The organism is bacterium (assembly GCA_035559435.1).
Classification (GTDB): domain Bacteria; phylum Zixibacteria; class MSB-5A5; order WJJR01; family WJJR01; genus JACQFV01.
Genome location: DATMBC010000054.1, coordinates 1 through 55,589, shown reverse-complemented (window position 1 = coordinate 55,589; position 55,589 = coordinate 1). Strand labels below are relative to the sequence as shown.

51 protein-coding genes are annotated in these 55,589 nt (G+C 63.1%); 36 read left to right on the top strand and 15 right to left on the bottom strand.

All coding sequences use genetic code 11. The annotated features are described in order from the left end of the window. The first annotated feature begins 174 nt into the window (after positions 1 to 174). From VNN55_06290 to VNN55_06265, 6 genes are all read left to right on the top strand, one after another. Positions 175 to 762 carry an HAD family hydrolase gene (locus VNN55_06290; GenBank protein HWO57158.1) on the top strand — a complete coding sequence of 196 codons (588 nt, stop codon included), beginning with the start codon at positions 175 to 177 and terminating at the stop codon, positions 760 to 762. 64 nt (positions 763 to 826) lie between these two features. Then, the gene (locus VNN55_06285; GenBank protein HWO57157.1) at positions 827 to 2,050 is read left to right on the top strand and encodes a pyridoxal phosphate-dependent aminotransferase; all 1,224 of its coding nucleotides are present in this window, start codon (positions 827 to 829) and stop codon (positions 2,048 to 2,050) included. Between the two features lie 48 nt (positions 2,051 to 2,098). Beyond that, positions 2,099 to 3,079: an ROK family protein gene (locus tag VNN55_06280; protein ID HWO57156.1), complete on the top strand. Its 981-nt coding sequence runs from the start codon at positions 2,099 to 2,101 to the stop codon at positions 3,077 to 3,079. Positions 3,080 to 3,156: 77 nt separating this feature from the next. After that, complete coding sequence (locus VNN55_06275) at positions 3,157 to 3,699, top strand: archaemetzincin family Zn-dependent metalloprotease (GenBank protein HWO57155.1); 543 nt, start codon at positions 3,157 to 3,159, stop codon at positions 3,697 to 3,699. Between the two features lie 11 nt (positions 3,700 to 3,710). Further along, positions 3,711 to 3,932, top strand: a complete 222-nt coding sequence (locus VNN55_06270) for a hypothetical protein (GenBank protein ID HWO57154.1) — start codon at positions 3,711 to 3,713, stop codon at positions 3,930 to 3,932. Between the two features lie 201 nt (positions 3,933 to 4,133). Then, positions 4,134 to 6,461 (top strand): DEAD/DEAH box helicase, encoded by a 2,328-nt coding sequence (locus VNN55_06265; GenBank protein ID HWO57153.1) that lies wholly within the window; start codon positions 4,134 to 4,136, stop codon positions 6,459 to 6,461. A 259-nt stretch (positions 6,462 to 6,720) separates the two neighbouring features. Here the strand turns inward: VNN55_06265 and VNN55_06260 are convergent, their stop codons facing one another. Next, entirely contained in the window at positions 6,721 to 6,960 is a 240-nt protein-coding gene (locus VNN55_06260; protein HWO57152.1) for a hypothetical protein, read from the bottom strand. 425 nt (positions 6,961 to 7,385) lie between these two features. On the opposite strand from VNN55_06260, the gene VNN55_06255 reads away from it, so the two are divergent. From VNN55_06255 to VNN55_06225, 7 genes are all read left to right on the top strand, one after another. Then, the gene (locus tag VNN55_06255) at positions 7,386 to 7,898 is read left to right on the top strand and encodes an NADH-quinone oxidoreductase subunit J (GenBank protein HWO57151.1); all 513 of its coding nucleotides are present in this window, start codon (positions 7,386 to 7,388) and stop codon (positions 7,896 to 7,898) included. A 3-nt stretch (positions 7,899 to 7,901) separates the two neighbouring features. After that, complete coding sequence (gene nuoK / locus VNN55_06250; GenBank protein HWO57150.1) at positions 7,902 to 8,210, top strand: NADH-quinone oxidoreductase subunit NuoK; 309 nt, start codon at positions 7,902 to 7,904, stop codon at positions 8,208 to 8,210. 502 nt (positions 8,211 to 8,712) lie between these two features. Next, positions 8,713 to 10,650 (top strand): NADH-quinone oxidoreductase subunit L, encoded by a 1,938-nt coding sequence (nuoL, locus tag VNN55_06245; protein ID HWO57149.1) that lies wholly within the window; start codon positions 8,713 to 8,715, stop codon positions 10,648 to 10,650. Next, complete coding sequence (locus VNN55_06240) at positions 10,650 to 12,185, top strand: NADH-quinone oxidoreductase subunit M (protein HWO57148.1); 1,536 nt, start codon at positions 10,650 to 10,652, stop codon at positions 12,183 to 12,185. The genes nuoL and VNN55_06240 overlap by 1 nt, the downstream gene beginning before the upstream one ends. Further along, on the top strand, positions 12,182 to 13,606 hold the full coding sequence (locus VNN55_06235) for an NADH-quinone oxidoreductase subunit N (GenBank protein HWO57147.1): 1,425 nt from the start codon (positions 12,182 to 12,184) through the stop codon (positions 13,604 to 13,606). The genes VNN55_06240 and VNN55_06235 overlap by 4 nt, the downstream gene beginning before the upstream one ends. 402 nt (positions 13,607 to 14,008) lie before the next feature. Next, entirely contained in the window at positions 14,009 to 14,287 is a 279-nt protein-coding gene (locus VNN55_06230) for a hypothetical protein (GenBank protein ID HWO57146.1), read from the top strand. Between the two features lie 4 nt (positions 14,288 to 14,291). Beyond that, positions 14,292 to 14,582, top strand: coding sequence for a helix-turn-helix transcriptional regulator (locus VNN55_06225; protein ID HWO57145.1), 291 nt, complete (start codon positions 14,292 to 14,294; stop codon positions 14,580 to 14,582). A gap of 952 nt (positions 14,583 to 15,534) precedes the next feature. Here VNN55_06225 and VNN55_06220 read toward each other — a convergent pair. The 7 genes from VNN55_06220 to VNN55_06190 all read right to left on the bottom strand — a co-directional run bounded on the left by VNN55_06220 (position 15,535) and on the right by VNN55_06190 (position 19,282). Continuing rightward, positions 15,535 to 15,726: a hypothetical protein gene (locus VNN55_06220; protein HWO57144.1), complete on the bottom strand. Its 192-nt coding sequence runs from the start codon at positions 15,724 to 15,726 to the stop codon at positions 15,535 to 15,537. A 4-nt stretch (positions 15,727 to 15,730) separates the two neighbouring features. Next, positions 15,731 to 16,066 carry a hypothetical protein gene (locus VNN55_06215; GenBank protein HWO57143.1) on the bottom strand — a complete coding sequence of 112 codons (336 nt, stop codon included), beginning with the start codon at positions 16,064 to 16,066 and terminating at the stop codon, positions 15,731 to 15,733. An 18-nt stretch (positions 16,067 to 16,084) separates the two neighbouring features. Next, a complete protein-coding gene (locus VNN55_06210; GenBank protein HWO57142.1) occupies positions 16,085 to 16,312 on the bottom strand; it encodes a hypothetical protein in 228 nt (75 codons plus the stop codon). Between the two features lie 239 nt (positions 16,313 to 16,551). Then, positions 16,552 to 17,121: an NUDIX hydrolase gene (locus VNN55_06205; protein HWO57141.1), complete on the bottom strand. Its 570-nt coding sequence runs from the start codon at positions 17,119 to 17,121 to the stop codon at positions 16,552 to 16,554. After that, positions 17,118 to 17,597 carry a PaaI family thioesterase gene (locus VNN55_06200; protein ID HWO57140.1) on the bottom strand — a complete coding sequence of 160 codons (480 nt, stop codon included), beginning with the start codon at positions 17,595 to 17,597 and terminating at the stop codon, positions 17,118 to 17,120. The genes VNN55_06205 and VNN55_06200 overlap by 4 nt, the downstream gene beginning before the upstream one ends. Beyond that, positions 17,594 to 18,784: a M24 family metallopeptidase gene (locus tag VNN55_06195; GenBank protein ID HWO57139.1), complete on the bottom strand. Its 1,191-nt coding sequence runs from the start codon at positions 18,782 to 18,784 to the stop codon at positions 17,594 to 17,596. Before VNN55_06195 ends, VNN55_06200 begins: the two co-directional genes overlap by 4 nt. Before the next feature lie 3 nt (positions 18,785 to 18,787). After that, on the bottom strand, positions 18,788 to 19,282 hold the full coding sequence (locus VNN55_06190) for a GNAT family N-acetyltransferase (protein ID HWO57138.1): 495 nt from the start codon (positions 19,280 to 19,282) through the stop codon (positions 18,788 to 18,790). Positions 19,283 to 19,433: 151 nt separating this feature from the next. Between VNN55_06190 and gatC the strand changes: the two genes are divergently transcribed. The 8 genes from gatC to VNN55_06150 all read left to right on the top strand — a co-directional run bounded on the left by gatC (position 19,434) and on the right by VNN55_06150 (position 25,462). Further along, a complete protein-coding gene (gene gatC / locus VNN55_06185; GenBank protein ID HWO57137.1) occupies positions 19,434 to 19,727 on the top strand; it encodes an Asp-tRNA(Asn)/Glu-tRNA(Gln) amidotransferase subunit GatC in 294 nt (97 codons plus the stop codon). A 50-nt stretch (positions 19,728 to 19,777) separates the two neighbouring features. Further along, a complete protein-coding gene (locus tag VNN55_06180) occupies positions 19,778 to 20,527 on the top strand; it encodes a 3-deoxy-manno-octulosonate cytidylyltransferase (GenBank protein ID HWO57136.1) in 750 nt (249 codons plus the stop codon). Between the two features lie 26 nt (positions 20,528 to 20,553). Next, the gene (locus VNN55_06175) at positions 20,554 to 22,215 is read left to right on the top strand and encodes a CTP synthase (protein HWO57135.1); all 1,662 of its coding nucleotides are present in this window, start codon (positions 20,554 to 20,556) and stop codon (positions 22,213 to 22,215) included. A 90-nt stretch (positions 22,216 to 22,305) separates the two neighbouring features. Then, positions 22,306 to 23,163 (top strand): 3-deoxy-8-phosphooctulonate synthase, encoded by an 858-nt coding sequence (gene kdsA, locus VNN55_06170; protein HWO57134.1) that lies wholly within the window; start codon positions 22,306 to 22,308, stop codon positions 23,161 to 23,163. After that, on the top strand, positions 23,156 to 23,722 hold the full coding sequence (locus tag VNN55_06165) for a hypothetical protein (protein HWO57133.1): 567 nt from the start codon (positions 23,156 to 23,158) through the stop codon (positions 23,720 to 23,722). Before kdsA ends, VNN55_06165 begins: the two co-directional genes overlap by 8 nt. Beyond that, positions 23,719 to 24,702 carry a KpsF/GutQ family sugar-phosphate isomerase gene (locus tag VNN55_06160; protein ID HWO57132.1) on the top strand — a complete coding sequence of 328 codons (984 nt, stop codon included), beginning with the start codon at positions 23,719 to 23,721 and terminating at the stop codon, positions 24,700 to 24,702. Before VNN55_06165 ends, VNN55_06160 begins: the two co-directional genes overlap by 4 nt. Beyond that, complete coding sequence (gene lptC / locus VNN55_06155) at positions 24,703 to 25,245, top strand: LPS export ABC transporter periplasmic protein LptC (protein HWO57131.1); 543 nt, start codon at positions 24,703 to 24,705, stop codon at positions 25,243 to 25,245. A 13-nt stretch (positions 25,246 to 25,258) separates the two neighbouring features. Next, positions 25,259 to 25,462 (top strand): hypothetical protein, encoded by a 204-nt coding sequence (locus VNN55_06150; GenBank protein ID HWO57130.1) that lies wholly within the window; start codon positions 25,259 to 25,261, stop codon positions 25,460 to 25,462. A gap of 112 nt (positions 25,463 to 25,574) precedes the next feature. Here the strand turns inward: VNN55_06150 and VNN55_06145 are convergent, their stop codons facing one another. The 7 genes from VNN55_06145 to VNN55_06115 all read right to left on the bottom strand — a co-directional run bounded on the left by VNN55_06145 (position 25,575) and on the right by VNN55_06115 (position 34,425). Next, positions 25,575 to 26,693, bottom strand: coding sequence for an isocitrate/isopropylmalate dehydrogenase family protein (locus VNN55_06145; GenBank protein ID HWO57129.1), 1,119 nt, complete (start codon positions 26,691 to 26,693; stop codon positions 25,575 to 25,577). A gap of 346 nt (positions 26,694 to 27,039) precedes the next feature. Then, positions 27,040 to 28,974, bottom strand: coding sequence for a homoaconitase (gene lysF / locus VNN55_06140; protein ID HWO57128.1), 1,935 nt, complete (start codon positions 28,972 to 28,974; stop codon positions 27,040 to 27,042). 67 nt (positions 28,975 to 29,041) lie between these two features. Further along, positions 29,042 to 30,439, bottom strand: a complete 1,398-nt coding sequence (locus VNN55_06135; protein HWO57127.1) for a hypothetical protein — start codon at positions 30,437 to 30,439, stop codon at positions 29,042 to 29,044. A 75-nt stretch (positions 30,440 to 30,514) separates the two neighbouring features. Continuing rightward, complete coding sequence (locus tag VNN55_06130; GenBank protein ID HWO57126.1) at positions 30,515 to 31,048, bottom strand: phosphohydrolase; 534 nt, start codon at positions 31,046 to 31,048, stop codon at positions 30,515 to 30,517. A gap of 103 nt (positions 31,049 to 31,151) precedes the next feature. Beyond that, positions 31,152 to 31,928 carry a citryl-CoA lyase gene (locus tag VNN55_06125; GenBank protein ID HWO57125.1) on the bottom strand — a complete coding sequence of 259 codons (777 nt, stop codon included), beginning with the start codon at positions 31,926 to 31,928 and terminating at the stop codon, positions 31,152 to 31,154. 11 nt (positions 31,929 to 31,939) lie between these two features. Continuing rightward, on the bottom strand, positions 31,940 to 32,863 hold the full coding sequence (locus VNN55_06120) for a CoA-binding protein (GenBank protein ID HWO57124.1): 924 nt from the start codon (positions 32,861 to 32,863) through the stop codon (positions 31,940 to 31,942). Further along, positions 32,860 to 34,425: an ATP-grasp domain-containing protein gene (locus VNN55_06115; GenBank protein HWO57123.1), complete on the bottom strand. Its 1,566-nt coding sequence runs from the start codon at positions 34,423 to 34,425 to the stop codon at positions 32,860 to 32,862. The genes VNN55_06120 and VNN55_06115 overlap by 4 nt, the downstream gene beginning before the upstream one ends. A 151-nt stretch (positions 34,426 to 34,576) precedes the next feature. On the opposite strand from VNN55_06115, the gene rpmE reads away from it, so the two are divergent. From rpmE to VNN55_06040, 15 genes are all read left to right on the top strand, one after another. Continuing rightward, the gene (rpmE, locus tag VNN55_06110) at positions 34,577 to 34,822 is read left to right on the top strand and encodes a 50S ribosomal protein L31 (GenBank protein HWO57122.1); all 246 of its coding nucleotides are present in this window, start codon (positions 34,577 to 34,579) and stop codon (positions 34,820 to 34,822) included. Positions 34,823 to 35,005: 183 nt separating this feature from the next. Beyond that, a complete protein-coding gene (gene prfA, locus VNN55_06105; GenBank protein ID HWO57121.1) occupies positions 35,006 to 36,088 on the top strand; it encodes a peptide chain release factor 1 in 1,083 nt (360 codons plus the stop codon). A gap of 235 nt (positions 36,089 to 36,323) precedes the next feature. Then, positions 36,324 to 37,781 carry a TldD/PmbA family protein gene (locus tag VNN55_06100; GenBank protein HWO57120.1) on the top strand — a complete coding sequence of 486 codons (1,458 nt, stop codon included), beginning with the start codon at positions 36,324 to 36,326 and terminating at the stop codon, positions 37,779 to 37,781. Next, entirely contained in the window at positions 37,781 to 39,127 is a 1,347-nt protein-coding gene (locus VNN55_06095) for a TldD/PmbA family protein (protein ID HWO57119.1), read from the top strand. Before VNN55_06100 ends, VNN55_06095 begins: the two co-directional genes overlap by 1 nt. 190 nt (positions 39,128 to 39,317) lie before the next feature. After that, positions 39,318 to 40,193, top strand: a complete 876-nt coding sequence (prmC, locus tag VNN55_06090) for a peptide chain release factor N(5)-glutamine methyltransferase (protein ID HWO57118.1) — start codon at positions 39,318 to 39,320, stop codon at positions 40,191 to 40,193. A gap of 51 nt (positions 40,194 to 40,244) precedes the next feature. Further along, a complete protein-coding gene (locus VNN55_06085; protein HWO57117.1) occupies positions 40,245 to 40,748 on the top strand; it encodes a BMC domain-containing protein in 504 nt (167 codons plus the stop codon). A 16-nt stretch (positions 40,749 to 40,764) separates the two neighbouring features. Beyond that, positions 40,765 to 42,183, top strand: coding sequence for an aldehyde dehydrogenase family protein (locus VNN55_06080; protein HWO57116.1), 1,419 nt, complete (start codon positions 40,765 to 40,767; stop codon positions 42,181 to 42,183). A gap of 148 nt (positions 42,184 to 42,331) precedes the next feature. Further along, entirely contained in the window at positions 42,332 to 43,312 is a 981-nt protein-coding gene (locus tag VNN55_06075) for an L-threonine 3-dehydrogenase (GenBank protein ID HWO57115.1), read from the top strand. Between the two features lie 12 nt (positions 43,313 to 43,324). After that, entirely contained in the window at positions 43,325 to 43,699 is a 375-nt protein-coding gene (locus tag VNN55_06070) for a holo-ACP synthase (protein ID HWO57114.1), read from the top strand. Between the two features lie 13 nt (positions 43,700 to 43,712). After that, positions 43,713 to 45,419 (top strand): acetate--CoA ligase, encoded by a 1,707-nt coding sequence (gene acsA, locus VNN55_06065; GenBank protein ID HWO57113.1) that lies wholly within the window; start codon positions 43,713 to 43,715, stop codon positions 45,417 to 45,419. A gap of 18 nt (positions 45,420 to 45,437) precedes the next feature. After that, positions 45,438 to 45,680 carry an acyl carrier protein gene (locus VNN55_06060; GenBank protein ID HWO57112.1) on the top strand — a complete coding sequence of 81 codons (243 nt, stop codon included), beginning with the start codon at positions 45,438 to 45,440 and terminating at the stop codon, positions 45,678 to 45,680. A 118-nt stretch (positions 45,681 to 45,798) separates the two neighbouring features. Continuing rightward, positions 45,799 to 47,046 carry a glycine C-acetyltransferase gene (kbl, locus tag VNN55_06055; GenBank protein HWO57111.1) on the top strand — a complete coding sequence of 416 codons (1,248 nt, stop codon included), beginning with the start codon at positions 45,799 to 45,801 and terminating at the stop codon, positions 47,044 to 47,046. 990 nt (positions 47,047 to 48,036) lie between these two features. Further along, the gene (locus VNN55_06050; GenBank protein HWO57110.1) at positions 48,037 to 50,979 is read left to right on the top strand and encodes a T9SS type A sorting domain-containing protein; all 2,943 of its coding nucleotides are present in this window, start codon (positions 48,037 to 48,039) and stop codon (positions 50,977 to 50,979) included. Between the two features lie 899 nt (positions 50,980 to 51,878). Beyond that, entirely contained in the window at positions 51,879 to 54,134 is a 2,256-nt protein-coding gene (locus VNN55_06045) for a FlgD immunoglobulin-like domain containing protein (protein ID HWO57109.1), read from the top strand. Positions 54,135 to 54,192: 58 nt separating this feature from the next. Continuing rightward, positions 54,193 to 55,589: hypothetical protein (locus tag VNN55_06040; GenBank protein HWO57108.1), on the top strand; the 1,397-nt coding region annotated here is incomplete at its 3' end.

The window sequence follows — 55,589 nt, the reverse complement described above, 5'->3', positions numbered from 1 at the left end:
GGAGAGGTCGCGCGCTTTTCACTCGGGTGTCTGGTGTTCGCCATGCGACCGCCACGGACGCGCGCCCTGTTTCCGCGATCGCCGTTACTGCTTCGAGGAGCTCGATGTGAACGCGGTCGCCGATGCCCTCTCTGCCGCATTGCGCCGCCAGATGGCGGCTGTGGACCGCGCCCAATGACGCACCCTCCGCCGCCCGCCGCCTTTCTGGATCGCGATGGCACCCTGATCGTGGAGCATGGCTTCCTCAGCGATCCCGCCGGTGTCGAGCCGCTGCCCGGCGCCATCGAAGCGGTGCGCCGTCTCAACCACTGGGGCGTGCGGGTGATTGGCGTGACCAATCAGTCGGGTGTGGCGCGCGGTTTCTTCGGCGAGGACACCGTACGCGCGGTCAACCGCCGTGTGATCGAGCTCTTCGCCGAAGGCGGCGCCGCCATCGATGCGATCTACTACTGTCCGCATTACCCGTTGCCCGGCCAGCCGCTCTGTTCCTGCCGCAAGCCCGCGCGTGGCATGATCGATCAGGCCGCCGCCGATTTTGACATCGATCTGGCACACTCGGTGGTGATCGGCGATCGCGCCTGCGATGTGCAATTGGGACAGGGGATCGGCGTCCCAGGCATTCTCGTGCTCACCGGGTACGGCGCACAGGAGCAACGCGCTTGGGGAGATGCCACGCCTCCCGATCACATTGCCGCATCGCCCTTGGACGCCGTGCATTGGTGGGGAATGCGGACCGGGCGTCTGCACGCCCCGCCGCGTTGACTCTGCCTCCGGCACGCGCTACATTGGCCTCTCGTCCCGTGGGGAACCCAATCAGGAGTCACCGATGAGCGTCTCGACCACCAGTCTGCCCGTGTCCTCCCGCCCGGCCATCTCGGTGCGCGCGCATGGCGTGCCGCCCTCGCCGATCCGCAAACTGGTCGGATTTGCCGAGCAGGCGAAGTCGCGCGGCGTGAAAGTCTACAACCTGAACATCGGCCAGCCCGACATCCCCACGCCGCCGCAGTTTTTCGAAGTCTTGCGCAATTTCAACGAGAAGGTGCTCGCCTACGGCCACTCCAAGGGACATGCCAGTCTGCTGAAGGCCTGGTCGAACTACTATCTGCGGCGCGGCCTGGATATTCACCCCGAACAGATTCAAATCACCACTGGCGGGTCGGAGGCGATTCACTTTGCGTTGACGTTGACCTGCGATCCGGGCGACAACGTCGTGACTTCCGAGCCGTTCTACACCAACTACTTCTCGCTGGCGCGCGCGGCCGGCGTCGAGTTGCGGCCGTTTGCCTCCGAACCGGCGCTCGGCTACTGCCTGCCCGCGCGCGCCGTGATCGAACAGGCCATCAACGAACGCACACGCGCCATCCTCATCTGCTCGCCCAACAACCCGACCGGCACCGTGCTCTCCCGCGATGAAATCGCCACCGTGGTGCAGATCGCCGAGGAGCACAACCTCTTCATCCTTTCCGATGAGGTCTATCGCGAGTTCTGCTACGGTCAGACCCATGTGTCGATCTGGCAGTATCCGCAGGCGGCCCACCGCGCGATCATGCTCGATTCGATCTCGAAACGCTTCTCCGCCTGCGGCGCGCGTGTCGGCGCGCTGGTCTCGCGCAACGAGGCGATCATGGACGGGGCCCTGCGGCTGGGTCAGGCGCGGCTGTGCACCGCCACGGTCGAGCAACTGGCGGCGGTGCATCTGATGGACCTCGATGACGCCTACTATACCGGCATCGCCCGCGAGTACCAGACGCGCCGCGATCTGGTGATCGAGCGGCTCGGCGCCATGCCGGGTGTGCGCTGCGAGACACCCGCCGGGGCCTTCTACCTGATGGCCACCCTGCCCATCGATGATGCCGACCGGTTCTGCCAGTGGATGCTCACCGACTTCAATCACAATGGCGAGACCGTGATGCTCGCCCCCGGGCCGGGATTCTATGCCACACCCGGACGCGGCACCAAGGAAGTGCGCATCGCCTATGTTTTGGAAAAGCCGGCGCTCGAGCAGGCCATGGCGGCCCTGGCGGCCGGACTGCGGGCCTATCCCAAGTAAGGCGGGCGCCATCCGCCATTACGGGGCAATACTCTTCCCCATCGGGCCATGAACATCCATCTTGGCATCGACATCGGCGGCACCTGGATCAAGTATGGCGCCATCGACGCCGAAGGGCATATCCTCTTCGCCGATCGTGCCCGCACCCGCGGCGCCGAAGGACAGCAGGCGACGCTCGATGGCATCGTCGGTTGCGCCCGCGCGCTCTGCGACTGGGCCCGGCGCGCCGGCCACACCCCCGTCTCCGCCGGCATCGGCTCTCCCGGCACGATCAATCCATCCACCCACAAGGTGCAACCGCCCACGCCGAACCTGACCACGATCATCGGCGTCAATCTGGCCGAGTTGGTCGAACACGACACCGGTCTGCCGACGGCCATCGACAACGATGCCAATTGCGCCGCGTGGGCCGAATACTGCTACGGCGCCGGACGCGGCATCGACAACCTGATCTGCGTCACCGTCGGTTCCGGCATCGGCAGCGGATTCATCGTCGACGGGAACATCTTCTCCGGCCCCAATGGCTCGGGCGGGGAGATGGGGCACATCACCCTCGACTATCGCGGCCCGCGCTGCCCCTGCGGCAATCATGGCTGCCTCGAATTGTATGCCTCCGCCAACGCGGTCATCCGCAAGGCGGCGGCCGCCGCCGACACGCAGTCCGATTCGGCTCTGGCCTCGCTGCGCGACGCGTCGGCCGACGGCATGACGCTGGCCATCCTCTTCGACGCATTCGCGCGGGGAGATGCGACCGCCCGGCAGATTCTGGTCGAATCGGCGCACCAACTGGCGATGGGAATTTTGAGCGCGGTTAATCTCTTTGATCCGGAGGCCGTGATCATCGGCGGGGGGATGGCCGACGCCGACCGCGACGGGTTCTGGCTGGGGCAGGTCGGCGAACGCATCCGCGCGCATGCCTTCTCCGTCGAGGCAAAAAACCTGCGCGTCGGCAAAGCGGCGCTGGGCAACGACGCCGGTTTCATCGGCGCGGCCGCCCTGGGGGCCTACGCGCTCGGCAAAAGCGGTTGATTCGGACCTCGTTGACGTATAATGTCCGGTCTGAGGCGCCGGATGTGATCCAGACGGCGCCTGTTTTGTGACCGGCCATGAAATCGCGCGGCAAGATCATCATCGTCCCGCTCGGCGATCTCGACTTCTACCAGGTCAACAAGCTCGCCGCCAATCTCTCCATCGCTTTTTCCGCCGGCGTCGACATCCTGCAGGGAGTCGAGGTGCCCGACGAGGCCGAGAATCAGGAACGTGGTCAGTTCTACGCCACCGTGATCCTGACCAAGCTGGAACTGATGCGCCAAAACGACAACGAGCGGATCCTCGGCCTGACCGAGGAGGATCTCTACATCCCGACCGTGCCGTTTGTCTACGGCGAGGCCGATCCGGTCTCCGGCTGCGCGGTGATGTCATTCTACCGCATGCGGCTTGAGTTTTACGGCATGGCCGAGGATGAAAAGCAGATCTTCTCGCGCGCGGTCAAAGAAGGCATCCACCTGGTCGGGCAATTGTTCCACCTTGCGGCCTGCAGCAACCCCCGCTGTGTGATGTACCGTTCGGCCTCGATGAGTGACACCGACGCCAAAGCCGAAAAATTCTGTGACAACTGCCAGCGCCGCCTGGTCCGCCACGGCGTCTGAGTCCCAACCGTATGACGGCTCCCGCTCCCTCCACCGGCCGGATTTGGGGATACCGGATCGGACGGCTCCTGCAGATTCTCGGCCTCGTGCTGGGGTTGGAGGGGCTTTTGGTCTACGGCGCCGAGCCCAGCGAGGGGCCGATGATCTATGCCACCCTGCTGGCGGTGGCCGTCTTCTATGCCGGCTGGCTCCTGGCCCGGCGATTTTCTCCCGTTTCGCCATCGAAAAAGTGATGGACAGCGCGCCCGCCGCTGTCTAAGCATCCGTGGGACGCGATCCGCCGCGGCGGATCGCCGCGCCGCGGAGGTGGCCGTGCGCGCGCCGTTTCGTCCTCGCGGAGCGCCTCCAGGGACCACGTCGCGTTCGTTTGTGCAAGCCGGGGCTCGCGGCTCCGCCGGAGCGTCGCGCTCCTACATCGTGTCTGGAGCATTTCCATGACCCTCGAACAGGTTCTCGAAAAACTGCGCAAGGACAGCCACGTCGAGCACTGGCACACCATCTCCGCCCGCAGCGGCGACTACCGCGACTATCCCGCATCGATCGACCCGCGGCTGGCCGATGCGTACCGTCGGCGGGGCGTGGCCAAGCTCTACCGCCATCAGGCCGAGGCGATCGACGCGGTCGAGCGCGGCGACAATGTGGTGGTCGTGACCCCGACCGCCTCCGGCAAGACCCTCTGCTACAACCTGCCGGTGCTCGACGCCATCCTCCGCGACCCGTCCGCCCGCGCTCTGTACCTGTTTCCGACCAAGGCGCTCTCGCAGGATCAACGCGCCGAGTTGGTCGAATTGACCGAGAGCGCCGGCATCGACATCAAGACCCACACGTTCGACGGCGACACGCCCTCGACCGCCCGTCGCGCCGTGCGCATCGCCGGGCAGATCGTCATCACCAACCCCGACATGCTGCACTCCGGCATTCTGCCCCACCACACCAAGTGGGTCAAACTCTTCGAAAACCTCCGCTATGTTGTCATCGATGAACTGCACCACTACCGCGGCGTCTTCGGCTCGCACCTGGGCAACGTAATCCGCCGCTTGCTGCGCATTGCCGCCTTCTACAACGCCGATCCGCAGTTCATCGCCTGCTCGGCCACCATCCACAATCCCGATGAACTGGCCGAACGGATCGTGGGCAGGAAGTTCGTCGTGGTTGACCGCAACGGCGCCCCGACCGCCGAAAAGCATGTCATCCTCTACAACCCGCCGCTGGTCAACGAGGCCCTCGGCATCCGTCGCTCCTCGCTGTCGGTGGCCAATAAGCTGGCCGCCGAGTTCCTGACGCACAACATTACCACCATCGTCTTTGCGCGCATGCGCCGGTCGGTCGAGGTCATCCTCACCTACCTGCGCGAGCACTTGGCGATGATCAAACGCAACCCGCATCTGGTGGTCGGCTACCGCGGCGGATATCTGCCCAATGAGCGCCGCCGCATCGAGGAGGGGCTGCGCCGCGGCTCAATCCGTGGCGTGGTCTCCACCAACGCCCTCGAGCTGGGCATCGATGTCGGCTCGCTGGATGTCGCGATCCTCTGCGGCTACCCCGGCACCCTGGCCTCGATGCGCCAGCAGATCGGACGCGCCGGGCGGCGGCAGGGGATATCGGCGGCGATCATGGTCGCCAACTCCTCGCCCGTCGACCAGTTCCTCATCCGCCACCCTGAGTATATCTTCGACCGCCCGGTCGAATCGGGAATTGTCGACCCGAACAATCTGGTCGTGCTGATGTCCCACCTGAAATGCGCCGCCTTCGAGCTGCCGTTCGGCGCCGATGCCAAATTCGGTGTCGACATGACCCAGCCGATGCTGGAGTACCTGCGCGAAAACCGGGTGCTGACCCAGTCGGGCGGACGCTACTTCTGGGCCTCCGACATCTATCCCGCCGGCGAGGTCTCCCTGCGCGCCGCCTCGCCGGAGAACTTCACCATCCACAACCGCTCCGACAAAAACCGCATCATCGGCGAGACCGACCTGTTCTCGGCGCCGGTCTTTCTGCATCCCGACGCCATTTACCTCCACGGCGCCGGGCAGTACCAGGTTAAGGACCTCGACTGGGAGGGACGACGCGCCTATGTCGAGGAAGTCAACGTCGACTACTTCACCGACGCCGAAACCAAGACTGACCTGAAGATCCTCACGGTCGAAAACGACCGCATCGCCCCCGACATGCGGCTGGGGCATGGCGAAGTGTCGCTGACCACCGTCGCCGTGCTGTTCAAGAAGATCCGTTTCCACACCCACGAAAACGTCGGCTCCGGCAAGATCAGTCTGCCCGAACTGGAGATGCACACCACCGCCTTCTGGGCCGATTTCCCCGCCGACATCGCCGCGAAACTGGGCTACCCGATCGGCAACCTGGGGGAGATCCTGCGCGCCGCCGCCAATGCGCTGGGGCAAATGGCCCCCCTGTGGGTGATGTCCGATCCGCGCGACCTCGGCGCGCTCTCGCAGGTGCGCGCACCGCATTCCGGGCTGCCGACGATTTACCTCTACGACAACGTCCCCGGCGGCGTCGGCTTTTCGCAAAAGATTTTCGAGATGGCCTCCGACCTCTTCTCCGAGACCGCCCGGCTGATCCGCGAATGCTCCTGCCAGAGCGGCTGCCCCGCCTGTGTCGGTCCGGAAATGGAAATCGGCCGCATCGGCAAAAGAGGCGCCGCCGACCTGCTGGAGTTCGCGGCCAAATCGGCGACGCTGGAGACACGCCCGCGCGTCAACGAACCGGTGGCGCAGCTTGATGGGGAAGAGGGTGGGATTGATTAATCGTTTCACTCTGACTCGCTGACTGATTGCAGTGAGGACCACGAATGTATCGCAGGGGACAGGTGTGGCACCAACGATGAAACCCTTCCGATTCACTCCCGCCTTGATTGCGCTTGTACTAGCCGGAATGATCGCTTTCACGTTCGAGACGTGGCTCTTCTCAGGGGCCGTTCCGGGTTTAACTGCAAACGTGGTTTTGCTCGTAACGGCGATTCTGTTCTTGGTCCAACTCCGCGAATCCTACGAGACTCGCAGGGTGCTAATTGAGCAATGTCACGACCGTGATCGACCGCGCATCTCGTTTCAATTGACTTCCGAGATGCGGAATGGGGAGTCCTTCTTTGCTGTCTTGAATCGCGGGACGCGTCACGTTGAGGCGCGCGTAGTTCTGAAATTGACTATGTCCAACGGTGGCATGAGAGAGGAAAGCTACGGCAAGGGTCTTCACGGAGGGACACAATCCTGGATCATTCAGTTCGGAGAGGTCAAAACGGGTCACTTCTGACTCGTCGACCTAGCTTTTGATCTAGATGGCACTCCTCGTGATAGAGTCACACAGCTAGTTGGCGACCGGAGGCCTTGTGATTTACGACTGACCGTTTCCGTGATGGCTCGGAATCTCGAGGCGGGTCCGGATGAATGGGAGTCTATGCCGGACTACAATTGGATCCTCAAGCGTGACTACCGCGAATGGACTACCGATCACACCTTCGGTCATAGTCCAGTCACGGACTGAACGGCAAACACAGGTCGATTTCGGGGTCCAGCTCCGATCCGCCTACGCTGTCAAATCCTACCAAAACGGGGTTGACTGAACCCCTTGCCCGCTTGATACTTGAGGCCTGCCGCAACGCCCGCCGGGCGTTTTTGTTTGGCGGGTTTTGTGAAAAGATTCCCTTAGGGAATCCGACGGGCTGACCACCGATGCTGAGTCTGATCGTCTTCTGGGTTGCCGCTCTTGTGGCCATCGCCGCCGCCGTGCGCGTCATCACCGTGCGCAACCCGATCACCTGCGTCCTCCACCTGATTGTCACCCTCGTCGCGCTGGCCGTCCTCTTCCTGCAATTGTCGGCGGAGTTTATCGCCATTCTCCAGATTATCATCTACGCCGGCGCCATCATGGTGTTGTTCCTGTTCATCGTGATGATGCTCAACCTGAAACGCGATGAGTTCGGGCCCAATCCGCTGCGCGGCATCCGCGTCTTCGGCGGGATACTGGGCGCCACCTTCCTTGCAGAGCTCTTCGTCCTCTTCGGCGGCGTCGATGCGGTTGTCGGCCCGGCGCCTGAGGGATTTGGCAGCGTCACTGCCATCGGCAAGGCGCTGTTCGGCGGATACCTGTTTGCGTTCGAACTGACGTCGATTCTGCTACTGGCCGCCGCGCTGGCGGTGATGGTGGTGGCGCGTCCGCGCCGCGACGGCGAGGTCGAGGGATAACCGATGCTGCCCGTGCCGCTGGAACATTACCTCATCGTCGCCGGGATTCTCTTCACTCTCGGCGTGGTCGGCGTGATGGTCCGCCGCAACGCCATCGTCACCCTGATGAGTGTCGAGTTGATGCTCAACGCCGCCAATCTGCTGCTGGTCGTCTTTGCCCGCGTCCACCATGACATCGGCGGGCAGGCGATGGTCTTTTTTGTGCTGACCGTGGCGGCCGCCGAAGCCGCGGTCGGGCTGGCAATCCTGGTTGCGGTCTACCGGCGCAAACGGTCGGTCGATGTGGATGGATTGAACATGCTGAAAGGGTGACGCGCGCGGGTCCCCTCACCCGCCTGGCCCGCTGGGCCAGGCGACCTCTCCCGGAGGGAGAGGTGAACAAGCGGAGTGGGGATTGGTAGTTCGCGGAAACGGGGGATAGGAAATAGGCTGAACATGCTAACAGAGTGATGGTGGTGGTTCCCCTCACCCGTTCTGCCCGCGGTAAAACGACCTCTCCCGAAGGGAGAGGTGAACAAGCAACGAAGTGTTTGGCTACTTTAGTGATCAGGGGATCGGAAGTTCAGAAGTTCGAGAGAGCAGCGATCAGGAGAGATGGGAAGCAGGATTACTGACAAGTTAGAGACTGGAAATCACCGGAACGACAGAACGATTTGAACGATGTCATGACGCAGAATCGACGAGCTGAGTTCGCTGAATTGCGCGACGGCCGGGGCGCAAGTCCGTTCACCTCCCCCTCAGGGGGAGGTCGTTTTGCCGCAGGCAAAACGGGTGAGGGGACCCGCCGGAACCGCGAGAGACACCCCTAAGACTCATGCTATCGCTTGTCTGGACCATACCGCTCTGGCCGCTGGCCGGGTTCCTCCTTAACGGCTTCTTCGGCCGTAAGTGGGGGAAAGGCCCCGCGGGCGTGGTGGCCTGCGCCGGCGTGCTCGCCTCCTTTGTCATCGCGCTGGGATCGTTTTTCGCCCTCCTCGGCTATCCCGGGCGCCAGTTCCAGGTCATGCCCTTCGAATGGATCGGCGTTGATGGTTTCTCGGCGGCGTTCGGATTCCTGTTTGATCCGCTCTCGGCGGTCATGGCGTTGGTGGTCAGCGGCGTCGGCTTCCTCATCCATGTCTATTCGGTCGGGTACATGGCGCATGACCCCGACCAGCCGCGGTACTTCGCCTTCCTCAACCTCTTTGTCTTCTTCATGCTGGTGCTGGTCCTGGCCGGAAACTTCCTGCTGCTCTACGTCGGCTGGGAAGGGGTGGGGCTTTGCTCGTATCTGCTGATCGGTTTCTGGTACAAACGTCCCTCGGCGGCCAGGGCGGGGATGAAGGCGTTTGTCGTCAACCGCATCGGCGATTTCGGTTTTGCCATCGCCATCTTTCTGATCTTCCGCTCGTTCGGCACCGTCAATTATCTCGAGGTCTTTGAGAAGGCCCCGGCGATGGCCGCGGGGCTCGGCGGCACGCTGACCGCGATCGGGCTGTTGCTCTTCCTCGGCGCCACCGGCAAGTCGGCCCAGATCCCGCTTTATGTCTGGCTTCCGGACGCGATGGAGGGCCCGACGCCGGTCTCGGCGCTCATCCATGCCGCCACCATGGTCACCGCCGGTGTCTACATGGTCGCGCGTTGTTCAACGTTGTTCGCGCTGGCCCCGGTCACGCTGATCGTGGTCGCCGTCATCGGCGCCGCCACCGCGCTTTTTGCCGCGACCATGGCGTTGGTGCAAAACGACATCAAGAAGGTCCTGGCCTATTCAACCATCTCGCAGTTGGGTTACATGTTCCTCGCTCTCGGCGTCGGCGCTTTCGCCGCCGGGATCTTTCACCTGATGACCCATGCCTTCTTCAAGGCGCTGCTGTTCCTCGGCGCCGGCAGCGTCATCCATGCCATGTCCGACGAGCAGGACCTGCGCAAGATGGGCGGGCTGAAAAAGCACATGCCGACCACCTACTGGACCTTTGTCGTGGCGGCGCTGGCGATCGCCGGGGTGCCCCCGCTGGCCGGATTCGTTTCGAAGGATGAGATCCTCTGGAAGTCGTTCGCCTCACCCATCGGCCACTGGTTGCTGTGGGCGGTCGGTTCGCTCACCGCGCTCTTGACCGCGTTCTACATGTTCCGTCTGGTCTTCATGGCCTTCCATGGCCAGTCGCGTTTCGGCCATGAAGTCCATCCCCACGAATCGCCACGCGCGATGACGCTGCCCTTGTCGATTCTCGGCGTGCTCTCGATCATCGGCGGCTGGATCGGCTGGCCGGCGGCGCTCGGCGGCGGCGCCTGGTTCGAGCATTTCCTCGCGCCGGTCTTTACATTCGCCGAGGAGACACTCCACCTCGAGACACATGCCTCCCACGCCGTCGAGTATGGACTGATGGCCTTTTCCGTCCTGATCGCCCTGGCCGGCATCGGCTGGGCGTATGCCTGGTATGTGAAAGCGCCGGACAAGGCCGAGGCGCTGCGCCAGAAATTCCCCGGACTTTACAACCTGCTTCTGAACAAGTACTGGATCGATGAACTCTATGAGGCCGTGGTGGTCAATCCGCTGGTGAAGATCTCCACGGCGGTTTACCGCTACTTCGACCTCGGCGTGGTCGATGGCGCGGCCAATGGTCTGGCGGCCGGCGCGCAGAATGCCGCCGCCGGCGGGGTGAAGTTGTCCACCGGACGGTTCCGCTGGGGGATTCTGACCTTCATCCTGGGTTGTGTGGTCGCGGTTGGCTGGGCGCTGTGGGCCTTCCTGCAGGGAATGGTGGGCGCATAATGGGTCTGCTCTCGTTCCTCATCTTCTGGCCCGCCGTCGCTGGCATCGCCCTGCTTCTCTGGCCGCGCGATGAGGGGAAGGAACTGGGGATTGTCGCCGCGATTGCCTCGGCCGTCGAACTGGTTGCGTCGCTTTGGCTCTGGTTCGGCTTTGTCCCCGGCGGCGGATTCCAGTTCGTCGAAAAGGCGGCCTGGATCCCCCGCTTCGGCATCAATTACGCCCTCGGGCTCGATGGCATCTCGCTGCTTTTGGTCCTGCTCACCACGCTTCTGACCATCATCGCGGTGGTCTCGTCGTTTACCGGCATCAAGCAGGGCAGACGCGGCTACTATGCTTCGCTTCTGTTCCTCGAGACCGGCGTGATCGGCGCCTTCTGCGCCACCGATGTCTTCCTCTTCTATATCTTCTGGGAGGCGATGCTGATCCCGATGTACTTCCTGATCGGCATCTGGGGCGGGGAACGTCGCATCTACGCCACCGTCAAGTTCGTGCTCTACACCATGGTCGGATCGCTGCTGATGCTGGTGGCCATTCTCTGGACTTACCAGTACAGCAACGCCGGCGGCAATGGCACCTTCGACCTGTTCGCCTGGTATCAACTCAACATTCCCGCCGGCGCACAGCTCTGGCTCTTCGCTGCCTTTGCGCTCGCGTTTGCCATCAAGGTGCCGATGTTTCCGTTCCACACCTGGCTGCCCGATGCGCATGTGCAGGCGCCCGCCGCCGGATCGGTCATGCTGGCCGGTGTGCTGCTGAAACTGGGCACCTATGGCTTCATGCGTTTCGCCATGCCGCTGTTCCCCGACGGGTATGCGGTATTGGCCGACACCATCCGCGTGCTGGCGGTGATCGGCATCGTCTATGGCGCGGCGATGACCCTGATCCAGTCCGATGTCAAGAGTCTGGTGGCCTATTCCTCGGTCTCGCACCTCGGCTTTGTGATGCTTGGGCTGGCCTCGCTCAATCTGATCGGCGCCTCCGGCGCGCTGTTGCAGCAGATCAATCATGGCATCTCGACCGGCGCGCTCTTTTTGCTCATCGGGATGATCTATGAGCGCCGTCATACCCGTCAGATCGCCGACTATGGCGGCATCTTCGCCACCGTGCCGGTCTTCACCATCATCTTCCTGATCGTGACGTTGTCCTCGATCGGTCTGCCGGGCACCAACGGTTTCGTCGGCGAGTTTCTGATTCTCCTGGGCGCCTTCCAGACCAGCCCGGCCGCGGCGATCATCTCGACCACCGCCGTGATTCTCGCCGCCGGCTACATGCTCTGGCTGGTGCGACGGGTCTTCTTTGGTCCGCTCACTCATCCGGAGAATGAGAAGATTCTCGACCTCGACCGCCGCGAGCTGGCGGTGGTCATCCCGCTTGTGGCGCTGATCATCTGGATCGGCGTCTACCCGAAGCCCTTCCTGGCGCGCATTGAACCGGACTTGAAGACCTGGGTCGAACAGGTGAAGCCGCCGCAATATGGCGCTCCGGCCGACCCGTCCGAGTCATTCACCCTGCCGGCCGCGGAGGTGACGCGATGAATTGGGCCGCGATCGCCCCCGAAATCATCCTCTGTCTGGGCGTGTTCGTGGTGATGCTGCTCGATGTCACCTCGAAGGGGAAGTTCAACGCCGGCTGGCTGGCGGCCTTCGTGATTTTCGCCGCCGCCGTCAGCGTCGCGCTGCAGTTTGAGAACATCGAAGTCGGTTTCTCCGGCATGGTCCTCGCCGACCGTTTTGCCCACATGATCCGTCTGGTGATCTGCACCGGCGCGCTGCTGGCCACGCTCACCGCCGCCGGCTCCTGGAAGGCCAAAGGCGCCAACACGATCTTCGGCGTCGATTATTTCGCCCTGCTGCTGCTGTCGGTGATCGGCATGGACTTGCTGGTCACCGGCGCCCACATGGCGGTCCTGTTCATCGCCCTCGAAATCCTCTCGCTGCCGCTGTATGCCATGGCCGCGGGGCATGGCAAACATGATGAGCATGTCGAGGCGGGCGCGAAGTATTTCCTCAATGGCGCCTTTGCCTCCGGCATCCTGCTTTTTGGCATCGCGCTGGTCTATGGCGCCACCGGCAGTTTCAATCTCGAGCAGATCGGCCGGGCGATCGCGCAGGGCGACGCTCACGGTCTGCTGGTCTGGATCGGCGGAATCCTGATTGCGATCGGCTTCCTCTTCAAGATTGCCGCGGCGCCGTTCCATGCCTGGGCGCCCGATGTCTACGCCGGCGCGCCCACACCCACCGTTGCCTTCTATTCCGCCGCGCCCAAGGCGGCGGCGGTCGGGTTGCTTCTGCGTCTCACGCTCTCCGTGTTCGCCGACATTCCGATGGAGTCGTTTCTCTGGGGGATCGCCTGGCTGTCGATGCTGGTCGGCAATCTCCTGGCCTTGCGCCAGCATGATCTGAAACGCCTGCTCGCCTATTCCGGCATTGCCCACATGGGCTATGCCCTGGTCGGCCTCGCTGCTGGAGGGTCCAGCGCGGTCGGGGCCGTGAGTTTCTATCTGCTCGGGTATGCCGGAATGTCGGTGGGCGGCTTCGCCGTGCTCTGCGCCATCAGCCATGGTGGTGTGAGCGCCACGCTGGAGAATGTCGCCGGCCTCGGCAAACGCCACCCGGCGCTGGCGGCGGTCCTTTCGATCTTCATGTTCGCGCTGGCGGGCATACCGCCGACCGTCGGCTTTGCCGGCAAGTTCGTCGTCTTCTCCGAAGCTGTGCGCGCCGATCTGGTCGGCCTGGTCATCTGGGCAGTCCTGTTCTCGGCGTTGTCGGTCTACTACTACCTGCGCGTGGTGGTGGCGATGTGGATGTGGCCTCCGACCGAAGAGTCGGCTGCCATCGATCCGCCCGCCTCGCTGCGCCCCGCCCTCTGGCTGGCCACACTGGTCACGATGATCCCCGGCCTGTATCCGCAACCCTTCCTGGACCTGGCCGGCAGTTCGCTCTTCTGGCTGCTGTAGAGCACAAGCGTTACTTCGATCCGGGCAAAGGTTGGCCTGTGGACAAAAAGTGAACAGTTGTGCACATTTTTATCTTGACAGCCCGGGGGGATCTCCGAATCATGCTCCTGTGCGCATTGTCCGCGCATGGGAAGGAGGAAACTAGGATTTCGGTCTTGGTTTTCGGTCTGGTGCATGGTGCCCGACACTTAGGTGTCGCTTAATGAAGAGGCTTCTGCCTCCCTCTCCGTTTCGTGCGGGAGAGGCGCGATGACCCCGGGCAGGATGTCGCGATGCCTTTACGCTCGTCGGTCATTGTTCGCGGCGTGGGAAGTGGCGCGTTGGCGAGCTAGTTAAAAGGAGGCTGCACAGCGATTTCGTTGTGTGGCTCAGTTAAACGTCACCATGTAACCAGGAGGTATGATGCGCAATAAGCGTCGGAAGCCAGGCCGTGGGAGGGTCACTGCAACTCGTCATCTCAATTCTCTGATCGACGAGTTGATGCGAATCGCACGCGAAGCAGAACAGTCGGACTCTGCCATGCTGGTAGATCTCAAACGCTCGATCAAGAAGGCGAAGGCGATTCGACGAGTCATAGACGCGGGCGTGACGCCCGCGATGGTCGTCGAAGCCATCGTCTACATTGGAAGATTGGCCAAGAGAATCTACTCCTTCTTTAACTACCGATTCGCGGTTGTGTAGATAGATGGATGTCGGGCTACTAGTCAGGATGCTGCGGGAGGCAGAGCGTCTATCCCAGCAGACATTGGCCAAGAGGCTCGGAGTTTCACGAACGTATCTCTCGCAGATCGAGCGAGGAGCGCGTGATCCCGGCTTCGCGTTGTTGAAGAAACTCTCCAAGGAGCTACGCATTCCGCTCCCATTGCTCGTGTTGCAGGACACTGAAAGCGAGAATCAAGAGGTCATCGCCGAGCTCCGGGCAATCCTAGGAACACTTCTAGCGGCAAGAGTGTCGCGAAAGCTCGACAAGAGATGATTAAGTCCGGTCTGAACATTCGGTCCGTCAAGCATCTTTGTATGCGGCTTCGTACCTCAGAGCGCGAGCTGACCTCAATCATGAGTGATCCGAGTCGATTTTATCGATTTCGAGAAATCAGCAAAGACGGAAAAATCCGAATCGTCGCTAGGATATACGGGCCGCTCCGGGTAATACAGGATCGTCTGCAAGACGAGTTGCGGCGTCTGCAGTATCCAGTAGAGTTGCAGGGAGGGTTCCGCGGCAGATCGAATGTGTCCAATGCAAATATCCACTTGCGGCCGGCCGCAATCCTCAAGTCCGACATTTCCAATTTTTATCCCAGTGTCTCGAACGCGAAAGTCTATCGAGTGTTCTGTAATGTCTTGGGTTGCAGCCCCGCGGTCTCCCGCATTTTGACACGCCTTTGCACTTTGAATGGCGCGCTGCCTCAGGGGGCTCCCACGAGTTCAATTCTCGCTGGCCTCGCCTCCATGAACCTTCTTAGACGCGCGCGGAAACTCGCACAGACGCACCGCGCGAGGTTTTCGCTCTATGTGGATGACCTCACTCTCTCAGGTCCCAAACATGTGACGCAACTTGAATCGCTTGTTTGCCGCATGATTGAGCAATCCGGCTTCCGGCCAAACAGGGGCAAGACGTATGGAGTCCAAGTTGGAGAATTCGTAGTAACAGGTGTCAGGATTGAGAAGCAAATAGACTGTCCTTCGAAGAAGCTCCGCGAAATAGATATCGAAATCGATAAAGTGCGTACGGACAACCACTCGCCAAGACAGGTGCGTTCACTGGAAGGCAAGATTCGGTACGTGACCGGACTAAACCGAGGTGCGGCAAACCTCCGAGCGCGACGACTACGCAGAAGGTTGAGGAAGTTGCGACAGGAGCCACGGTGAGTCCGGCGTTGAGTGTTTCCTGTATGTACAGTTCTCTGAGGGGTTGACAAGCCCACCCGCTACGTCCGGAAGAAGTAATCGTCGTACTGCGATCCGGAATCGTCCTTCGTCAGCGGCTCGAATGTGTCGCCGTGCCAGATGAGCATGCAACGCGTGCAGACCCACACATGCTCGCGCGCCTGCAGTTTCTCCTGACAGCGGGGGCACGTCCGCAGACGTTTGCCATTGGAGGCGCGTCGCCTAAACCACATGGTGTCACCGCGCTTTCACCAGCATCACCAGCGTGGTCACGCCGATGAACACCGGAAAGGTCTGCATGGGGGAGATCGACGGCGCCAGCGTCAAGCCGGCAATCGACAGCAGCGCCGACGGGACCAGCACCCATTTGGCCAGGTTGTAGACGAGTTTGGTGGCGTAGGTCACGATGATCAGGACGACCAGCGCGCTGAACGCCCAGAAGGCGTACTGCCCGATCTCGCCCAGGTGGGCTACGATGAACGCGTTCAGATCGCCCCAGCGATCGGCGAGCCGCTCGACGAACTCCGTCATCGACGCGAAGATCGTCATCACCAGTCCGCCCGCCCCGCTCATCGTTGCTCCCTGTGCGATTTACACGACTTCGGTTCCCACCGGCTCGATCGTCAACGACGACTCGCCGACTTCCGAAAGCCCGTTCATCCGCGAAGTGAGAAAATTCCGCGACGTGATCCACTTCTGCGAGAAGCCCATGACCTGTTCGCGCGTCGCGTCGTCCTGCCAATCCAGCGTCAGACTGTCGATATGCTCGCCATGCACCACCAGGTCTTCCATGGTCAGGATGTAACGGACCCTCATCATCGTCGCTCCCGTCGCCCTCGTAGGCGCAGCGTCTCCGGACTGCGAAATCGCAATCCCGATGCCGGATTTGCGGTGCGAGGAGCCGCGTAGGGTGATGATATGGAAGCGGTTGTGAGATAATGCAATATGCGGACCAGTGAAAGTCCGGTATTATGCTATCCGCCTCTGTGCGGATATCCTACAGCGGTCGGTAGTGGTTGGCATCCCACAGGTTGTGGCGCGTGTGCGAGGCTCCCTGCTCAGGATTTGAAAAGGGGGTGGATCATGGCGATTTGCCGGTGAAGTGCGGCACGGTATCGCAAACCGCCACGGTCGGCGGTTGCCATCTGGGCGGTAAAGTCCGCAAACTCCTCCGGCAACGCCCAACGCGCCTCGCGGATCTCCTGCGTATCGACCGGCGCGATCACCTCATCGTCGGTGTGGGCGCTGAAGACGTGCGTCCACCAGAGGATCTCGCGGCCGCAGTCCTCAAAGACCACCCGGGCGCGCAACAGATACCGGTCCAGCGTCATCACCAGTCCGGTTTCCTCATAGGCCTCGCGCGCCGCGCCTTCCTCCAGTGTCTCGCCCACATGCAAACCGCCTGATGGCGCGCGGAAAAGCCCGCGCGGATAAATCGGCTTGGCGATCACGGCCACACGCCCGCGGTTTTCGATGTAGAAGGTGATGTCATGGTCGCGGCCGTCCTTCTGGCTGGCCTTGATACCGTCGAAATCGTGGCTGGAGACCGGCTGATGGTGGTGCCACTCGACCGGTCGGCCGTAGCGCGCCTCCCAGCCGGCGATGGTTGCGCTGCCCAGATAACTCACGCCGCCCCTTTGTTCCCGGATTGCGGAAAAACCAGCATCGTGAATGTGCCCGTCGCGATCAGGCGATCCTTCGTCGGGCCGTACACATCAACCGCGGCGACCGCCACCCGCGACCCCACCCGCACGGTCCGTCCCGCCGCCCACGCCGTCCCGCCGGGCAGCGCCGCCAGGTAATTCATCTTGAACTCGATCGTCACCAGATCGGTTCCTTCGGGGATCACCGTGAGCGCCGCGAAGGTCGCGGCGGTGTCGGCCAGCGAGGCCAGCGCCCCGCCGTGCACGATTCCCTGATACTGCCGGTGATGACGCGCCGCCGTCAACGACAGCGTCGCCGCGCCCGCCGCCAGACGAACGATCTTCATGCCCATCCAGTTGGGGAAGGGGACGGTACGAAACCGCGACGTCAACATCCGCCGGCGCGCGGCCGTCCAGTTCTGCGACAGGTCGGCGGGTTTCTTACGCGGCGTTCGGCTCATACAAGCGGCAGGACTTCGGTCTGCAATGGCAGCGTGGTGACCACCGCGCGGCGGTTCTGCACGACCACGTTGATCTCGGAGCGGATGCCAAACTGCGGCAGATAAATACCCGGCTCGACGGTGAAGGCGACATTCTCCTGCAGCCGCCGCCGGTCCTGCGTCTCCAAATCGTCGATGTTGGGGCCGACATCATGGACCGCGCGCCCCAGCGAGTGGCCGGTGCGATGGATGAACTGCTCGCCGTAACCGGCCTGTTCAATCACCGTGCGCACCGCCCGGTCGACTTCGTAACCGTGGACCGTCTCGCCGCGCGCCAGTTTCTCATTGGCGAACTCGATTGCACGGTCGCGTCCCCGCGCCACTATCCCGAAGACCCTGGCGATCTCATCGGGAATCCGGGGGCCGGTATAGCCGGTCCAGGTGATGTCGGCATAGACGGCATCGGGCGTGTCGAACTTCGCCCAGATGTCCAACAGCACGAGCTGATTCGGCCCGACCCGCGCCGATTTGCCCGCGGTCGGCTCATAGTGCGGATTGCCGGCGTTGGCATCCACCGCGCAGATCGGCCCTTCGCCGTCGTTCACCATCCCGCGCCGGGCGAATTCGCCGCGGATGAACTCGGCGACCTCATGCTCGGTCAGTGATGCGCGCTCGCGCACTTTGCGCCGCACCAGATCGAAGGCCAAATCCTTGATCTCCAGCACCGCGGCCACGGCCCGCCGATGGCTTTCAAACTGCGACGGCGTCCAGGCGGCGAGAAACCGCGCCACCAAATCGGCGGAGGAGACCACCTCGATGCGGCGCGCGCGAATCTTTTCCACCGTCGCCGCGTCGACCCGCGCCACGTACGGGATCGCGTTGTCGGGGGAATACTCCATCGCCACCCGATGGCACCCCTGCGTCGCCCAGTCGATCCCCGCGTCCAGTTCCTGCCAGGTGCGGTACACGCGCTTGTCCGCCGCCATTCCCTCGAACGCGAGACTCTCGATGCGATGGTAGAGCACCCGCACCGGCCCCTGCGCCGGGATCAGCGCAAACCAGCGGCGGGTCACCACCCCGACCAGGCCGGCGATCTGCCGCGCAATCGGGTTGAGACCGTGGGCGTCGTAAAGCAGCCAACCGTCCAGCCCCTCGTCACGCAAGGCCTGCTGGATCGCGGCCAGTTGATCGGTGAGTATGGCGGGCATGCGCTAATCTTCGAGTTGATAGACGACATCGTCGACGGCCTTGAAGCCGGCGCTCTCGTAGAGCCGCTTCGCCTCCGCGTTCGAGGGGCGCGCGTGGAGGAAGATCAACGACGCGTCGATCGCCTCGCCGATGCCGACAATCGCCCGCATCAGCCGTCCGCCGAGTCCCTGCTCCCACGCTTCGGGTGTCACGACCAGATCATCGATGTAGATCTGCCGCCCTCCTTCGGCCAGCGCCGGCAGCACATGGATCACCGCCATGCCCTTCGCCGCGCCGTCGGTGTCGTCGCGCAACACGAACATGACATTGTCCGGACGCGCCAGCGCGCCCTCGACCGATGCGGCCAGATCCTCGGGCGTGACATCCCATTCCTGCGCCGCCAGCGTCTGCAACAGGCGGCTGATTGCGGCCGCGTCTCGGGCTTCCGCCAAACGCACGCCGTGTTCGGATGTGGATAAGACGCGACGCAGACGGTCGCGCAACGTCGGTCTTGCCATCGTGGTTGCCATTTGTGAAAGTAAATGCCGCGCGCGCGGGCAAACAACACCCAATCTGCGGGCCGCCGTCCTTTTCCGAATTGACAACCACGGCCCCGCATCACTTCTATGGATTCCCGGAGGATCAGGACGGAAGGGCAGAAGCGACGGCATGGCAATCACCCGTGAGGAAGTGGCCCATACGGCGAAGTTGGCGCGGTTGGAGTTGACCGACGCGGAATTGGAGCGATTCGGACGCGATCTGGCCCGCATCTCCGCCTACATGGACCAGCTCGCCGAAGTGCGCGATGCCGCCGCCGAGGCCCGCGCCGTCCTGCCGCTTGTGCCCGACGCCGAGGCGCTCCGTGACGATGTGATCCGTCCCAGTCTGCCAAGGGAGTCCGCGCTTTCCGGCGCCCCCGAGCCTGAGGACGGCTTCTTCCGGGTCCCCAAAGTCATCGGATAGAACGCTTCGATTGCGTTCAGTCAAGCCATCCCCCGGCGGAGTCATTCGTCATGACCCACAAGCGCCGCATCGCCCCAGGGGATTGCGTCGGCATCATCCCGGCGCGCTGGGGCTCGACCCGCTTTCCCGGCAAGATTTTGACGCCCATCGCAGGTGTGCCATTGCTGGAGCGGGTGATTGTCGGCTGCCGCCGTTCCCGGCGCGTGAAACGCTGGCTGGTGGCCACCGATGACCGACGCATTGCCCGCTGCGCCGAAGCGGCGGGAATCGAAGCGGTTATCACCCCGAAGTCACTGGCCTCCGGCTCCGATCGCGCCGCCTATGTTTCACGCCGCCTGCGGGCACTTTGGATCATCAATTGGCAGGGCGACGAGTGGACCCCCGACGGGCGTCCGATCGATCTGCTGGTCGAGGCCCTCGAACGCCACGCCGATTGTCCGGTGGCGACACTGGCGCGCACGCTGGACCCCGCGCACGCAGAAAATCCCAACCGCGTCAAAGTTGTGCTTTCACGTTCGGGACGGGCGTTGTACTTTTCGCGGGCACCGATCCCCCACGCAACTAACGGGACCGAGCCCTTCTGGCTGCATCTGGGCGCCTACGCCTTTGAGCGGCCGATGCTGTTGCGATTTGCCGGCTGGCCCCGGACGCCGCTGGAAAAACGCGAGCGGCTCGAGCAGTTGCGACTGCTCGAACACGATGTCCCGATCGCGGTTGGCCTCTGCCGGACCCGCACCCACGGGGTGGACACGCCGGAGGACGCCAGCGCGTTGGAGAAATGGCTCGGACACGGCCGATGAGAATACAATAGAGGAGGGGTGGAGCAATGGACGCAGTGGTCAGTCAAACACGGCATATTTTCGTCACCGGCGGCGTGGTCTCCTCCCTGGGAAAAGGCATCGCCGCCGCCTCGCTGGGGCTGTTGCTCAAGCGGCGCGGCTTGCGCGTCGGAATGCAAAAGTTCGACCCCTACCTTAATGTCGACCCCGGCACGATGAACCCCTTCCAGCACGGCGAGGTGTTTGTCCTCGATGACGGCGCCGAGACCGACCTCGATCTGGGCCACTACGAGCGGTTCCTCGATGAGAACCTCACCCGCCAGAGCAATGTCACCACCGGGCAAGTCTACGAAACCATCATCTCGCGCGAGCGGCGCGGCGATTACCTCGGCGCCACTGTCCAGGTCATCCCGCATGTCACCAACGAGATCAAATCGCGAATTCGCCGGATCGAGAAGCGCGACGGCGCCCTCGATGTGGTGATCACCGAAATCGGCGGGACCGTCGGCGACATCGAATCACAGCCCTTCCTCGAAGCAATCCGTCAGATGGGGCTGGAAAGTCCGCCTGGCCACACGCTCTATATCCACCTGACGCTGGTGCCCTACATCGACACCGCCGGCGAACCGAAGACCAAGCCCACGCAGCACTCGGTCAAGGCCCTGCGCGAGATCGGGATCCAGCCGCACATCCTGCTTTGCCGCACTCAACAGGAACTCTCCGAGGAAATCCGCGCCAAAATCGGCCTGTTCTGCAATATGCCCGCCAGCGCGGTCTTCTCCGCGGTCGATGTCGATTCGGTCTACAAGGTTCCGCTCCTGTTCCATGAGCAGGGCGTCGATGATCTCGTTTGTCGCTTCCTCAACTTGGCTCCGCCGCCGCCGCAGCTGGACGACTGGCGCAAGATCGTCCAGACCATCACCAACCCAAAGCATCATGTACGCATCGCGATCTGCGGCAAGTACGTGTCCCTGAAGGACGCTTACAAGTCGATCATCGAATCGTTCGTGCATGCCGGTGTCGCCAACGACGCCCATGTCGAGCTGGTGTGGGTTTCCTCGGAGAACATCAAGAAGCACGGCGCCGAGCAGTACCTTGACAACGTCGATGGCTTGCTCATCCCCGGCGGGTTCGGCGAGCGAGGCGTGGAAGGGAAAATCGAGTCGATCCGCTTTGTCCGCCAGCATGGCATCCCGTTTTTCGGCATCTGCCTCGGCATGCAGTGCGCCGTGATCGAGTTCGCCCGCAACGTCTGCGGCCTGGAGGGAGCGCAGTCCTCCGAATTCAACCGCGAGGCGCCGCACCCGGTTATCACGCTGCTTTCCGAACAGCGCGAAGTGACCAACATGGGCGGCACCATGCGTCTGGGCGCCTATCCCTGCGTCGTGGCCGAGGGGACCAACTCCCACAGGGCCTACGGCGTCACGCAGATTTCCGAACGCCACCGCCACCGCTATGAATTCAACAACGGCTACCGCGACCAGATCTTCGGCGCCGGGATGATCCCCGCCGGTCTCTCGCCCGATGGCACGCTGGTGGAAATCGTCGAAATCCCCAAGCACCCGTGGTTCGTCGGCGTCCAGTTCCATCCCGAACTGAAGTCGCGCCCGACCAACCCGCATCCGCTCTACCGCGACTTCGTCGCCGCGGCGGTCCGCTTCCGCCAGTCGCGCCAGACCGAGTCGATTGTGGAGCAACGATCCGCCTGACGGCGTCGCGCAAAACGGGCGATGGAGGTACCCTCCATCGCCCGTTTTCGTTTATATTGCCCCTCCATGCCGTCGACGAAGGGCCACGAAATGTCACCACCGGTGCAGATTGTTCACGCCTTTGAAATTGGCTCCTTGGCCGTGGGCCGCGGGACCATGCTCTGGATTCTCGGCCCCTGCGTGCTGGAGTCCGAAGCGCTGGCGCTGACCGTGGCCGACAAACTGGCGGTCATCGCCGAACGCGACAGCCGTCAGATCGTCTTCAAGAGCTCCTATACAAAGGCCAATCGCCTGCGCGGCGACTCCTATCAGGGGCCCGGGATCGAGGAGGGGTTGCGCATCCTCGAAAAAGTGCGCGCGCGCACCGGATTGCCGGTGACCACCGATGTCCACACCCCGGCGGAGGCTGCCCTGGCCGCGTCCGTGATTGACTTGATTCAGATTCCCGCCTTCCTCTGCCGCCAGACCGATTTGGTCGTCGCGGCCGCGAAGACGGGCAAGCCGATCAACATCAAAAAAGGTCAGTTTCTCGCTCCGGCGGACATGGCCCACATCGCCGACAAGGCGGCGCAGGCCGGCAACTCCAAGGTGATGCTGACCGAACGTGGCAGCACACACGGCTACGGCGACCTGATCGTCGATTTCCGCTCGTTGCCGACCATGCGCGCGGCGGGCTTCCCAGTCTGCTACGACGCCTCGCACTCGGTGCAAACGCCCGGTTCGGCGGGGGGCGCTTCGGGCGGACGGCGCGAGTTCCTCCTGCCGCTTCTGCGCGCGGCGGTCGCGGTCGGCATTGACGCCATCTTCTGCGAAGTGCATCCCGATCCGGACAGCGCCAAAAGCGACCGTGAAACCCAATGGCCGCTGGAACGCATCGACGAACTCTTCGCCGCCGTCGATGCGATCGCCGGGGTCGAATCCCTCACCGCCGCGAGCGCTCATGCCTAAGCCCAGCCGCAAACCCGGCCGCGCGCGTCTGGCCCGCATCAAGATGGTGATGCTCGATTTCGATGGCGTGCTCACCGACAACCGGGTCTGGGTGTCGGCATCCGGCGAACGGCTGAAGTGTTTCTGGGTGCCCGATGGCGTCGGGATTTTCATGGCCCACAAGGCGGGATTGAGATTTGCGATCATCACCGGCAACAACGACGCCTCCACACGCCACCGCGCCGAGTATCTGCGCATTGAAGAAGTCCATCAGGATGTGCGCGACAAGGCCGAGGTCTATGAGCGGCTGAAACGACAGCATCAGCTCGCCGATGACGAAATCATGTTTCTCGGCGACGATCTGCCCGATCGGCCGATCTTTCGTCGTCGCTGCTTGCGCGTGGCCCCCTGTGATGGCCACCCCGAAATCCTCGCGCTGGCCGACTGGGTGATCCCACGCGCCGGCGGGCAGGGATTCGTGCGCGCCGCTCTCGACGCGCTGCTGGAAGCGCGCGGCTTCGACTGGACACCGCAAGGATCGCGCCAGGTGTTGGCCGCCGGAGAACCGATGAAGCCATGAAGACAAAGACCGCCGCCTCCATGCGCCTGGCGCTGGCCGCCGATGTGCTCCGACGCGAAGCCGACAGCGTTTCCGGACTTGCCGCGCGCCTCGATGACCGTTTCGAGCAGGCCATCGACCTCATCTTCGCCGCCGCCGGGCGAGTGATCGTCACCGGCATGGGGAAGTCGGGACTGATCGGTCAGAAGATTGCCGCCACGCTCTCCTCGACCGGCACGCCGTCATTCTTCCTGCATCCCGTCGAAGCGGGCCACGGTGACTTGGGTGTGGTGACAGAGTCCGATGTCGTGCTGGCCATCTCCAAGTCGGCTGAATCGGAGGAGATCGGGGACCTGTTGCCGGCGTTCAAGCGGCTGGGGATTAAGATCATCCTCATCTCCGGCAATCCCACCGGCGAACTGGCGCGTCGCGCCGATATCGTGCTCGACGCCAGTGTGCCCGGCGAAGCCGAACCGCACAATCTGGTGCCAACCTGTTCGACCACCGCGGCGCTCGCCCTGGGCGATGCGCTGGCGGTGGTGTTGATGGTCGAACGCGGGATCACCCCCGCCGACTTTGCCCGCTTCCATCCGCGCGGTGCCCTCGGGCGCCGTTTGCTTTTGACCGTCGGCGACCTGATGCACTCCGGCGAGGCGATCCCCGCCGTGGGCGAAACCGCCCCCTTCAAGGAATTGCTGGTCGAGATGACCCGCAAACGCCTTGGCTGCGCCGCCATCCTTAACAGTCAGGGACGGTTGCTGGGAATCTTCACCGATGGTGACCTGCGTCGCCAGATCGAACGGCGCGGCGACCTCTTCACGCTGCGCGCCGCCGATGTCATGACCCCCGGCCCGAAGACCGTCGGACCCGATGAAATGGCCGTCAGCGCCCTGGCCCGCATGGAGGACGCCAAGATCACCGTGCTGTTGGTCGTGGATGACGACCGACGCGTCGTGGGTGTCCTGCACATGCACGACATTCTCTCTTCGGGGGCGGTTTAGATGCGGATGCGCTTTCTCTGTCTGCTGGCGGCGCTTCTGGCCGGCTGCACCCAGCCGGAGGTCCCGCCGCCCGCCGGCGGCGCGCGGTCCTATCCGACATCGGAGGCGACCAACGCCACCACCGTGTTTCTCACCGAATCGGTGGTCACCACGCGCATCCACAGCGGCCGGATCGTCTCCTGGGGCGACCAGGACTCGGCCTGGGCGTACGACCTCAATGTCGACTTCTTCAACCGCGCGGGGAAACACACTTCGAAACTGACGGCCGACTCGGCGTTGGTGCGGGAAAAACAGCGACTGCTTGAGGGCTTTGGTCGGGTGACAATTGTCACCGACGATGGACGCACCCTCGAATCGCAGCACCTCTCCTGGGATGACGCCAACCGCCTGATCACCACCGACAGTTTCGTTACCATCACACGCGGACAGGATGTGATGAAGGGATATGGATTCTCCTCCGATCCCGAGCTGACACGCATCCGGCTGCGCCGTCAGGTGAGCGGACGCATCAGCGAGCCGGATGCGCTCGACGATTCGCTTTAGTTGAGATTCCGATATGGTCCCGGCTCACGACACCGGCGGGCCGTTTCCCGCCACGCGCATCTCTGCCATCCTCGCGCTGCGCAGCGGACGGGCGGAGGACCTCTTCGTCAATCACGATCCCGCCCGCACCCGTTTCCGCACTTTTCTGCGGACCTGCCTGGACCGTTACATCCAGCGCGAAGACGCCCGCTTCATTACGGCGCAAAGTAGCCGGTGATGCCGAGATCATCCCGCGTCGGCCTGTTCACCTCCGCAATGTAATCCGCGGGTAAGCCAAACGGGGCGGGTGTTGCCACCCGCCCCGTTTCACTGTTCATCCCTCTTGGATTCTACAGCTTCGCTGCCACCGCCCTGGCCATGTCAAGCGTGGAGTCCTTGCCGCCCATATCATAGGTACGGACCTTGCCCTCCTTGATCACCGCCGCGATGGCCTTTTCCAACTTGTCAGCCATGGCCTTCTCGCCCAGCCAATCGAGCATCAGCTTGGCGGTGAGAAACATCGCCATGGGGTTGACCTTGTACTGGCCCGCATACTTCGGCGCCGAGCCGTGCGTGGGCTCGAACACCGCGTACTTGTCGCCGATGTTGCCCGAGGAAGCGAACCCCAGTCCACCGACCAATTGCGCGCACAGATCGGAGATAATGTCGCCAAACATGTTCGAGGCGACCAACACGCCGTAGGACTGCGGATTCTTGATCAGCCACATGCACATGGCGTCGATGTTGGTTTCGATCAGCTCGATGCCCGGGTAGTTCTTGGCCACTTCGCGGGCGGTGCGCACAAACAGCCCCGAGGTTTCACGGATCACATTCGGCTTTTCCACCACCGTGACCGACTTGTAGCCGAACTGCTTGGCATAATCGAAGGCGGCGGTGACAATCGACCGGCACGCCTCGCGTGAGTTGATGCGGCAGGAGATCGCCAGGTCCTCCGCCTTCACGTGGTCGAACTTCTTCATGTTCTTGTTGTGCTTGGCCAGCGTCTGACGCACCTCGTCGGGCACCGGATGAAACTCGACACCGGAGTACAGGTCTTCGGTGTTCTCGCGGAAGACCACCAGATCGATGTCGTCGCGGTAATTGAGCGGGTTGCCGGGGTAGGCCTTGCAGGGCCGCAGGTTGGTTTTCAAGTTCAAGGTCTGCCGCAGTTTCACAATCGGCGACTGGTAGACCAACCCCTTGCCTTTCAGTTCCGGGACCAGCTCGGCCTCGGCCTCTTCCTTGGGCTTGGAGGTGATTGCACCGAAGAGCGCGCAGTGGGTTTCGCCCAGGACCTTCAATGTCCGGTCGGGGAGGGCGTTGCCCTCCTTGCGCCAGAACTCCCAGCCGATGTCGGCGGGGATGTACTCGGCGTCCAGCTTGAGGGCATCGAGCACGATCTTACAGGCATCCATCACATCGTTGCCAACCCCGTCTCCGGGCATCCACGCGATCCTGTATTTCGCCATTCCGCGTTCTCCTTTGTGTTTCCGGTCGGCGGCCAGTATGCGGAATTGGCATGTTCCGGTTCAAGCGGAATCGGACCGGAGGAAACCGAATCTGGGCGGCCGGGCAAAACAGATTGCTTCGTCGTCGTCCGCCTGCGGCGGACTCCACCGCGCAATGACGGTGCATCGGTATTTACGAGTTGCGAATCTCAGTGCCGGGCGCATGGGTCGAGAACCATCTCCCATCGTCACTGCGAGGAGGCCCGATCCGCCCACGGCGGATCGGGCCGACGAAGCAGTCTTTTTTCGATCGCGCGGGGACTCAGCGTGAACAAGGGGCTGAACGCCCCTTGCCCGCGACTGCGGGTCACCCCGCCAGCCGCCGCTTGACCAGCTCCTCCGCTCCGCCGGCCACCACCAGTTCCTGCGCCACCGTCGACAGCGCGGGGAAGGAGAAACGACGCCCATCAAACGTGATCACCGAGGCCTGGTAGTCGATATCGATAGTCCCGGAGACGATCGTCTTGTCCGTCGCGCCCCGGTGCTTGGCGCGCAGATGCTCGACCAATTCCGGGCACTCAAAGACGACGAAGCCATTGTTGAAGGCGTTGCGCTTGTAAGTTTCCGAGAACGAGTAGGCAATCACACAGGGAATGCCGCGATGGATGAGGCAGGTCGCAGCCTGTTCGCGCGAAGAGCCGGTGCCGAAATTCTGCCCGGCCACGACCACATCGCCTTTTTGTCCGATGGACTTGAAGTTCGGATCGTAGTTCTCAAAGGACGCCATCGCCATCTCCTCCGGCGTCACATCGTCGCGGTAGGTCAACTTGCCGGAGTAAATGCCGTCGGTGTTGAGATTGTCGACCGGAAGCCAGAGAAGGCGTCCGGAGACACGCGCCGGAAATCCGGGCACGATTTCGAGTTTCTGCGCCTCGCGTCGGGCGCGGCCACGTTGCACGATGCTGAAGCGGCCGTTGACATTCTCGAAGGCCTCCGGCGCGGCGATGTAACCCGCCGCCGCCGAAGCCGCTACGACCGCCGGGCTGGCGAGATAGACCTGCGCATCGCGATGTCCCATCCGTCCCTGAAAATTGCGGTTGGTCGCGGAAATCCCCACTTCGCCCGCCTCCAGCGTGCCGGTGCCCAGCCCGATGCAGGGCCCGCACCCCGACGGCAGCGTTATCGCTCCGGCATCAACCAGCGTCTTCCAGTAACTCAGCCGCTCCGCTTCGGCCTGGATGTTGGCCGAGGCCGCGGCGACATAGAACTTCACGCCATCGGCAACCTTGCGGCCGCGCAGGACCTTCGCCGCTTCGCCGAGGTCTTCCAGACGCGCGTTCACGCAGCTGAGTAGGTAGGCCTTGTCGATCTTCACCTTCTTCGGCTCGATCTCCGGCAGCGCCGCCATCGTCTTGACATGATTCGGCCCCGAGACATGCGGAATGACCGTGCCGAGGTCGAGCGTCAGCTCGACATCATAATGCGCGTCAGGGTCGGCCTCGAGCGGATGGCTGTACCATTGATCGACCTGCGCGCGCGTCAGCCGCGGCGTGCCCTTTCGGGCCAGATAGTCAGCGCGGCCGTAGAGGTAGTCGCGGAGGACGGCGTCAAACGGGAAGACGCCTGCCAGCGCGCCCCATTCGGTCGTCATGTTGGCGATGCTCATCCGCTGATCCATCGACAACGCGGCGATCCCATCGCCGACAAACTCGCAGGCGAAATTGAGCACCTCATCGTGATTGAACAGCCCACAGAGCGCAATGATGACATCCTTGCCGACCACACCCGGCCGGAGTTTCCCGACCAACTTCACCTTGGCGATGGGGGGCACCTGCCACCAAGTCACCCCGGTGGCCCACAGCGAGGCGGCATCGGTGCGCACCACCGGCGTGCCCAGCGCCGAGGCCGCGCCGTAGAGATTGGAATGCGAGTCCGATCCCACCACCATGGAGCCCGGCGTCACATACCCTTCCTCAACCATCACCTGGTGGCTAATCCCGGTGCCGGCCGGGTAGAAGTCGATGCCATGCTTTTTGGCGAACTCCTCGATCTTGGCGTACTTGGCCAGGTTCTCCGGCGTTGTGTTCTGGATGTCATGGTCGATGGCGAAGACCGGCTGGCGCGGGTCGGCGACACGGGTCGCGCCGATCGACTTGAACTTGCCCATCACCGCGCTGGTGTTGTCGTGCGTCATGACATGCTTGGGACGGATGGTGATAAAGTCCCCCGAATACGCCAACTGCCCCGGCTTCAGTCCCACCGCGTGCGCGGTCGCGATCTTTTCAACCAATGTCTGTCCCATGCATCCTCCTGTGCGCCGCATGATAATCACCGCGGCGGCGCCGGTGCAACGGCCCCCGGGCAGCGTGTCAGCGGCCCGGCGCCGACACCTCCTCAAACCGCGCCCCATTCCAGCCGTACCACATCCGGCTGGCCGGGATCCGCGTGGTGTCGCTCCGTGGATTGTCGTAATCGAACACCGACCCCGGCGCCGTGTGGGCGTCGTGGGTCACCGCGGCCTCAAAGCCAATTGGAAACACGAACGCGCCCAGGTGGCGGCGCGGCACATCCAGATACACCGCGGCCGTATGGTCGGGCGTGTGCTTGCGCGCCTTGGCCGCTTCCAGCATCACCTGACGCGCCATGAGCCCAGCGTCGTGCCAGACCACCGCGCGTTCCACCCACGAGACTGACATCGCCACCACCCACAGGGCCGCGAGCCAGGTCATGATCGGACACTCCCGCCGCCACACCATCACCGCCGCCAGCGAAAGCGACAGGAAGGCCGAGGAGAGGTACAAAAGTCGCAATCCGGTGTAGCGCGATATCAGCAGGGGCGCAATTGCCAGCAGCGCCAGGCCGAGTCCGAGTCTCGCCGCGCGTGGCAGATGCGGCCACAGGCGCGCTCCCGCCCACACCGCCACCGCCGCCAACAGGACAATCCCCGCCGTGTAAACCCACGCGCCCGGCACCACCGGCAGCGCATCGCGCCACTGATAGTAACGGTCAAAACCGATTGCGTGGAAGATCGACCGCACCGGCAGCAGGAGCTGCGCCAGGTAGAACATGATGTTGCGCGCCCAGGCGAGCGGGTGAAAGGTCAGACTCTCCCACGTGGCGGCCGATTCGACCCCGATTAATCCCCGCCACACGGCCATGCCTGCCGCCAGCGCGGCCACTGCGACGATCGGCCACGAACGCTTCCCGGGGTGTCCGCGGTACCACCACAGAAGTGGCAGTGTCAACAGCATGGCGGTGGCCGATTCCTTGTGCAAAAGCGCGATGAGGAAGAGGACCGGCACAAGCCAGCCATGCCGCCTTTGCCCCTTGCGCAGATAAGCGTCAAATGCCGCCAGCGCCGCCAGGTGGCAGAGCGATTCGGTCAACCCGCTGATGCCCGTGATCCAGATCACCGGTTCATCATGCGCGGGGTGTACCAGGAAGATGGCGGCGGCGATTCCGGCAATCAGACGGTCGCCCGTCAGTGAACGCGCCAGCCGGTAGAGCAGATACACTGACGCCAAATGCAGCAGCAGATTCCAGGCATGGAACACCACCGGATCGCTGCCGAACAGCGCTTGCAATGACTGCTGCACAATGCGGCAGCCGGGACGGTAGTAGTGCGCCGCTTCGGGATCAGGGTGGCTCAGATACCCGGCGACCGCGGTCACCCAATCGACACGCTCACGCGGCAAGAGCAGAAAGTCATCGGCGTGGAACTGCGCCCCCAACACAAACGGCAGCGCCGCCGCAAACGACAACAACACGGCTGACCCCGCGATCCACAGGGCCAGCCGCCGATTCCGTTCCGAATGGTCCACGGTGGTACGGTACGATGAGCGCTATCCGCCCACCAACTCAAAATCGATGAAGTCGGCATGGTGCAGCACAATCCCTTCGGGCGTGCGCTTGCCGCCGGCCGCTTCCTTCGAGTGCATCGCGATCACATGGATGACCGATTCCGGCAGCCCCTGCTCCCAGGCGATGCCGACCCCGGAGAACGGATGACGCAGGAGTTTGCCATGCTCGCTTTTGACAAACTGCCCATCCTTTTTGGTGAACTCGAGCACTTTGCCGACGTCGGCCAGCATCGCCCCGGCGATCATGACGTCGCGGTCAACGTTGCACCGGTCGCCGTAGGCGGCCTTGAGCACATCCCAGCAGGCGATGCACATCTTCGTCACCGTGCGCACATGCTCGACAAAGGTCACATTGACCCCCGACACCAGCAGGGTAAATGGCATCGTCCGCAGATCATCCAGCGACAACGTGCTCTTCTTCATCGCCGCCACCCACGAGTTCACCGTCTTCTCCCGCAGCCCGGCGTCCTTGATCTCGTTGATCTCCGGGAAGATCTTCAGAATTTCGTCCCGCATTCCGTCTCCGCTCCTGGAAGGGCGAGGCGTTCGCCAAGCCTGTTTTTTGTCTGATCGGCGGAAGAGCAGGCGCGGCGGGGGCCTCGCCCTCCCGAAACAATTCTTAAGGCAAATGCCGCAACGGCGGCCCGTCGTAACCGGTGTCCTTCGGATCGACCACCCGCATCGGCTTGTAGCGCGTCCGCTCCTCGTGGGCGTGCGCGACCAGCCCCGGCAGGCGCGCGATCATGAAAAAGGCGTTGGCCATTCCCGGCGCAATGCCCAGGTCGATTAAGACCGCGGCGATGGCGCCATCCACATTCAGCGGCAATGGCTTGCCCGCGCGGGCGAAGTTCTCCTCAAAGGCGCGCGCCATCCGCACCCCGTCGCCGGTCTTGCCCAGTTCGTCGCACATCGACAGCAGACGCGTCGTGCGCGGGTCCTTGGTGTGCAGTCGGTGCCCAAAGCCCGAGACACGCTGGTTTTTCGCCTTGAACATATCCAGCACGCGCGCCGCGGCCTCGGCGGGGGAGAGGCCATCCTTGCGGGTAAACCCGATCGCCTCGTTGAGCGCCTTCATGCAGTCCTCGATCGCCCCGCCATGGTAGCGCGAGATCGCCAGAATCCCGGCGGCCACCGCCGAGCCGAGGGGCGCCCCGGTCGAGGCGACCGTGAGCGTGGCCAGAACCGAGGGCGGCGATGTCCCGTGATCGATCGAGGAGACAAAGATCGCGTTGAGCAGCTTGCCGGTGGCCGGATCGGGCAGTTCGCCCTGCAACGCCAGGTGGATCGCCTCGGCGAAACCCACGTTCCCCATCAACTCTTCGACCGGGTAGCCGCGCAGACGGATGATATTCGGCCCGATCTCGGTGATCGCCGATGTCCAGTGATTGTCGCCCATGATCTGTTCCTCTACCCGACCGTGATCTTGCCGGTCTCCATCGGACGGATGACCGACTTGACCGCGTCGGGAATGTCGCCGAAGTTGTCGACCACCACCGCGCCGACTGCGCGCAGCCGTTTCACTTTGCCTTCGTACGTTCCCCGGTCCCCTTCGATGATCGCGCCGGCGTGCGAGAAGCGTGTCCCCGACTGCGCCCCGCGTCCGCCGATGTAGGCCACCAACGGCTTGGTGACCCGTCCGGACGCGATCAGGTCGGCGACCCGCTCCTCCTGCGACGAGCCAATCTCGCCGAACATCGCCATCGCATCGGTGTCGGGATCGTCCTGGAAAAGTTCCATGACCGCCGGCAGATCGGTGCCCACGATGGCATCCCCGCCCACATGCACAATGGTCGAAAGTCCGATGCCGGCGCGGGAGAGGTAGTAGGCAATCGATGAGGTGATCCCGCCCGAACGCGATGCCACCCCGACCCGTCCCGGCAGAAACCAATCCTTGGCCGCCGCCGCCGAGCCGCCCATCATGCCGAAGACCGCCTTGCCGGGGGACAGCAGTCCCAGCGTGTTTGGTCCGACAAACCGCGCCCCCGTCTCACGCGCCGCGGCGGCGATTTCGAGGACGTCGTAGATCGGCACACGGTCGGGCACGATCACCAGCAGTTTGATCCCGGCGGCAATCGCCTCCAAGGCGGCGTTCTTGACCAGCGGCGCCGGCACGAAGATCACTGAGACATCCAGCCCGCCGCACTTTTCGACCCCTTCCATCACCGTGTCGTAGACCGGCACGCCGAGGACATCCTCGCCCCCCTTGCCGGGAGTGCAACCGGCGACCACTCGGGTGCCATAACGCTGCATCAACTTGGTGCGCGCCATGCCCTCGCGCCCGGTGATACCTTGCACAATGACCTTCTTGGTTTCGTCGACCAGGATGCTCATGCCTGCGCCATCGCTTTCTGGCGGTATTCGTCCAGGCCCGCGATCGGCAGGTGGACCTGTCCGCCGCCGGCGCCGCCGATTCGGCACTCCACCTCGCAGGCGAGGCATTCGATGCACTTGCCCGCCTTGGCGTCCTCGCGGCTGATGTTGAGCACCGCCACCCCGTTTTCTTCCTTCAGAATCTGCGGCACACAGGTGTGGATGCAGGTCTTCGAGTCGCAGGTGCGGCAGACCGCATGATCGAAGGTGATCGATCCGGTCGGCGTCTCGAACTTGTATGGTTCTTTCGCCGGCATCGTCGGCGCCGATGGCACCGCCAGAACCCGCCTGGCGGTCTTGTCCCTGACCTGGGCCAACAGCGCTGTCAGCCGCTCGGCGCAAAAGTCGGCGGTGTCGTCCTTCTTGTAGCCCTCCACCGGCGCCGGCAGTCCCTTCGTGTACTCCGTCAGGATGCGCACCGCCTCATCCTCGCCGTTCCCGCCCAGGCGGATAACCGCGGGGATGGACAGTTTCTCCTCCCAGAAGGCCTTGACCAGGCCACGGGCCGAGTGGAACTGCTCCTGCGAGGCCACTCCCGATCCGGAGCCGAAATAGGCGTCGATGTTGGGCTGACTGAGGATGATCTTGGCGGCGCGATACACCTTTGAGGCCGGGGGGTTGCCGGAGGTGTCGGTAAAATTGGCGATCTTGTAACCGCGCTTAACCAGGGCATCCATCGACATCATCGATCCGCCGCCGCCGGCGCCATGAAAGCCGATATATCCCTCGCCGCGTTTGTACCCGCGCGCCATCTCGATGAAGTAAAACGTGCCGCGGTAGTCGTCGCGCTCCACCGTCCAGGCGATCTTGTCCAGTTCGGTCGGCGGACGGCCGAATTCACGGGCGATCTCGATGCCCAGTTCGGGATGACGAAAGACCGCGTTGTCATCAACCGTGATGCGGCTGTCGCAGGCCACCAGCTTGCCGTCGGTCTTCAGCACCAGCGGATTGATCTCGGCCGAACGCGCCTCCCATTGGCGCGCCACCTTCCAGAGCATCACCAGCGCCCTGGCCAACTCCGACTGCAGCGTACCGGAAACGCCGGTTCGACGCACCGCGTCACGCGCTTCGAACTCGCGCAGCCCGAATCGCACATCGATCGGCGTGCGCGAAACGTTCCTGGGATACTTGCGGGCCAGCTCTTCAATGCCCGAGCCGCCGACCGATGAGAAGATCACCACCGGGGTCTTGTTGGCGTCGTCGACCACTATCCCCGCGTAGAATTCGCGGGCAATGTCAACCTTCTCTTCGACCAGAACCTCGTTGACATCGAAGCCGGCGATCTTAAGCGCCAACATCCGGGTCACCGCGGCTTTCGCTTCTTCGGCGCTGTTGGCGAAGGCGATCGCCCCCTGGGCGGCCCGCGAGGTGGTCCAGGCCTGCGCCTTGATCACCGCCGGCAAACCCGACTGTGCCAGGGCAGAATCGATTTCAGACGGATCACGGACGACCGTCCCTTTGGGGATGGCGAACCCGGCCTTTTGAAACAACGCCTTACCCTGGTATTCGTGTAATCGCGCCATGTCGGTAGGGTCCTCGGTTCAAGACCGCTGAATATGCCCGGGAGCCGAGGTTAAGTCAACGTGGGCCAGCGGCTTTGCGGAAAAGATTTGTCAGGGCCAACGCGGTTTCGTATTATGTGTGACTCGGCTGGGCCGGGAATTGGAGAATGTGATGAAAGAGGGAATCCACCCCAAGTACTTTAACACCGTGATCCGCTGCGCCTGCGGCAACGAGATCAAGACCCGCTCGACCGTCAAGGACTTGCATGTGGAAATCTGCTCGAACTGCCACCCGTTTTTCACCGGCAAGCAGAAGCTGGTCGACACCGCCGGACGCGTGGAGAAGTTCCTGCGCAAGTATGGCATGACCGCGCCGGCCGCCAAGGGCGCCGACAAGCCCGCCCCGGCCGAATCGTAGCGATTTCACCACGCCCCACCGGGGCATTGCGCGACGGGATGAATGGATCCCGTCGCGTTCGTTTTGTGGTGTGCCGCGTGGCGGCGCAAAAACAGGCCCGCCACGACGGCGACCATCAACTGGGGACAGACGCACCCATAAACCGGAATTACACCGGAATCCGTTATGGCGCCGTCATCATCGATGCTTGAGATTCTCGATTCGCTGCAGAAGCGCTTCGCCGACCTGGAGTCGCAGTTGGCCGATCCGGCCACCGCCGCCAATCCCGCCAAGTTGCGCGACCTGGGACGCGAACATCGTCGTCTCTCGGAAACCGTCACGGTGGGTGAGACCTACCGCCGTGTTCTCCGCGAGATCGAAGGCAACGCCGAGCTGGTCGCCGATGGCGGCGACCCGGAATTGGTCGAGATGGCGCGCGAGGACCTCAAGCGTCTGGAGTCCGAGCGCGCGCAATTGGAAGAACGGTTACGGGACTTGCTGACCCCGCCCGATCCCAACGACAGCAAGGCGGCGATTGTCGAAATCCGTGCCGGCACCGGGGGCGATGAGGCGGCGCTCTTTGCCGCCGACCTGATGCGCATGTATCTGCGCTATGTCGAGCGCAAGGGATGGAAAGTCGAAATGCTCGGCTCCAACGAAACCGGGGTCGGCGGCTTCAAGGAAGTCGCCTTCTCGGTCGAAGGCGAGGAGGCCTATGGCACTCTCAAATTCGAGTCGGGCGTGCATCGGGTACAGCGTGTCCCGGTAACCGAGGCCTCGGGTCGCATTCACACTTCGGCCGCCACCGTGGCGGTCCTCCCCGAAGCCGAAGAGGTCGACATCGACATCCGGCCCGAGGATCTGCGCATCGATGTCTTCCGCTCTTCCGGACCCGGCGGCCAATCGGTCAACACCACCGACTCGGCGGTGCGCATCACCCACATTCCGACCGGCACCGTGGTCCAATGCCAGGATGAAAAGTCGCAGTTGAAAAACAAGAACAAGGCGATGAAGGTCCTGCGCGCCCGCCTGCTGGCCGTGGCGCAGGAGGCGCAGAACGCCAAACTGGCCGCCGAGCGCAAGCAGATGGTCTCCACCGGCGACCGCTCCGCCAAAATCCGCACCTACAATTTCCCGCAGAACCGCGTCACCGACCATCGGATCGGCCTGACCTTACAGTCGTTGGACCGGGTGATCAACGGCGACCTCGAGGAAATCATCGAGGCCCTCAAGGCCGAAGACCGCAAGCAGCGTCTGTCCCAAAGCGGCTCCGCCACCGCGGCCTAATATTCGTTCTGTGCTTTTCCCGTGGTGGGCGAGGCTCCCGCCGAGCCTGCTCTTGTTCGCCGGTCTTCCCGCTCCCACACACGGTTTCCTCCTCTGTGGGAGAAATCCAAAGCCTATCTCGTTAGAGTCATCAAGGCAGGTTCGGCGGGAGCCTCGCCCTCCACGGGACAGAGCGACCCGCACATTTTCGCCCCTTGCCTTCCATTGGCATTGCCCCGACATTGCCATCCAACCGATGGCCACTCCGCGCGACATCGAAAGAGCCGGCGAACGCGTCGCCAACGTCAAGGCGGCGGGGCTCACCTACGCCGACTTCCGCGCGGTGCGTCTGACCACCGAAGATCTCTCACTCATCGACGGCAAGCCCGACAAAATCGACCGCAAGACGTCCTTCGGCTTCGGTGTGCGTGTGCTGGTCGATGGCGCGTGGGGCTTTGCGGCGCTGCCCGGTTGCGATGAGGACCTCGCCCGTCAGGCGCTCGACACGGCCATCGCCATCGCCCGCGCCTCGGCGCGTCTGGCCGCCGCGCCCGTTCAACTGGCGCCGATCACACCGGTCCGGGGGGAGTATCAGACACCGTTTGCCCAGGACCCCTTCGCCGTCCCACTGCCGGATAAGGTCGATTTGATGCGACGGCTGGATGCCGCCTTGCGCCAGACCCCGGGCATCACCGGCACCGAGACATTCATGAGCTTCCGGCGCGAGGAGAAATGGTTCTATTCGACCGAGGGCGCGCTCATCACCCAGACCATTCTCCATTCCGGCGGTGGCATGAGCGCCGCGGCGATGCGCTCGCGCCGCGAGGTCGGCGAGCGGTCGTATCCGACCTCGGGCGGTCAGCACGAATCCGGCGGGTATGAGGTGATCACGGGCATGAACCTCGAGGCCGCCTGCGCTCAGACCGCGCAGGAGGCGGTCGCGTTGCTCGATGCGCCGGTGCTCGGTGAGCAGACCGCCACCCTCATCCTCTCCGGCGATCTGGTCTCTTTGCAGATTCATGAATCGATCGGCCATCCGCTGGAATTGGATCGCGTCTACGGTTCCGAGCGCAACTTCTCCGGCACCAGTTTCGCCACGCCGGAAAAACGCGGTTCATTGCGCTACGCCGCCGAGATCGTCACAGTGCTCTCCGATCCTTCGGCCCCCGGCGGGCTGGGAACATTCGGTTTCGACGATGACGGTGTCCCGGCGGCGGCGAAGCCGCTCATCCAAAACGGCCTCCTCGTCGACTATCTCTCCTCGCGCGAGACCGCGGCGCGTCTGGGAACCGCCTCCACCGGGGCGATGCGCGCCGAATCGTGGATGAACCTCCCGCTGGTGCGCATGACCAATATGAATCTCGCGCCGGGCAGCGGCACACTGGCGGAGATGATCGCCGAGACCGACCGTGGCGTTCTCATCGCCACCCCCGCAAGTTGGTCGATCGATGACCGGCGCGAGAATTTCCAGTTGGGCGGCGAGATCGCCTACGAAATCACCGGCGGCAAACTCGGCGCGATCTACAAAAACCCGGTCTACTCCGGCAGCACCGTCGAGTTCTGGAATTCCTGCGACAAGATCGCCGGCCCCGCGGACTATCGCATCTGGGGCACCCCCAACTGCGGCAAGGGGCAGCCGGGGCAGAACATGCGCACCGGCCAGGGGGCCGCGCCGGCGCGGTTCCGCAACGTCAAGGTGGGGCAGACCGTCTGATGCTGCGCGCGCGTGACCAGGTCTTTGCGCTGCTTGAGGCCGCGCTGGCGCGCTCGCCGGGCGAGGCCACCGAACTGGTCTACCACGAAAACCGCGAGGCCACCACCCGCTTCGCCGAGAACCTCATCCATCAGAACATGGATTCGACCGATGCGCGTGTGATTGTGCGTCTGGTCAAGGATGGCAAAGTCGCCGTCGCCTCCACCAACGATTTGTCCGATGCCGGACTGGCCCAAGTGTTGGACAATGCCGCGCAGATCGCGTCGCTTCTGGAACCCGATGCGTCGTTTCCCGGCCTGGCCGATCCGGCGACGGCGACAGCGGTCCGCGCGTACTTTGAATCCACGGCCAATGACTCCCCCGCGGCCCGTGCCGATGCCATCAGGCAGATCGTTGATTTGGCCAAGCCCCAGGGCATTCAGACCGCCGGGCTCTACCAGGTCGAGACCCAGGCCATCGCGGTTGCCAACTCGAAGGGCGTGCGCCATTGGCATACCGAGACGCGCGCCGAGTTGTCGATATCGGCCTCGGAGGATGCGACCACTGCGCAGGGCTGGTCGATCGGCGCGGCGCGTGATCGGACGCGCCTCGATGCTGCGCAACTGGGGCATGTCGCCATCGACAAGGCGATGCGTTCGCGCAATCCCGAGGCTATCCCCGCCGGCGATTACACCGTGATCCTCGAACCGGCCGCGGTCGGGCAGATGCTGCTGTTCCTCGGATTCCTGGCGTTCTCCGGCAAGTCGTTCGCGCAGGGCAGGGGAGTGCTGTCGGGTAAAATCGGGGAAAAGGTCACCGGCGACAACATCACCATCTACGATGACGCCTTTTTGCCCGAATACCCCGGCGTGCCCTTCGATTTCGAAGGCACACCCAAGCAAAAAGTCGCGTTGATCGAAAACGGCATCGCGCGCGGTGTTGTGCATGATCGTCGCAGCGCCCGCCAGGCCGGCGTCGCATCAACCGGCCATGCCCTGCCTCCCGACAACGCCCGTGGGCCCTATCCCAAAAACCTGGTCATGAGTCCCGGCACCGCCTCACTCGACGAGATGATCGCCTCCACCGCGCGCGGCATTCTCGTGACCCATTTCTGGTACCTGAACTACCTCAATCCGATGAAGGCGCAACTGACCGGCTCCACCCGCGATGGAACCTTCCTGATCGAAAGCGGCAAGATTACCAAGCCGATCCGTAATCTGCGTGCCACGCCGGCGGTGCTCGAGGTCCTGTCACGAGCGGAGATGATTGGCCGTGACCGGGTGGTGTATCCGCAGTACTCAGCAGTCATGTATGTGCCGGCGCTCAAAATCGCCGCATTTCCCTTCGTGGAGGATACCGAATCATGATCCGCCGCGAGTTTCTGCGTCTGACGGCGCTGGTGGCCGCCGGCTTCGCAATCCTGCGCGGTCCGTCTCCGGCCGCCGCTCATGACCGCGCGCATCGCTCCGCTCCGGTTGGTCGGCGCTGGTTGGCCGGTTCGTCGCGCACCGGCTGCGCTCATTGGCCCGGCGCCGAACCCTCACTACAGTAGGTCTCATGGCAACCATTGGCGAATGGCGGATGCGTCTGCGCCAGGAGTTGCAGCCCGTTGCCGGCGAGTTCGCCGCCACCGATGCCGACGCCATCCTCGGCGAAGTGCTCTCCGCCCATCCCACCGAGCTGACATTGCGCTACCGCGAGCCGGTCGAACCGGTCGAGGAGGCGCACCTGACCGCGCTTCTGGTCAAACGGCTTTCCGGCAGTCCGCTGGCGTATGTGCTCGGCCATATCGAATTCTATGGTCTCGATTTTCTCTGCGATGAGCGGGTGCTAATCCCCCGTCCGGAGACCGAGGAGTTGGTCAACGTCGCCCTGCGCGCGTTGCCCCCGCCTGTTTCCGGCGCGCAGCCGCTCGTCCTCGAAGTCGGCACCGGCGCCGGCAACATCGCCGTGGCGCTGGCGCATCAGCGCCCCGATCTGCGTCTGATCGCCACCGATCTGTCCGGGGATGCGTTGGCCGTCGCGCGCGAAAACGCACGCCGGCATGGCGAGGACCGCCGGATTACTTTCATCCAGACCCGTACCCTGGACGGATTCGGCCCCGTCCCGCGCTTCGACCTGATTGTCAGCAACCCGCCGTACATCCCGGCCGATGACCCCGCGGTGCAGCCATCCGTCCACGACTACGAGCCGCACATTGCCCTCTATGCCGGCTCCGACGGCACCGAGATCCTCTCCGAACTGATTACCCAGGCTCACGCGCTGCTCAAGCCGGGCGGCGCGCTGGCCTGTGAGATCGGATTCATGCAGGAGCAGCCGTTGGCCGCGCTGATCGCCCGTGTTCCCCATTGGGAGGCCCCTGTTTTCCACCGCAGCATCGCCGGCTTCGACCGGGTGCTGGAACTGCGCCGCCTGACAACTGGACTTTCCTGAAGGTCCGCCAATATATTCGAGCGCCTCACTCGGAAGGAGTCCGGTTCGCGCATGGAAAGGCAGGCGTTGGGGTTGATCGAGACAGTCGGGCTGGTCGGCGCGATGGAAGCCGCCGACGCCGCCGCCAAAGCTTCGTCGATTGTCGTCATCCGCACCGAACAGACCGATCCGGCGCTGGTCACCATCTATATAGAAGGCGATCTGGCGGCGGTGCAGGCCGCGGTTGAGGCCGGTGTCAATGCCTGTCTGCGGCTTGGCCGGGTCCATGCCCACACGGTCATCCCCCGTCCCCACGACGATCTCGGCGGGCTGATCGATCGTCCCAATCAGAAGTGGCGGGGACGCACCGCGTCGCGCGGCGATGCGCCGAGCACTGCCCCCGAACCATCCCGCCTCGGGCGCGGCACGCCGGACTATGACTCGATGACCGTGGTGGCGCTGCGCAGCCTGGCGCGCCGCCGCGGCGATCTGCCCATCGCCGGGCGTGAAATCGCCCTGGCCGACAAGGACACGCTCCTGCGCCTGTTGCGGCAGGCCGATGCCCGCCGCGCCTAAAGACACGCCGAGTGCCATGAACCGCGCGCCCGAACTCATCCAGCATGCCACCGCCGCCGCGATGGCGTTTCGCGGTTTCGACCAGGCGAAGACCGATGCGATCGTCCGCGCCGTCTACCTCGCCGCCCTCGACCACCGCGTCGATCTGGCGAAACTGGCGCACGAGGAGACCGGCATCGGCAAGTGGGAAGACAAGGTGATCAAGAATGTCATCGCCACCCAGTTGGTTTACGATGACATCAAGAAGCGCAAGACGGTCGGCGTGGTGGGCGATGACCCGCGCCGCGGCATCGTCGATGTCGCGCAGCCGCTTGGTCCGATCCTTGCATTCATCCCCGTCACCAATCCGACCTCCACAACCATCTTCAAGTGCCTGATCGCGCTGAAGACCCGCAATCCGATCATCTTCAGCCCGCCGGGCGGGGGGCGGCGTTGCACCACCGCCGCGGCCGAGATTTGTTACCAGGCCGCCCTGTCCGCCGGCGCCCCGGAGCACTGCATTCAATGGCTGGGCAAGGCCTCCGAAGACACGCTCCAGGAACTGATGGTCAATCGCCGTCTGGCCCTGATCCTCGCCACCGGGACCAACTCCGTGGTCCAGAAGGCCGCCAAATCAGGCACCCCCACTCTCGGGGTCGGGCCGGGCAATGTGCCCGTCTACATCGGACGCACCGCCGATATCCCATTCGCGGTTCGCTGCATTGTCGAGTCCAAGACTTTTGATTACGGCACCATCTGCGCCAGCGAGCAGGCCATCGTGGTCAAGCGGCAGGTCTCCGACGAAGTGATCGCCGAATTCAAGCGGCAGAAGGCCCATTTCCTCTCGCCGGAGGAAATCGAAAAGGTCGGGACAATTGCCTATGATCCCGAGCGCGGGATGATGCGCCCGACCGTGGTCGGCCAGAGCGTGCAGGCGATTGCCCGCAGCGCCGGGATCACCGTTCCCGACGATGCCGTTCTGTTGATCGCCAAATTGGATGGCGTCGGTCCGGAGTATCCGCTGTCGGCCGAAATCCTCGCCCCCATCCTCGCGTTCTACATTGAAGACGATTTCGAGGCGGGCATCTACCGCTGTTCCGAAATCACGCGTTTCGGCGGCACCGGGCACACCGCGGTGATCTACTCCAACACCGACGAGCGGATCGAGTACTTTTCCCGCGCCATCCACGCCGCCCGGATTCTGGTCAACATGCCGGCCGCCCATGGGGCGCTGGGGGGGATCTACAACACCCTGCCCCCGTCGTTCACGCTCAGTTGCGGCGCCGGCGCCAACAACTTCACCACCGACAACATCACCGTCCGCCACCTGCTGAACATCCACCGCGTCACCCGCCGCCGTCCCAATCCGCGCTGGGCCAATTTTGACAGCGCCCGGTTTCTCGATCCCGCGCTCCCGGCGGCCCAGATCGAAGCGGAGTTCAACCGAAACTTCTAGAATTTTGTCGCGATTTGTGGCATGTCTCCGGTGGCAGAAAGATGGACGGCGGAGCAAATCCGCTTGTCCGGCCCGCCGCGCCGGTCATTGATTCGCCCGGGGGCGGACCCAGGTGAATGCCGTCCCTGAGGGTGAGGGAGTCTGCGCGATGAAAGACATTCTGGTCACCGGCGCTCTCGGCCAGATCGGTTCGGAACTGATCGTGGCCTTAAGGCAGCAGTACGGCGATGCCCATGTGATCGCCACCGACATCCGCATGCCCGCCGACGTCACCTTGCGCGACTCCGGGCCGTTCGAATTCCTCGATTGCGTCGACCCTAACCACATCACCCGGGTGATGCAGATCTACAAGATCGACACCATCATCCATCTGGCGTCGCTTTTGTCCGCCGTCGCCGAGACCCGTCCCAATCAGGCCTGGCAGATCAATGTCAACGGCCTCTACAACATGCTTGAGGCAGCGCGTCAGTACAAATGCGCGTTGTTCTTCCCCAGTTCGATCGGCGCCTTCGGACGTTCCAGCCCCAAGTACAAGACGCCGCAGGACACCATCCAGCGGCCGGAGACGATGTACGGCGTGACGAAAGTCACCGGCGAATTGCTCTGCGACTACTATTTCAAGCGCTTCGGGGTCGACACCCGCGGCCTGCGATTCCCCGGCCTTATCTCCTACCTCACCGAGCCCGGCGGCGGCACCACTGACTACGCGGTCAAGATTTTCTATGCCGCCCTCAAGCACCGTCGCTACACCTGCTACCTGCGCAGCGACACGTCGCTGGACATGATGTACATGCCCGATGCCCTGCGCGCGGTGATGGAGCTGATGGAAGCCGACGCCGCGCGGCTCGTGCACCGCAACGCCTTCAACGTGACCGCGATGGCGTTCACCCCGGAGCAGTTGGCCGAAGCCATCCGCCGCCACATCCCCGAATTCGAGATCGACTACTCCATCGACCCGGTCCGCCAGGACATCGCCGACTCCTGGCCCGACATGATCGATGACACCGCCGCCCGCGAGGAATGGGGATGGCGTCCGCAGTTTGACCTGCCCCGCATGGCCGATGAAATGCTGTTGCGCGTCGGGGAGAAACTCCGGGCCCGGGCCGAAATCCCGGCCCTGCCACGGTAGGCGGACGGGACGGTGATCATCGGTTTGGGCATCGATATCGCGGAGGTCGCGCGCTTTGCGCGGCAACTGCCCGGTCTGCCGGGACTGCGGGAGGATCTGTTCACGCCCGTTGAGATCGCCTACTGTGAACCGAAGGCCGACCCCGCATCGCATTACGCCGCCCGGTTCGCCGCCAAGGAAGCCTTCCTCAAAGCCCTTGGCACCGGTTGGCGCGATGGCCTCGCCTTCGGCGACATCGAGGTGGCCGCCGCCGAGTCGGCCGGCCCGACATTGAGCCTTAAGGGAAAGGCCGCCAGCGCCGCCGCGGAGCGGCAAGTGAGCCGCATCCATTTGTCGCTGTCGCACGAGGCCTCGCACGCCGTCGCCATCGTCATTCTGGAAGGATAGAGGAGAGGGGAACGTGTCATTCAATATCGGCTCCTACGCGGAACGCGCCGCCAATTTCGACTGGTCGATCGCCGAGCGGGAACTGGACTATACCCCCGGCGGCACCATCAACATCGGCTGGTATTGCACCGACCGTATCTGCCAGAAGGGGAAAGGGCAGAAGACCGCCCTCATCTGGGAGGATTCATCCGGACGCCAAAAGCGCTACACCTATCATGAATTGCGCCGCGCAAGCAACACCATGGCCGCCCACCTGCGCTCGCTGGGCATCCGCGACGGCGACCGGGTCTGCCTGTTCATGGACCGCATCCCGGAGCTCTACGTCGGTTTCCTGTCGATCCTGAAACTGGGCGCGATCGCCCAACCGCTGTTCTCCGCTTTTGGCGACGAGTCCCTGCTGGTGCGCCTCAGGGACGCCGGCACCCGCGCCATCCTGACCCAGCGCAAGCACGCCCCCAAAGTCCGCAAAATCCTGGCGCAGCTGCCTGAATTGCAGTTCATCGTCATTGTCGATCATGATGGCGTAAAGGCCTTGCAGGAGCGCGAGAGCGCCTTTGCGCTCGAGCAGGCCGTGCCGGTCGAGACCTTTGAATCGTTCCCGACCACCGCCGAATCGCCGTCGGTCCTGCACTATACCTCCGGGACCACCGGCCAGCCCAAGGGCGTCAAGCATGTGCACTATTCGCTCATCGCCCAGTACCTGACCGGCAAGTGGGTGCTCGATCTGCGTGACGACGACATCTACTGGTGCACCGCCGACCCCGGCTGGGTGACCGGCACCTCCTATGGCATCATTGCCCCGTTCGCGCTGGGCGTGACCCAATGCGTGCTCGATCAGGGCTTTTCCGCCGAGGCCTGGTACCGCTTCATCGAAAAGCACCGCATCACCGTGTGGTATTCGGCCCCGACCGCGATCCGTTCGCTGATGAAGGCCGGCGATGAGATCGTGCGCAAATTCGACCTCTCGTCGTTGCGCCACCTCTGCAGCGTCGGCGAGCCGCTCAACGCCGAGGCGGTGGTGTGGTCGCAGCGGGTCTTCGGCAGACCCTTCCACGACACATACTGGCAGACGGAAACCGGCGCGATCATGATCAGCAACTTCCCCGGCATGCCGGTCAAGGCCGGCTCGATGGGCAAGGCGTTCCCCGGCATCACCGCGGCGGTGCTCGATCCCAAGACGTATGAGCCGATTCCGGGACACGGCAAGATCGGTCTCATCGGCTTCAAGCCCGGCTGGCCGTCGATGATGCGCACCTATTGGAACAACGAGGCCACTTATCAGAAGAAGTTCAAAAACGGCTGGTATCTCTCCGGCGACCGCGCCAAACTCGACGAGGAAGGGTACTTCTGGTTCACCGGACGCGACGACGATATCATCAACACCGGCGGCCATCTGGTCAGTCCCTTTGAGGTCGAGTCAGCGCTTCTGGAGCATCCGGCGGTGGCCGAATCGGCGGTCGTGGCCAAGCCCGACCCGATCAATCTCGAGGTGGTCAAGGCCTTCGTGACCCTCAAGCCGGGGTTTTCCCCCGGACCCGATCTGGAGCTGGACATCATGAACTATATTCGCAAGAAGCTCTCGCCGCTGGCCATGCCGCAGGAGATCGAATATGTCGACTCGCTGCCCAAGACACGCAGCGGCAAGATCATGCGCCGTGTCCTCCACGCCCGCGAATGGGGCGAGGAGATCGGCGACACCTCGACGTTGGAAAACGACTAATTACGGAGGCAGTCACGCATGGATGAGATGACCAAAGTCGTGCTCGAGTACGTCAAGAAGGAATACCTCGAGGAAGATGACGACCTCACCCCCGATGCGCCGCTCATTTCCAGCGGCATCGTGGACTCATTCTCGATGGTGTCCCTGAAGCGGTTTTTGGAGAACAAGTACAAGATTTCGATTCCCGATGATCAGGCCACACCCGAGGCCTTCGATTCGGTCAACAAGATCGTCGCACTGGTCAAGCGCTTCACGCAATAGGCGGCGCCGGCGATGCCCTCTGGCCGTTCGGCCCGTTGGGCCGACGGCGTCGGGGTTCCGCGACGGTCCCGCCGTTTGCCACGACGTTGCCCCGTCGTTGCCATCAAGGAGTCTCCCCATGAGTTTCAGCGATCGCGCCCGCGGCATCTACCAGGAGACGCTCAAAGGCATCTCCGATGCCGGGCTGTTCAAGCAGGAACGGTTCATTCATTCCGCGCAGGCGGCGGAGATCGAAGTCGAATTCCCCGCCGGCGCGGCGCCGAAGAGAGTCATCAATATGTGCGCCAATAACTACCTCGGTCTCTCCAGTCACCCCGAGGTTATCAGGGCCGCCCATGAGGGGCTTGACCGGCGCGGCTATGGCATGTCGTCGGTGCGCTTCATCTGCGGCACACAGGACATCCACCGCGAACTGGAGGAGAAGGTCACCGCCTTTCTCGGCACCGAGGCGACCATTCTCTTCCCGTCGTGCATGGACGCCAACGCCGGCGTCTTCGAGGCGATCCTGACCAAAGACGATGTGATGATTTCCGACCGCCTCGTGCATGCCTCGCTCATCGACGGGATCCGTCTGTGCAGCGCCATGCAGGACACCTTCAAGCACGCCAACATGGAGCACCTCGAGGAAAAATTGGCGATGCATCAGGACAAACGGATGCGGATCGTCATCACCGACGGCGTCTTCTCCATGGACGGCGACACTGCCCCGCTGGACCGGATGTCGGCGCTGTGCAAGCAGTACGACGCCATGCTGCTGGTCGATGACTCCCACGCCACCGGCTTCATCGGCAAGACGGGGAGAGGCACTCACGAGAAGTATGGCGTGGTGGGCGAGATCGACATTATCACCACGACCTTCGGCAAGGCGCTCGGCGGCGCCTCCGGCGGCTGTGTTTCCGGACGCCGCGAGCTGGTCGAGATGTGCCGCCAGCGCGCCCGCCCCTACCTCTTTTCCAACACCATTGCCCCGGTGGTCGTCTCCGGAGTCCTGAAGGTGCTGGACATCCTCTCCCGGAGCACCGAGCGGCGTGACAAGCTGGAGCGCAACACCGCCTACTGGCGGCAGGGTCTAACGGAGGCCGGATTTGTTCTGAAAGACGGGGACACGCCGATCGTGCCGGTCATGCTCTTCAACGCCAAGTTGTCACAGGATGTCTCGCGCGATCTGTTCGCCGAGGGGATTTACGCCGTCGGGTTCTTCTTCCCGGTGGTGGCGCAGGGCCAGGCCCGGATCCGCACCCAGATCTCGGCGGGTCATGAGACCCATCATCTTGATAAGGCCCTGGATGCCTTCCGAAAAGTGGGCAAGAAGTACGGCATCCTTGGCAAAACCAAGCAGGAGATCGTCGAGGCCTACGGGGCATAAAGCGGCGCTTGAAAGGCCTCTTTTGACCCCTATATACAAGCTATTGCATTGCAGGGGGTTGATGCAGAGGGACTTGGTTTGGGCTGAAGCGAGGCCGATCGGCGAAGCCACTGCCTTGGCACGGGCTATTTCGTGTCCGGACATGGGATTGGATCAGTCCCATACCCACGAAAAAAACCAGAAAGTGGGTTGACAGATTTTGGGGGTACTTCTATATTGGCTTCGCCGATTGATGTTACCGCATGATAAACGGCACACTTGTTGAAACAGTTTACCACAGTCTTGGGGTAGTAGCGCGAACCAAGTGACAGGCATCGCGTCGGGGCAAGGGCGGAAACCTTTGCACAGCAACCCCGCCGCGACACAGTACCGCAGCCGGTAGAAGGCGACAAAACTCAACAATCAGCCGTGCACACCGCTCCCGCGGGGTGCATCGAATCGTCTACGGGGAGGAGATCCGCAAGTCGTACCAGGTTCTGAGAGGTCACGAACGTCAACTCGTCAGCTCATGGTCAAAACAAGGGTCTTCCCGATGTCTCGCTGTTCCGGCAGTTCGCATTACACGGATCTTCACATTCGCACCGCACCGGCCGCTTCCGCCACGAAATCGGAAGGGAGCGCCCGGGGTGTGTCCGTTCCCGGAGGTCTCACCGTCCGGCCGCGTCGCGGCGCGGGCGAAACGTCTGCTATCAATGGCAACCCAAACGTCAACCAACAGCCCAACCAACCAGTTATCACGGTGAAAGGAGGTGTTGCGGACGAAGAGTCGTTCTTTAAACGCTCACTCCAGTCAACAGTAACCGTGAATGCTTTACAGGTCCATGCAGTACGGAGGTGAGGTTTAAAGGAATTGTCGAATGATTGAGGCACAGCAGCAATCGCTTGGCACGGTAATTAGGGGGACTTTCTATCGTGTGGGTTCCTCGAACGAACGTGTCTCTCGTTGAGGAATTCGAATCAGCAACAGTGAGAACTAAGGAGCAAAACACAATGAAGCGTTTTGCAAAGACCATTAGCCTGGCAGCGTGTTTGGTCTTCCTGTGCGGCGCGGCGGCGATGGCGGCTGACTTGGTCACCGTCGAATCGAAGTCCGTCGCTCCGGGCGCTACTGGCGTTACACTGGGTGTGTACATCTCCAACGATCAGGCGGCCGTCGGCTTCGTGATGCCGTTGGAATTCCGTACGCAGACCGGTGGTGCTTACATCGTGGGATCGTTCACCCGTGGCGCGACCGCTGGTGGCCGTCTGAACAACAGCCCGCTGGGCTCGGCCAACCCGCAGGGACCGCCGGCGAATATCACCCAGAACCGCTATGCCGTTCCGGGTGGCACCGCCTGCTCGGGTCCGACCTCCAACACCTATCAGACCCCGGCTGCGAACATCGACTTCGTCAGCCCCGACGCGATTCTGCACGCCACCGTTTCGACCGGTGACGAGAACGTCGGTGACGACATCGACCTCGATCCGGGTTCTGACCCGTCCGGCAATCCGTCCTATTCGTTCACCTTCAACGTGCTGCCGAATCTGGGCACGTTCATCGTTGACACCTGCTGCGTGCGTCCGGCCAACCACCTGTCGTATGTGGACCGGAACACCAACCTGGTGGCAATGAATTTCGTCGCCGGTATCGTCACCGTTGAGGTTCCGCCGAACTTCTGCCCGAACGCGACCATCGACAATCCGGTCGTGAACGCGTCAGTCGGCTCGCCGGCTTCGAACGATGCCGATGCGACGGATGCCGACGGCTCGCCGAATCCCGGCGATCCGATCCAATTCTATCTGCTCTCCGGCCCTGGCTCGGTCGATCCCAGCACCGGCGCCTGGTCGTACACCCCCACGTGCAACGACATCCCCTCGTTCCAGGTCAGTATCTACGCCTCGGATCGTGGACCGTCCGGTTGCCAGTCGGGTGGTTCGGTCGTCAGCTTCACAGTGAATGTCAGCCCGGCCCCGTTGCAGATTGCCTGCAACAATGTCTCCGTGCACTGGGGCGCCCTGGCCTCCATGACCCCGACCGTCTCCGGTGGCTGCCCGCCGTACTCGCTGGCTCTGATCAGCGGTCCGGGCGCGCTGAACGCGGGCGCGTGGGAATGGCAGACTGCCTGCAGCGATGTGGGCACGCAGCCGGTGACCATTCGCGCGACCGATGCCAATCAGAGCACGATCGAATGCACCTTCAACGCCAGCGTGACCAACCAGGTTCCGACCTGCACGGCCATCGATCCGACGCTCGCCCCGCAGGGCGTGCCGACCGTGATCGATCTGGGCGATCTGTCTCAGGCTGATGGCGATGGTTTGGTGTACACCTACGTCGGCGGGCTGCCCGGCGCTTGGAACCCGGTGATTGCCGGCGACCAGTTCTCCGCGACCCGTCCGGCCGGCGATGGCGCCTCCTATACGGTGGACTACACGGTCTCCGATGGCTGCGTGACCGTCGACTGCTCGTTTGACCTGATCTTCGAGAATCCGTGCGTGGCGATCGTGAAGCAGGGTACGGATTCGGGCTACGCGTGCTGGCTCAACGGCGAGCATGCGACGGTGTGCGTCGTGGCCGAGCCCGGCGCGCTCCCCGGCGACGCGGGCGGTTATGACCTCCTGATCTGCTACGATCAGAGCGGTCTGTCCTTCCTGGGCGCCACCGGTGGTCCGCAAGGTTGGGAGTACTTCACCTATCGTACCGGCCAATTCGGCGGAAACTGCTCGGGCGGTTGCCCGGATGGCTATGTCCGTCTGGTCTCCATCGCCGAGATGAACAATGGCGTCGAGATCGATCCGTCCTACTTCAACCTGGACGGCGAGACCCTCGCCTGCCTGACGTTCAACGTCACGTCCGACCGCAACTTCATCAACAGCTGCCTGCACGTTGGCTTCTGCTCGTTTGATTGCGGCGACAACAGCTTCTCCGACAAGTCCGGTAACACCCTCTGGGTGCCGCGTGATGGCGTCGTCCTGGGGCCGTACTACGATTGCGATGGCAATGCGAAGCCGGGTTATGTGATCGAACCCGAAGTGTCCTACTGCGGCGGCGCGATTTGCGTCTGCGAGCCGCCGGACGACCGCGGCGATCTGAACCTGAACGGTATTGCCAACGAGATCGGCGACGCGGTTCTGTACACGAACTACTTCATCTATGGTTCCGGCGTGTGGAATCCGGTGTGGGCTCAGAGCCAGATTCTCGCTTCGGACATCAACGATGACGGTATCGTGCTGACCGTGGCCGACCTGATTTACCTCATCCGCATCATCACCGGCGACGAAGCGCCGTTCCCGCCCGGAACGAACACTGGTTCGCCGAAGCTGTCCCCGTATGCCAACTCGGTTGATGTGACCACCGATGTCGCCAACGGCGCCGTCACGGTCCGCACCAACTCGTCGGTTGACATCGGCGCGGCCCTGTTGGTCTTCCGCTACAACGGCTCGGTTGGCGCGCCCGTGCTCGCCAACAACTCCGGTCTGACCGTGCGCTCGAACGCCGCCAATGGCGAGCTCCGCGTGCTGGTCTCCCAGACCGTTGAAGCCGCTGCCACGCGCCTGACCGCCGGCGCCAACAGCCTCGTCACCATCCCGGTCGACGGTTCGATCGAGCTGGTCGAGACGCAGTTCTCCGATTACAACGGCGCTCTGTTGTCGGTCAACGCCGCCTCCGCGGTGGTCCCGACCTCCTATGCGCTCGAGCAGAACTATCCGAACCCCTTCAACGCGGGCACGGTGATTCCGTTCACGCTAACCAAGGAGTCGGAGTTCTCGCTGACCATCTACAACGTCGCGGGCCAGGTCGTCCGTACCTTCTCGGGTATGGGCCATGTTGGCACCAACAACGTTGAGTGGAACGGCCTGACGGCCGACGGTACTTCCGCCGCCACCGGTATGTACTTCTACCGTGTGACCACGCCGGAATTCACCGCCACCAAGAAGATGGTGCTGATCAAGTAATCGGCGCAGTCCCCGTCGGGGGAGGGTGCAAGCCCTCCCCCGATGGATTTCGAAGACAATGACCGCAAATGGGTTAACCGGTTAAACAGGAGGTAAAACACCACTCTCGCGAATGATCTTGGATGTTGTTTGCGACCAGTCACAAAGGAGATTCGATCGTGTGTGCACCCGGCCCTCAATCCGTCAGCCCGACGGCGCGTACAGGCCGGGATTTTTTGTTGTCATCAATTGGTCAAAAGCACAGTGCGACAGCAGATTATCGGGGAAAAAACGCGAAGAATTGCTATATTGTCCACACTGTCAGGGCCGTCTGTTTACCCGCGCCATACGGTCCTCAGAAGTCGCCGAAACAGGCCCTGACAAGTCCAAAATTACGGCATCGCATGGCTTGGAATTCTTGTGAACGACTCGCATGCGTCGGAGACATGTAGGTCCCGGCGCGGGCATCAGTGGCCACTTCCGGAAAGGTGGATTAAGACAGCGGCGCACGTCGGTTCAAATGGATCTTGGCCTGCTCTAGTACCTGCCGCCAAACGTATCGCTCCTACCGCGACCGGTTCGCACCGCCGCCCACACGCCCATCGGGCACTGGGTTTGCGATTTGAACCACACGAGTTCGGGATCCGCTCTCACCGCCAGTGAGGGATGGCTCCCACAGTTGATTCAAAAGGCGTTGTCCGCCATGACGCGTTCCCGCCCGGGATCAGCACGCCCGGCGGTCGCCTCAGACGGCGCGCGCAAACCCGGAAGCATCGGCGGTGGCGCCGGAAACGGAAACTATGCAGACGCTTGCACACAGAATCGGTGACGGGCTGGCCTGGATGGCGCGTTGCGCTCGGACGCAGGCGGAAGCCGCGGGGGTCGATACTCAAGTAGCATCCCGAATGGGGGTCGCAGCTATGACACGGACAATTGCAACGGTTCATTCGATCGTTGGCGGGCGCGGAGCAACCGTTGTCGCGGTGGCGCTCGTCCTGCTGGCGTTTGCGGCCCCGGCCGCCCAGGCGCAGACCCCGTCCACGCTGGACACCATTCGCGCCATCAGCGTCACCGGCGTTCGGCCCGGCGACACCTTCAACGTCGACTTCTATCTGCGCAACGTCGACACGCTCGGCGCGTTTAACTTCCGTGTCACGTTCAACACGTCGCTTATCGAGCCCCTGACCGACACTTCGATCTCGGGTTTGGACACGACGATCAACATCGAAGTCTCATCACTTCGCACCCATTCGTTCGAAACATTCTCGGCCGGCCGTCCCGAGAGCGACGTGATGACGTTTATCGCGGTGGACTTCGATCTTTTCCCCGTGTCGACGCTCTATCTCCCGCAGGCGGGATCGATGGTGCGGTCGAAATGGCATGTGAAACCGTCCGCCACGGCCGGCACGACCATCATCCAGTTCGAGAACGATCCGTCGTTTCCGTCCTCGTTCAACACGATGACCGACTACCGGGCGCGCATCTTTAAGGCGCCCACGCTGGTGAACGGGAGTGTGACGATCACCACCGATACGCCGCCACCCCAGGGGGCGCCGGTGGTTCAGCAGCCGGCCTCGCCGGTCAGCGTCGGACAGGGGGATCTTCTCACCTTCACGGTTACGGCGACCGACCCGGACGGCGATTCTCTCAGTCTGCTGGCCTTCAACCTGCCCAGCGGCGCCACCTTTACCCCAAACAACCCGGTGCGGGGCAAAGCGCTGGTCACCGGGACGTTCCGTTGGACGCCGAGCTTCAGCCAGTCCGGCTCCTTCGTCGTCAGTTTCCAGGCGACCGACAGCGCCGGACTGCAAAGCACGCCGCGCAATGTGACGATCAATGTCTCCGAAGTGCCGCGCGACCAGTTGTTCACCACTTCGACCCCGTCTCTGGATCCACAGGGCGGTGTGCCGGGAACCGTCGGCGTGGTGATCCCCATCAACTTCGTGACCATTCAATCGGTCTACGGCGTGCAGTTTGACTTCGTCTACGACCCGGCATCGTTTACGCCGACCCAACTGCAGGCGACCGACCGTCTGAATGGCTTTTCGATCTATGACAACCTCGGCCAGGTGCCGGGGCGACTGCGGGTGGTGGCCTTTTCTCTGGTAACGGACCCTGTTCCGTCGGGTAACAGCAGCGTCCTGTTCAACGTCATTGGCAATATTCCCGGTGACGCCGTCCCCGGCGCCTACGACATCACGTTCGAAAACGCCTTCGAGTCGGTCAATCCCGACCCGAATGTCTCATCGATTGAACTGGCGACCGAAAACGGCAAGGTGTTCGTCGACTTCTACGGTGACGTCAACGTCGATGGCCGTGTCGATGTCGCCGACGCCGTCAGCGTGGTCGGCTACATCCTCGGCGATTTCACCCTCACGATGCGGCAGTTTGTCGCCGCCGACGTGATCCAGGATGCCTTGGTCGACGTCTTCGATCTGGTCGAGATCATCAACATCATCTACGGCACCGCGACCTACAACAATCTGGCCTCCGGTCTCCCGGCGATTGTCAGTCTGACGTATGACCCTCACGACGGTCCCAACGGATCGTACCGCCTCTCGGCCGATCTGCCCAGCGATGTCGCCGGGGCGCAGTTCGACATCAAGTATGACCGCAAGACCATGTCGCTGGGGTCGCCCGAACGGATCGGCTCGGCCGCGGGGGTCAATCTCTACTACCGCAGCGCCGGCAACGGCAGCGTGCGCGCGGTGCTCCTGCGCAACCCGTTCCAGGAAGGCTCGCTGATCCGGTCTGGGAACGGCGACCTGCTGCGCATCCCGGTGGTGGCCATGTCGAATGGCGCCGTGCCGAACGCGCGCATCGACGAGGCCAAACTGGCCGATCCTGAAGCCAACAAGATCGAAGTGGCCGGCATCGGTCCGCTGCCTCGCTCGTTTGCGCTGGAGCAGAACTACCCGAACCCGTTCAACGCCGCGACCGTCATCACCTTCTCGATCGACGCCGCCGGCGCAGTGGACAGCCGCCTGGAGATCTTCAACGTGCTCGGCCAGAAGGTCAAGACCCTGCACCGCGGCGAGTTGCCGGGACAGGGAAGTTACTCCTTCACGTGGGACGGCACCGATGAGGACGGTCTCTCGGTGGCCAGCGGGGTCTATTTCTACCGCCTCTCGCTGGGCGACAAAGACGAAACCCGGAAGATGGTGTTGTTGAAGTAACGGTTTGACGCCTTGGCGCCTCGGGCACGACATGAGACACGACACAATGACTCAGACGATGCGACATCGGCCCTCACCGCGTCTTGCGATCGTGACGCTGTGGGCGTTGCTGGCGCTTGTTGGGGGCGTCGCGGTCGACGTGCATGCGGCTGTCATCGACACGGTGCGCACCGGCGAAGTGACGTTCACCGGCACCACGCAGGATGTCACGCTCTCGCCGGCCCTGGCCGATCTGACCAAGTCGATCCTGTTTTTCAACGTCCGGCACAACAGCAACTCGCCCCAGCAGGGCCTGGTGCGCGGCTCGATGATCGACGCGTCCACGCTGCGGTTTGCCAAGACCAGTGCCGGGACATCGGTCACCGTCCGCTGGTACGCAGTTGAGTTCTCGGCGGGTGTGAGCGTCCAACGCGGGACCACCGCCCAGGCCGCGACGGTCACCAACGCCGCCATCAGCCCGGTGACGCTCTCTGGAACGTTTGTGCTGATTTCGCGCCAGCAGTCCAGCAACAACTACAGCAACGACGAATTCCTGCGGACGCAATTGACCTCCGCCAGCAACCTCGAGATGGCGCTCAATTCCGGCAGCGGCGGCACCAACGACTGGCAGGTGGTCTCGATGCCGGGCGCGGTGGTGCAGCGCGGGACCCTGACGCTGGCATCCGGCTCCACGTCGACCACGCAGGCCATCAGCGCGGTGGACACCACCCGCTCGTTTGTGCTATACAGTTACAATGCGCCCAATGGCACGCAGTCGAACATCGGGCAAAAGATGGTGCAGGCGTGGCTGTCCTCGCCGACGCAGGTCACCTTCCAGCGCAACAACACCGGCGTTGCCTTGAGCATCGCCTGGGAAGTGGTCCAATTGCCCGCCGGCGATCATGTCCAGGAGCAATTGCACTCGTTCGCCAGCGGCGCCGGCCAGCAGGATGCGGCGATCAACACCATCGATGCCACCCGTGCCGTCTCCTTCTCCGGCAGCCAGGCGATCGGCGGACTGAGCTGGGGACGCACCGCCTATGCCGCCGATGACAATCCCGGCATCGCATCGTTCACCTTCGGCTTCGTCGACAACTCGACGTTGCGAATGCAGCGTAGCGGCAGCGCGGCGACGGCCGATGTGACCTCGTTCGTCGTCGAATTCGCCGCCCCCAACGCCGCGCCGACTCTCAGCGCGATCGGGCCGCAGAGCGTCAATGAAGGCGCCACACTCAATTTGCCGGTTTCGGCCACTGACCCCGAAGCGACCACACCGATCCTCACCGCCGAGAATCTGCCGCTGAACGCGTCGTTTACCGACAATGCCAACGGCATCGGCGCGCTCGTGTTCAACCCGGACTACACGCAGGCGGGTGTCTACAACGTGACCTTCATCGCCTCCGACGGCGCATTGGCCGATTCGGAAGTGGTCGCGATCACGGTCAACAACGTCAATCAGGCGCCGGTCCTGGCCGC

Coding starts and splice junctions, on each gene's coding strand:
- VNN55_06290 (HWO57158.1), top strand. CDS start 175: ATGACGCACCCTCCGCCGCCCGCCGCCTTTCTGGATCGCGATGGCACC.
- VNN55_06285 (HWO57157.1), top strand. CDS start 827: ATGAGCGTCTCGACCACCAGTCTGCCCGTGTCCTCCCGCCCGGCCATC.
- VNN55_06280 (HWO57156.1), top strand. CDS start 2,099: ATGAACATCCATCTTGGCATCGACATCGGCGGCACCTGGATCAAGTAT.
- VNN55_06275 (HWO57155.1), top strand. CDS start 3,157: ATGAAATCGCGCGGCAAGATCATCATCGTCCCGCTCGGCGATCTCGAC.
- VNN55_06270 (HWO57154.1), top strand. CDS start 3,711: ATGACGGCTCCCGCTCCCTCCACCGGCCGGATTTGGGGATACCGGATC.
- VNN55_06265 (HWO57153.1), top strand. CDS start 4,134: ATGACCCTCGAACAGGTTCTCGAAAAACTGCGCAAGGACAGCCACGTC.
- VNN55_06255 (HWO57151.1), top strand. CDS start 7,386: ATGCTGAGTCTGATCGTCTTCTGGGTTGCCGCTCTTGTGGCCATCGCC.
- nuoK (HWO57150.1), top strand. CDS start 7,902: ATGCTGCCCGTGCCGCTGGAACATTACCTCATCGTCGCCGGGATTCTC.
- nuoL (HWO57149.1), top strand. CDS start 8,713: ATGCTATCGCTTGTCTGGACCATACCGCTCTGGCCGCTGGCCGGGTTC.
- VNN55_06240 (HWO57148.1), top strand. CDS start 10,650: ATGGGTCTGCTCTCGTTCCTCATCTTCTGGCCCGCCGTCGCTGGCATC.
- VNN55_06235 (HWO57147.1), top strand. CDS start 12,182: ATGAATTGGGCCGCGATCGCCCCCGAAATCATCCTCTGTCTGGGCGTG.
- VNN55_06230 (HWO57146.1), top strand. CDS start 14,009: ATGCGCAATAAGCGTCGGAAGCCAGGCCGTGGGAGGGTCACTGCAACT.
- VNN55_06225 (HWO57145.1), top strand. CDS start 14,292: ATGGATGTCGGGCTACTAGTCAGGATGCTGCGGGAGGCAGAGCGTCTA.
- VNN55_06220 (HWO57144.1), bottom strand. CDS start 15,726: ATGTGGTTTAGGCGACGCGCCTCCAATGGCAAACGTCTGCGGACGTGC.
- VNN55_06215 (HWO57143.1), bottom strand. CDS start 16,066: ATGAGCGGGGCGGGCGGACTGGTGATGACGATCTTCGCGTCGATGACG.
- VNN55_06210 (HWO57142.1), bottom strand. CDS start 16,312: ATGATGAGGGTCCGTTACATCCTGACCATGGAAGACCTGGTGGTGCAT.
- VNN55_06200 (HWO57140.1), bottom strand. CDS start 17,597: ATGAGCCGAACGCCGCGTAAGAAACCCGCCGACCTGTCGCAGAACTGG.
- VNN55_06195 (HWO57139.1), bottom strand. CDS start 18,784: ATGCCCGCCATACTCACCGATCAACTGGCCGCGATCCAGCAGGCCTTG.
- VNN55_06190 (HWO57138.1), bottom strand. CDS start 19,282: ATGGCAAGACCGACGTTGCGCGACCGTCTGCGTCGCGTCTTATCCACA.
- gatC (HWO57137.1), top strand. CDS start 19,434: ATGGCAATCACCCGTGAGGAAGTGGCCCATACGGCGAAGTTGGCGCGG.
- VNN55_06180 (HWO57136.1), top strand. CDS start 19,778: ATGACCCACAAGCGCCGCATCGCCCCAGGGGATTGCGTCGGCATCATC.
- VNN55_06175 (HWO57135.1), top strand. CDS start 20,554: ATGGACGCAGTGGTCAGTCAAACACGGCATATTTTCGTCACCGGCGGC.
- kdsA (HWO57134.1), top strand. CDS start 22,306: ATGTCACCACCGGTGCAGATTGTTCACGCCTTTGAAATTGGCTCCTTG.
- VNN55_06165 (HWO57133.1), top strand. CDS start 23,156: ATGCCTAAGCCCAGCCGCAAACCCGGCCGCGCGCGTCTGGCCCGCATC.
- VNN55_06160 (HWO57132.1), top strand. CDS start 23,719: ATGAAGACAAAGACCGCCGCCTCCATGCGCCTGGCGCTGGCCGCCGAT.
- lptC (HWO57131.1), top strand. CDS start 24,703: ATGCGGATGCGCTTTCTCTGTCTGCTGGCGGCGCTTCTGGCCGGCTGC.
- VNN55_06150 (HWO57130.1), top strand. CDS start 25,259: ATGGTCCCGGCTCACGACACCGGCGGGCCGTTTCCCGCCACGCGCATC.
- VNN55_06145 (HWO57129.1), bottom strand. CDS start 26,693: ATGGCGAAATACAGGATCGCGTGGATGCCCGGAGACGGGGTTGGCAAC.
- lysF (HWO57128.1), bottom strand. CDS start 28,974: ATGGGACAGACATTGGTTGAAAAGATCGCGACCGCGCACGCGGTGGGA.
- VNN55_06130 (HWO57126.1), bottom strand. CDS start 31,048: ATGCGGGACGAAATTCTGAAGATCTTCCCGGAGATCAACGAGATCAAG.
- VNN55_06125 (HWO57125.1), bottom strand. CDS start 31,928: ATGGGCGACAATCACTGGACATCGGCGATCACCGAGATCGGGCCGAAT.
- VNN55_06120 (HWO57124.1), bottom strand. CDS start 32,863: ATGAGCATCCTGGTCGACGAAACCAAGAAGGTCATTGTGCAAGGTATC.
- VNN55_06115 (HWO57123.1), bottom strand. CDS start 34,425: ATGGCGCGATTACACGAATACCAGGGTAAGGCGTTGTTTCAAAAGGCC.
- rpmE (HWO57122.1), top strand. CDS start 34,577: ATGAAAGAGGGAATCCACCCCAAGTACTTTAACACCGTGATCCGCTGC.
- prfA (HWO57121.1), top strand. CDS start 35,006: ATGCTTGAGATTCTCGATTCGCTGCAGAAGCGCTTCGCCGACCTGGAG.
- VNN55_06100 (HWO57120.1), top strand. CDS start 36,324: ATGGCCACTCCGCGCGACATCGAAAGAGCCGGCGAACGCGTCGCCAAC.
- VNN55_06095 (HWO57119.1), top strand. CDS start 37,781: ATGCTGCGCGCGCGTGACCAGGTCTTTGCGCTGCTTGAGGCCGCGCTG.
- prmC (HWO57118.1), top strand. CDS start 39,318: ATGGCAACCATTGGCGAATGGCGGATGCGTCTGCGCCAGGAGTTGCAG.
- VNN55_06085 (HWO57117.1), top strand. CDS start 40,245: ATGGAAAGGCAGGCGTTGGGGTTGATCGAGACAGTCGGGCTGGTCGGC.
- VNN55_06080 (HWO57116.1), top strand. CDS start 40,765: ATGAACCGCGCGCCCGAACTCATCCAGCATGCCACCGCCGCCGCGATG.
- VNN55_06075 (HWO57115.1), top strand. CDS start 42,332: ATGAAAGACATTCTGGTCACCGGCGCTCTCGGCCAGATCGGTTCGGAA.
- VNN55_06060 (HWO57112.1), top strand. CDS start 45,438: ATGGATGAGATGACCAAAGTCGTGCTCGAGTACGTCAAGAAGGAATAC.
- kbl (HWO57111.1), top strand. CDS start 45,799: ATGAGTTTCAGCGATCGCGCCCGCGGCATCTACCAGGAGACGCTCAAA.
- VNN55_06050 (HWO57110.1), top strand. CDS start 48,037: ATGAAGCGTTTTGCAAAGACCATTAGCCTGGCAGCGTGTTTGGTCTTC.
- VNN55_06045 (HWO57109.1), top strand. CDS start 51,879: ATGACACGGACAATTGCAACGGTTCATTCGATCGTTGGCGGGCGCGGA.